Here is a 55,734-nt window from a genome sequence, read left to right on the forward strand (position 1 = left end):
TGGGGGCAAGTCGTACAGTGGCACAACGGGTGGCGGCCAACAGCCGGCGCTGGTGGTGCAACAGCGGCAAGCTACTCAATAGGGTGTTGAACCTGGCCTGGTTCGACCGCCTGGGATTAGCCCGACTCTCATAACCTCAATCCCTCGAACCGCCCGGTGCGGACCCGCATGCCGGGTGGTGTGGCAGGGGCGCAGTTCATCAGAACTGCCCCCTATGCCGATTGCGTGGCCACTCTGCCTGTCAGGTGCATGGCGCAGCTTGTGTCGGCGCCTGCGCTGCTGCCATTGGCAATATCCATGGTCACTATCGAGAGCACTGATTTCTGTCTAGCGCGGCATCGGCCTAATGTTGAGCCCAACAGAGTTTGAGTTGGATTGGAGGTCATGATGTCCCGTATCGATGTGGTTTCCCTGGTTGGTAGTGCGGTGCCGGCTGAGCTCCGCTCCGACGGTCACATGGCGTGCTGGCTGGTGATTGTGGACGGCCAGCCGAAAGCCGGCCCCTTCGCCTCCCGCGAGGCTGCGCTGGCTTGCCAGGCGGTCTGGATGCTCAGCAGCGCTATTCGTCGTGAGGGCGATTCGCTGCTGGCCTGACTCACTGTTTTACCCCGCGCTCGCTCCAGCGCTCCCCTTGGCCCGCCTCTGGCGGGCTTTTTCTTGTTCGCCGGTTAGAATGGCGATCATTTTCCGAAGGAGCGCAGTGTGGCCAGGTGGGACATCTTCTGCAGCGTGGTCGACAACTACGGTGATATCGGCGTGACTTGGCGGCTGGCCCGGCAACTGGCGGCCGAGCAGGGGCATGTTGTGCGCCTGTGGATCGACGAGTTGGGCGCCTTCGTACGCTTGTGTCCCGAGGCCAGTGTCGATGCTGAATGGCAACGCTGGAGCGGTGTCGAGGTGCACCAGTGGCGTGAGCCGTTCCCTGCGGTTGAGCCTGCGCAGGTAGTGATCGAGGCCTTCGCCTGTCAATTGCCGTCTGCCTATATCGAGGCGATGGTGGCCAGCGGCACGCGCCGCTTGTGGCTGAATCTGGAATACCTCAGTGCCGAGGACTGGGTGGCAGGCTGCCATGGCCTACCATCGCCGCAGCCTGGAGGCTTGCAAAAATTCTTTTTCTTCCCTGGATTCGTGGAGGGCACGGGCGGTTTGCTGCGCGAAGCCGATCTGTTGGCGAGGCGGCGTTCCTTTCAGGCTGACGCGCAGGCGCAGCAGGCGTTCCTGCAGTCGCTTGGCGTGATAAGGGAAGCCGGGGCGCGACTGATTTCGTTGTTCGCTTATGAAAATGCGGGGGTGGCGGGCTGGCTTGATGCGCTGGCAGCCGATTCGCAGTCGACTCAATTGCTGGTGCCGCAGGGCAAGGTTTTGGCGGATCTGCAGGCCTGGCTGGGCGAGGCGCAGTTGTTGCCTGGTGATCAGCGGCGGCGCGGCAATCTGCTGATCCATGTGCTGCCTTTCGTGGCGCAGGATGACTACGACCGCCTGTTGTGGTGCTGCGACCTCAACGCGGTGCGTGGCGAGGACTCCTTCGTGCGAGCGCAATGGGCGGGGCGGCCGCTGCTCTGGCACATCTACCCGCAGGAGGAACGGGCGCACTGGGACAAACTTGAGGCGTTTCTGGCGATTTATAACGCCGATCTGATGCCTGAAGCCGCTGCCGTTCAGGCTGAATTCTGGCGAGCCTGGAATGCGGGGGAAGGGATGGAAACGGCCTGGCCTGCGCTTCTCGAGGTATGGCCGGTACTGCAGCGACACGCCGAGCAATGGTGTGACGATCAGGCCACTCGGTCGGATCTTGCCACGACGCTGGAACAGTTTTACCTAAATTGGCTATTATACGCGGCCTAGATTTCTGTACCTCCCGCATATTTCGGATATTCGCATGAAAACTGCACAAGAAATGAGAGTCAACAGCGTGGCCCTGATCGATGGCCAGCCGTGGCTGATCCAGAAGGCCGAGTTCACCAAGTCCGGACGTAACAGCGCCATCGTCAAGATGAAGCTGAAGAACCTGCTCAACGGTTCCAAGACCGAGACCGTCTACAAAGCCGACGACAAGATGGAGCCGGTGATTCTCGAGCGCAAGGAAGTGAATCTGTCCTACATCAGCGGTGAGGACTATGTATTCATGGATCCGGAGTACAACTCCTACGAGCTGCGCGCCGAAGATCTGGAAAGCGTTCTGCCGTTCATTGAAGAAGGCATGAACGATGTCTGCGAAGCCGTGTTCTTCGAAGGCAAGGTGATCTCCGTCGATCTGCCGACCACCATCGTGCGTCAGGTTGTCTACACCGAGAACGCTGCTCGTGGCGACACTTCCGGCAAGGTCATGAAGCCTGCCAAGCTGCGCAACGGTACCGAGATCAAGGTTGCCGAGTTCGTCGACATCGACGACTGGATCGAGATCGATACCCGTGACGGTTCCTACAAGGGCCGCACCCAGGCTCCGGCCTGAACCTAAGCTGCACGAGAAACCCGGCCTAGGTGCCGGGTTTTTTGTGGCTGTCACGCGGCGGTTTTCGTGGTGCGCGCGGCGCGCCCTAGGGTCATGATCTTACTGCTGTGGGATGGCCAGGCTGGTTTGCAGTGCCTGATCCCAGGGCGGCGGAAAGCCGAAGCGCTGCTTCAGGAAACTCAGCAGCAGGCGTGTCCGCTGGCTGGCCTCGCGCTCCAGGCGCAGGGCGTAGATGCTCACCGGCTCGACGGGTGGCAGGCCCTGTTCGCAGAACAGCGGGATCAGCTCGCCACGTTGCAGATGCTCGCTGCTCATCCAGGTGGGCAGGTGGGCCACGCCAAGGCCGGCGAGGGCGCTGAACAGCAGGGTTTCGGCGTTGTTGCTGGTCTGGCGCAGGCGCTTGGGCTTGCACAACTGCAGTTTGCCGTCGACTTCGAAGCGCCAGGCGTAGGGTGGCGCCAGGCTGTCCCAATCGAGGCCGTCGTGCTGTTCCAGCTCCAGTGGGCTGCGGGGAATGCCGCGTCGACGCAGATACTCCGGGCTGGCGCAGACGATGCGCGTCATCGACGCCAGCGGCGTGGCCACCAGGCGGCTGTCGGGTAGGGGGCCAATACGCACGACGATATCCACCTCACCCAGGTGTTCGCCCTGCAGGTCGATGAAGCTGTCGATCAGGCGTAGTTGCACGTCCAGGCCGGGGTTTGCGCGCAGGAACTCGGCAATCGCCGGAGCCAAGTGGCGGCGCCCAAAGGGTGAGGGGGCGTCGATGCGAATCAGGCCTTCCGGTGCACTGCTCAACGACACCGCTTCGGCGCGGGCCAGGTGCAGCTCGGCAAGGATACGCCTGGCGCGCTCGGCGAACGCCAGGCCCGCCGGGGTGACGCGTACCGCATGAGTGGTGCGACTGAACAGACTGCTGCCCATGGCGCGCTCCAGGGCGTCGATGCGCCGTGCCACTGCCGAGGGCGTGAGCGGATGGCGCCTTGCCGCTGCGGAGAAGCTGCCGGTCTCCAGCACGTCGAGAAAGAGCTCCAACTGGTCGGTCAGTGCATCGGGGTTCATGGCAGCCTTCTTATGTGAGATAAGCAAAGCCATTGTGCGCTGCTGTGCGTTTCCACGCTAGCCGTGGCTGCTTAACATGCGCCCACTGTCTGGAGGTGTCATGAATCTGTTCGACCTGTTGCTCAATCTATTGCTCGGCCTGGGCCTGGGGACTCTGGGCGGGTTATTTGGCATTGGCGGCGGGCTGATCGCCATTCCGGTGTTGGGCATCGTTTTCGGGCTGGATCAGCAGTTGGCTCAGGGCACCGCGCTGGTGATGGTGGTGCCGAACGTGATGCTGGCGATCTGGCGATACCATCAGCGCAATCGCATCGATCTGCGCTATGCGTTGCTGCTCGGTGTCACCAGCTTCTTCTGTGCCTGGCTGGCCTCGTTGTATGCAGTAGAAGTGGACTCGCGCACCATGCGCTGGGCTTTCGTCGGTTTCCTGCTGGCCCTGGCGGCATACAACCTGCTGCGCATGCTGATGGCTCAGGGGCCGGCCAGTGGCGAGTTGCGTCATCACTGGGGCTGGTTTGGCGTGCTGGGCGGGGTGTCCGGCGCCATGGGCGGGCTGTTTGGCGTGGGCGGCGCGGTGGTGGCTACGCCAGTGCTGACCAGCGTATTCGGCACCACCCAGGTGGTAGCGCAGGGGTTATCGCTGTCGCTGGCGCTGCCCAGCACCGGCGTCACGCTGTTCACCTACGCGCTGCATGATCACGTCAACTGGTGGATGGGCGTGCCGTTGGCGGTGGGTGGCCTGCTCAGCATCAGTTGGGGCGTACGCCTGGCCCATTCGCTGCCGGAGCGTCTGCTGCGCAGCCTGTTCTGTGGCTTCCTGCTGCTCTGTGCACTGCTGCTCGCGCTGGAGTCGGGTGGCCGCCTATAGGCGAAAACCATAGACGATATGCTCGGCCAGGCATTCGGTGACGGGTGACTGGCTGCTGTCGTTGCTCAGCAGCACGATGCTGGTCAGCGGCAGCAGCTGCAGGCCTTCGGCTTCGCCGAGGATGCGCAGGTCGGGGGTGATCAGGCTTTGCAGTTGCGCAGTGACCGCGAGGCCCGCGCGCACCACGGCGAAGATCGCCGAGAGGCTGGGGCTGGTGTAGGCGATGCGGTAGGGACGGCTCATCGCATCCAGCGCGTTGCAGGCCCATTCGCGGCAGAAACACTCGGCGTTGAACATGGCCAGTGGCATGGGGTTCTGTTCATGTGGGCAGAAGCCCTGGGCCATGGCCCAGGCGAAGCGCTCCTGGCGCAGCAGTTGGTCGATCTCCTTGTCGGGCTGGCGGGTGACGATGGTCAGGTCCAGATCCTGGCGCAGCAGCAGTTGTCCCGAAGGCTCGCAATGCACTTCCACCTGCACCAGCGGATAGGCCTGGGCGAAGCGCGAGAGAATCTTCGGCAGAAAGCGCATCACGTAGTCGTCCGGCGTGCCGATGCGCACGACACTGACCATATGCGGCTCGCGCAGGGTGTTGAGTACCTCGCCATGCAGCTTGAGGATGCGCCGCGCATAACCCAGCAGCACCTGGCCCTCGGGCGTCAGCCGCACCTGACGGCCGTCGCGCTCGAACAACGGGCGTTGCACCACGTCTTCCTCCAGCCGCTTTATCTGCATGCTCACGGCTGACTGGGTGCGATTGACCGTTTCTGCGGCGCGGGTGAAACCGCCGGTGTCGGCGATGGCAACGAAGTTGCGCAGCAATTCGGCATCAATACTGGGGTGGAAGGCCATTCATCAATCCTCGAGATGGATGCCATAAGAAACATTCGCTGGATTGATCTAAAGCTGGGCCCGACACTGACGCCAACCCCACAGGGAGGGCGAAAAGATGAAAGGTCAGAAAGGTTATGCGTTGGCTCAGGCCATCCACTTCGAACGGTTGCCGTCACTGGTCGGCGTATGGCGTATGCTGCGGCGCTGGCGTCAACTGGCTCACAAGCGGGCACAGCTGGCGCAACTGAATGATGCTGCATTGAAGGACCTGGGACTGTCCCGCGCCGATGTGTTGCAGGAGGCCGAACGGCCGTTCTGGGATTACCCGCTGAGAAAGAGAGTGGTACATGACAGGAGTTGTTGAATGACCGCGGTACGCAAGGGCGCCGATTTTTTCCTGTTCCAACTGATGCTGTTGTTATGCGCCATCTGGGGTAGCCAGCAGGTGGCAATCAAGCTGGCGGCGGGCGATATCGCGCCCATGCTGCAGGTGGCCTTGCGCTCCGGCATCGCCGCCGTGCTGGTCGGCTTGCTCTTGCTGTGGCAGCGCGGATGGCGCGAATGGGTCAGCTCGACGTGGCTGGCTGGACTGCTGGCGGGCGTGTTGTTCGCACTGGAGTTCTTCTTCATCGCCCTTGGCCTGCGCTACACCACGGCTTCGCATATGGCGGTATTTCTCTACACCGCGCCGATCTTCTCGGCGCTTGGGCTGCACTTTCTGTTGCCCAGCGAGCGCTTGCGACGCCTGCAGTGGCTGGGTATCACCTTGTGTTTCGGCGGTGTAGTGATGGCATTTGGTGTCGGTGGCAATTGGGCTGAGGTCGATGCCGGTATGCTGCTGGGCGATGCGCTGGGGCTGTGCGCCGGCATGGCCTGGGGCGCGACCACGGTAGTCGTGCGGGGTTCGCGCCTGTCCGAAGCGCCGGCCGGGTTGACCCTGTTCTATCAGTTAGCGGTGGCGTTCGTGCTGCTGCTGGCGTACGCGCTGGTGGTGGTGGACTTGTCCCAGCTGCGTTGGACGCCTGTGGCCATCGCCAGCATTCTGCTGCAGGGCGTGGTGGTGTCATTCTTCACCTACTTGACCTGGTTCTGGCTGCTGCGCCGCTACCTGGCTTCGAACATGGCAGTGTTCTCCTTCATGACCCCGCTGTTTGGCGTCACCTTCGGCGTGCTGGTGCTGGACGAACCGCTGACCCTGAACTTCATCATTGGCGCGGCGCTGGTGCTGTCGGGCATCACCCTGGTCAGCAGCGAGGCCTGGTTGCGTCGACGTCTGTCCGGCTGGCGTGGCCTGCCGCAGCAACCCTGACGCATGGAGGCTGGAAATTGTCCGCTTATCACTTGGCCCAACTGAACATTGCCTGGATGAAGGCGTCGCTGGAGTCAGAGCTTGTGAGCTTTTCGGTCACGCCCGCCGAAGGGGGCGCGAGTGGGTTTGTGATCGCTGTGGCGGTCAGATGATCTGTTCAGCATGAAGGCACTCGCGTTATCTGGTTTTTCGGGTCGTTTTTCGCCGTTTCGTACGCTCAAGCCCCGATTCCGGACACTGCAGACGCACCTTTCCCGAAGGCAAGCATCTCCGGCGCGAGGCTGGCCATCCGCATCAGGTTGTGGGCCAAGGCAAAGAACAGGACCACGCACTTGACCTTGGCCAGTCCGCGCACGCGGAACTGCTGGAGTCCCCGGTTGCGGCTGTGGGCATTGACGCATTCGGCGGTTGCGGCGCGGTTCTTGTAGATCGCCTTGGCCTCATCGGTCCCCATGCGCGCGCGCCATGCCGCCACGCCAGGACTGTCGTCGGGCTTGGGCTGGTGTGGGTCCACCGCCTTGTCCTTGGCCGCCGGCACCGGCCCATACACCGTGGTGTGCGCGCTGGCCTGTTCGACCTGCTCGTGACCCACAAAGCCGCCATCGACCAGCCAGGCCTCGGGCGTCTGACCGCAACGCTCGCGCACCTGCTCGATCATCGGCACCATCTGACCCTGGTCGCTTCCAATCGTGGCCACCTCGACGCCCACAATCACCAGCGAGTCGACATCGCTGGCCAACTGCGGGTTGTACGCAGGCCGAAACCCGCCGTCGCCCATCTTCATGACCGTCGCCTGGGCATCGGTCGTCGAGGCGCGCGCCTGATCGGCCGCCTTGCCCTGGCGGCGCTTGATCGCTTCGAGTTCGGGCAAGCGCGCCAGCGCCTCGGCCACCCGGGTCTCGCGCTCACGGGCCGCGCGCAGCCGCGCCGCCTGACGAGCCCGCTCGGCCCTGCCCGGGTCGGCTTCAAGCTCGGCCTTGAGCTGCGCGACCCGCTCGCGGGCCGCCTCCAGGTAGCCCGCGAGCTTGTCCTCGCGCCGGAACGATCCCGCCCCCGCACTGGCCCGCACCCGCATGCCATCCTGCGCCACCTGGCGCAGCTTCACCACCCCGGCGGCAATGAGCGTTGCCACATTAGCGCTGAGCAACTCGTCGAGCGCCTCGCCGTGATCCTTCCGAAAGTCCGACAGCGTGTGGTAATTGACCTGCACCCCGCCGCACAGCCAACGATACGCATCATGCGCATCGGTCAGGCGCGCCACCTCGCGCGCGCTGCCCACCCCGTCGAGCGTCGCGTAAAGCCACAGCGACAACAGAATCTCCGGCGCAATCGCCGCCCGACCAACCCCGCCCTCACGCACCCGGATCCGCTCATAGAAGCGCGCCAGATCCTGCCCGGCAACATACGACCACACCAGCCGCGCCCGATGACCTTCCGGCAGCAGCGACTCGAGGTCGCTGGCGCGAAACTCCATCTGGGTGCGGTTGGGCAAAATCACGCGTGCGTGAGCTTTCATGGCAGGGTTACGAGATCGTGGCCGGGACGCAAGAATTATACCAAAAGCATTTCTCGGAAATCTTCACAGACTCTCAGCGGAGATGGCTGACTTCGTCGCCAATCTGGAGCGTATCAATGCACTGGCTGAAGGCTCGCCCGGCTATGTCTGGCGTTTGCAGGACGAGGCGGGCGATGCCACGGCAATCCGTCCGTTCGGTGACGAGGTGTGGGTCAACATGTCGCTTTGGCAGGACGTGCAGTCGCTCGGCGATTACGTCTACAAATCGGCACATACCGAGATGCTCAAGCGCCGTCGCGAATGGTTCGAGCGTGTCGAGCAGGCGCACCAGGTGCTGTGGTGGGTGCCCGCCGAGCATCGGCCGAGCGTGGTCGAGGCCGCTGAGCGCCTGGCTCATCTGCGCGAGTATGGCGCGACGGTGCAGGCCTTCACCTTTCGCCACGCGTTCGCCGCGCCGGCCTGAACTCGTCGGCAGCCAAACTGCCTGATAGGCTGGTCGCCATGACGCTCTCACTTTCTCTCGCCGAAGCCCGCCGCCTGGCTCTGGCTGCTCAGGGGTTCGGCCGTACCCCACGCGGCGCCATCGCCCACAAGCAGCTGCAGGCGCAGATCGAGCGCCTTGGCGTGGTGCAGATCGACTCGGTCAATGCCTTGGTGCGCTCGCACTACCTGCCGACTTTTTCCCGTCTTGGTCATTACCAGGCCGAGCACCTCGATGAACTGGCCTGGGGCCGGGCGCGGCGCAGGCGCCTGTTCGAATACTGGGGGCACGAAGCCTCGCTGTTGCCACTCGAGCTTTATCCGCTGCTGCGCTTGCGAATGCGCCGAGCGGCGGATGGGCAGGGCATTTACCGCGAGTTGGCGAAGTTCGGTGTGGAGCGGCGCGACGCAATAGACAGCGTGCTGCAGTCCGTGCGCGAGCTCGGTGCACTGGGCGCCGGCAGCCTTTCCTCACGTACCGAGAAGGCCGGCCCCTGGTGGGATTGGAGCGCGGAAAAAATGGCGCTGGAATGGCTGTTCGCTGCAGGTCTGGTCACTGTGGCTGGGCGCCGCGGCTTTGAAAGGCTGTACGACCTGCCGGAGCGGGTCATTCCCGCGGATGTGCTGAATCCCCCGGACCTCGATGACGACGAGGCGCAGCGCCGCCTGTTGCTGCGTTCTGCCGATGCCCTGGGCGTGGCGACCGAGCGCGATTTGCGCGACTACTATCGGCTGGACGTCAGTGACAGCAAGCGCCGTATCGCTGAACTGGTGGAGGCGGGCGAGTTGTTGCCTGTCACGGTGCAGGGCTGGCGGCAGGTGGCCTACTGCCGGGGCGAGCCGCGCATTCCCCGGCGTGTTCGCCATAGTGCGTTGCTGTCGCCGTTCGATTCACTGATCTGGGAACGCGAGCGCACCGAACGACTGCTGGGCTTCCGCTATCGGCTGGAGATCTACACCCCGCAGAGCAAGCGCGTGTATGGCTATTACGTGCTGCCGTTTCTGACCATGAACGCCTGCTGGCGCGGGTGGATCTGCGCAGCGAGCGCGCTACCGGGTGCCTGGCGGTGCATGCCGTGCATCTGGAGGACGTAGTGTTGAGCGAGGAGGCGCGCTTGGCGCTGGGCGATTCACAGTGCGCGGGCCTGGATGAGGTGTGGTTGGCGCCGAGCGTGAGTCTGCGCGGGCTGCTCGGTTAACCGCCATTCTCCAGCAGCAACTGCTCGACGCGCTGGATGTTCATCTGCATCGGGCAATAGTTATACATCGGCGAGCCGACATGCTTGCCCTGCAGCTCGCACTGGCCATTGCGGTAGACCAGCCAGGCCTTCTGCGTCGTTGTTGTCGGTCATCAGGTCCATCAGGCCGCTGTAGACGCGCGCGCAACCGTTGGCCATGGCCCAGGCGTTGACGTCGTCGGCCTGATACACCTTGTAGGTGATCGGCGTGCCGTTGATCTGATGGCCGAGGTTGTTGACGATCTTGTCCAGACGTTTGCTGTACGGGTTGTTCGGGCCGGAGATATTGGCTTCGGCATCCATTTCGGCGCAGGCCTGGTCGGACATGCTGCGTACTTCGGCGTCGCTGAGGGTCGCGGCCTGCACGGCCATCAGGCCCGATTGCAGCATGGCGTCGGGGGACATGTTCTGGCAGCCGGTCAGCAGAACGGCGCTGGACAGGCGAAAGCGGAGACGGTGGTGCGCAGTTGCATGGTTTATCGTCCTTGTTGGGGGGGCGCGAGTCCTTTCCGGCTGGGTGTAGCTTGGGCACCTGTCCGGTGCTCGCGATGGGAAAGCATTATGCCGGACACCGCACAGAAGATGTGCGAGCCGGTTCGCGCCCTGGCCAAGTGGCCAGGGCGCGGAGGGTCAGCGGCGTACCTGCTTCAGCGTTTCGGCGATCATGAACGCCAGTTCCAGAGACTGGTCGGCATTCATGCGTGGGTCGCAGTGGGTGTGGTAGCGGTCTGACAGGCCGTCTTCGGTGATCGGGCGTGAGCCGCCGATGCACTCGGTGACGTTCTGCCCGGTCATCTCGATATGGATGCCACCGGCGTAGGTGCCTTCGGCCTGGTGTACGGCGAAGAACTGCCGGACTTCGCTGAGGATCTGCGCGAAATCGCGGGTCTTATAGCCGCTGCTGGCCTTGATGGTGTTGCCGTGCATCGGGTCGGAACTCCACAGCACCTGGCGGCCTTCCTCCTTGACCTTGCGCAGCAGGCGCGGGAAGTGCGCCTCGACCTTGTCCGCGCCCATGCGCACGATCAGGTTGAGGCGACCGGGATCGTTGTCCGGGTTGAGGGTGTCGATCAGGCGGATCAGCTCGTCCGGGTCCATGCTCGGACCGACCTTGACGCCGATGGGGTTCTCGATGCCGCGCATGAATTCGACGTGTGCGCCGTCCAGCTGGCGGGTGCGGTCACCGATCCACAGCATGTGTGCGGAGCAGTCATACCAGCGACCGGTGAGGCTGTCGCGACGCACGAAGGCTTCTTCATAGTTCAGCAGCAGCGCTTCGTGGGCGGTGAAGAAGCTGACTTCGCGCAGCTGCGGTGCGCTGTCCATGCCGACGGCGCGCATGAAGGCCAGGGTTTCGTCGATGCGACCGGCGAGCTGGTGGTACTTCTCGGATAGCGCCGAGTTGGCGATGAAATCGAGGTTCCACTGATGCACCTGATGCACGTCGGCGAAGCCGCCCTGAGCGAAGGCGCGCAGCAGGTTGAGGCTGGCGGTGGCCTGATGATAGGCCTGCAGCAGGCGCTCCGGGTCCGGTACGCGACTGGCGACGTCGAAACCGATACCGTTGACGATGTCGCCACGGTAAGCGGGCAGGGTGACGCCATCGATGGTTTCGCTGCCGGACGAGCGCGGCTTGGCGAACTGGCCGGCCATGCGCCCGACCTTGACCACCGGGCAGCCGGCGGCGAAGGTCATGACGATGGCCATCTGCAGCAGCACCTTGAAGGTGTCGCGGATCTTCGCGGCGGAAAACTCGGCGAAACTCTCGGCGCAGTCGCCGCCCTGCAGCAGGAACGCGCGCCCCTGGGTGACCTCGGCGAACTGGCGACGCAGCTCGCGCGCCTCCCCGGCGAACACCAGCGGCGGGTAGCCGGCCAGGGTTTGTTCGACGCGAGTCAGGTGCGCGGCATCAGGGTATTCAGGCTGCTGTTGGATGGGCTTGGCCCTCCAGCTTTCGGGGCTCCAGGCGTTCGACATGCTGCGTCTCTAGCGGTTGATCAGGCGGAGACACATGGTAACCGATAAGCCCCGCAGCTCGTACGTGTATTGGCTCATGACGCCGGGGCGGGCTCGAATGCGCGCGCAGGCCGCATGCGCGGCGATACATCGCGCGCCGGCAGGAAGCGCCCGTAGTGCTGTGCCTTGCCCAGATCATCCGGGTATTCCAGGCAGCAGTGATAGGCGATGCGACAGTTGATCATCGTCAGCGCGACCGCTGCATCGTTGCGTTTGACCACTCGCATCGCGGTACTGGCAGGCCAGTTCGAAGTAGGCGTCTACTGCATCCAGGCCGCGCGACTGGCCCAGTTGCTTGAAGTTATTACCGACCAGGCTGGGGGCCAGGCATTCGGTCACCCAGCAATCGGAGAAGTCGCGGTGCCACAGGTCCTTGGTCAGCACGGCCTTTGCCTGCTTCTTGAACAGAGCGCGAAATTCCGGCTCCTTGACCTTGGCATAGGGCTCGTCCGGGTCCTTGAAATTGCGCAGGATCTCGCCGGCACCGAATTCCTCGAAGGCATTCACGTTGAGTCCTTCCAGGCGCAGGATGAAGGGCGCTGGCAAGGTCTGCCAGCGGAAGTGGCCGCGCAACACCTGTTCGCCAGCCAGCCGGAAAGGCGGGTGAAACGGTGCAGCAGCGGCTGCAGGCGGCCTGCGTGACTACAGCCAGGCCAGGCTGAGGCCGGACACCAGATGCCAGCAACCCCAGAAGGCCGCGATCAGCAGCATGCCGCTGGCCTGTGGGAAGAAGGTGAAGATGATCACCAGGCCCAGTGCCGAATTCTGGGTGCCCACTTCCAGCGTCAGGGCGCGGCGGTCGGCCACCGATAGCCTGCTCAGGCGTGCGCTGAGGTAGCCAATGCTCAGTGCCAGGGCGTTGTGCGCCACTACCAGCCAGAAGAACAGATGGAAATGTCGGGTGAATTGCTCGAGGTTGCGGCTGAACGCCAGCGCGACGAAACCGAGCATTACCAGCAAGGCGAACAGACGCAGGGGCTTTTCCACTTTCAGCGTCAGTTGCGGGAAGCGCCGGCCGATCCAATGCCAGCCAGCAGAGGCAGGCCGAGCACCAGCAGCACGAGCAGCAGCAAACTCAGCGGGTCCAGTTCGATCTGCGTCAGCAAGGGTCGCGTATGTGGATTGAGCCAGGCGTACAGGGCGAAGTTGAGCGGTGTCAGCACGCTGGCGACGACGCTGGAAACGGCGGTCATGCTCACCGACAGCGCGACGTTGCCGCGAGCCATCCAGGTCATGATGTTGGAGAAGCTGCCGCCTGGGCAGGCAGCGATCAGGGTCATGCCCAGCGCCAGTTGCGCCTCGATGGCCAGGGCCCAGCAAGCCAGGCAGGTCAACGCCGGCAGCAACACGAATTGCGCCAGCATGCTGACCAGCTCCGCCTGCTCGTCACGCCCCTGCCAGCCCAGGCCGGAGGCCTCGACCATGCCGAGCATGAACAGGTCGTCGTGCTCGGGGTGGAATACGTTGAGATACAGCTGTGGTGCACCGGTATCTTGCGGCCAGTTCAACTCGTCGCGGCGATGAAGGGGTAGTCGAGCTTGTAGCCGGTGGCCATGAGGATCAGGTTGTACTCGGCTTGTTCGCCGTTGGCGAAGGTCACGCTTTGCCCCCTCACTGCCGTGATGTCGCCGCGAGGGCGGATGTCGCCGTGGCCGATATGGTGCAGCACCAGCGAGTTCATCACCGGATGCGACTCGTACAGGCGGTAGTCCGGGTCGGGCAGACCGTACTGCGAGGGTTTGCCGACCAGGGCGCGCACCAGCAGACCGTCGACCAGCTGTTTGAGACGCGCGGTAGCTTGATCGCTCCGCCGAAGGTATCGGTGGGTTTGCCGAGGATGAACTTGGGCAGGAAGTGATAGCCACGGCGTACCGAGAGGTCGACCGAGGCGGCGCGATGCACGGCATCGACGGCGATATCGCAGGCCGAGTTGCCGCAGCCGACCACCAGCACCCGTTTGCCGGCGAAGATATCCGCGCTCTTGTAGGCATTCGAATGCAACAACTCTCCGCAGAAATCACCGGGTAGGCGCGGCAGGTTGGGCGTATGCAGGGTGCCGTTGGCGATCAGCACACCGTCGAAACGCCACTCGTGTTGCTCGCCGTTGCGCTCGCTGATCAGTTTCCAGCCATCTTGCTCGCGTTGCACCTGCAGCACGCGGGTATCGAACTGGTAATGCTCATAGAGACGAAACTGCCTGGCGTAGTCGCGAAAGTAGCGGCGCATCTCGCTGTGGTGCGGGTAGGGCGCCACCTCGGCACGCATGGGGAACTCGCGGAACTCGGTGGTGCCCTTGGAGGAAATCAGATGCGCCGAGTGATACATGCTGCTGTGCGGGTTATCGATATCCCACAGGCCGCCAACGTCGCGGTGCAGCTCGAAACCGATGAAATCGATACCGTGCTTCTTCAATTGCCGAGCCGTGCACAGGCCCATGGGGCCTGCACCGATGATGGCGTACATGGCGAACCTCGTTATTGTTATGAGTAGCAGCGCAAGTGTTGGAATTATTGCGTGACCGGGGGCGGCTGCTTCAATGACAATCGGCGCCTTTAGCCCGGTTGTTGTGGTACGGGATGTCACTGTGGGAGAGGTATCGATGCCAGGGTTGCCGCCGGACGACGAGTTGCAGCAGCAGGACGAGGTTCTGCTGGCCGAGGTGCACGACGCCTTCGGGGTGATCCGTGTGGTGCAGATCGGCGCCTACCGCTTTCTCGAGTTTGGTGATGCCATCGAACAGAGTTGCGTGTTCCAGGGCGATCCCAGCTGGCTGGAATACGACTACACCCGCGCCATGTTGCTGGGCGCGCTGTGCCACGATGCGCCGGAAACCGCACTGTTCCTTGGTCTGGGCGCCGGCAACCTGACCCAGGCCTGCCTGAAGTTCCTGCCGTTGGAGGACGTCGAGGCCATCGAGTTGCGCCCGGACGTACCGCGCCTGGCCATGGAGTTTCTCGGTCTGGACGATGACCCGCGGCTGACCATTCGCATCGGCGACGCCACCGAACTGCTCGACAGCGCGGAAACCGCTGACCTGATCTTTCTCGATCTGTACACCGACCAGGGGCCTGGTGTCGGGCATCTGGCCTGGCGCTTTCTCGAGCGCTGCCGCGAAAAACTCAACCCGGGTGGCTGGCTGATCATCAACCAATGGGCAGGCAACGACGGCAAGCCGCTTGGCGCGGCACTGCTGCGCGGCCTTTATCATCGACACTATTGGGAGTGCCCGGTGAAGGAGGGCAACGTGGTACTGCTGATCCCGGCCGACCTCGAGCAGCGCTTGAACATGGGACGCCTGCAGATGCGTGCGGGCGAGCTGGCGCCGCGCCTGGGTTATTCGCTACAGCCGCTGATCGAAGCGCTGCGTCCGGCCACTTGATGTGCCGTTGAGCGGTTGGATGCATGCCAATCGATAAAAACCAGCACCCGAGACAGGATTTTCCGGTATAGTTCGCGCCGGCCAATTTTCTGGCCACGTTCAGGTAGTGCAACTCGCCCGGGAAATTAACACCCGGCAGCCAGTCCCCAGCGGACTATCCTTGACGATTCACTTTCATCACGTTTTCGCAAATCCCCGCCGACCAGGCTGCCAGGGTGACCCACAAGGTCTTACACGGCATGCGCAGCTTTGGAACATGGGTCTTTGCGGATGCACTTGAGGCAGACCCATGACCCAGGAAATCGGCGGCTTCGCCGCGCTCGGACTTCACCCCAATATTCTCGCCGCTCTGACCGCCGTCGGTTACGAAGAGCCGTCCCCAATCCAGTCGCAGGCCATTCCGGTGATTCTCGCCGGCCAGGACATGATCGGCCAGGCCCAAACCGGCACTGGCAAGACCGCAGCCTTCGCGTTGCCGATCCTGTCAAAAATCGACCCGACCAAGCGTGAACCACAGGCGCTGATTCTGGCGCCGACCCGCGAGCTGGCCCTGCAGGTCGCTACCGCCTTCGAAACCTATTCCAAGCAGATGCCTGGCCTCAATGTGGTCGCCGTCTACGGCGGCGCGCCGATGGGCCCGCAGCTCAAGGCCATTCGCCAGGGCGCTCAGGTCATCGTCGCCACCCCGGGTCGTCTGGTCGACCACCTGCGTCGTGACGAGAAAGTGCTGTCCACCATCCAGCACCTGGTACTCGACGAAGCCGACGAAATGCTTAAGCTGGGCTTCATGGACGACCTCGAAGTGATCTTCGAAGCCATGCCGGAAAGCCGTCAGAGCGTGCTGTTCTCCGCCACGCTGCCGCATTCGATCCGTGCCATCGCCGAAAAGCACCTGCGCGAACCGCAACACGTCAAGATCGCGGCCAAGACCCAGACCGTCTCGCGTATCGAGCAGGCGCACCTGATGATCCATGCCGATCAGAAGACCAACGCCGTGCTGCGCCTGCTGGAAGTCGAGGATTTTGACGCGCTGATCGCTTTCGTTCGCACCAAGCAGGCCACTCTGGACCTGGCTGCTGCCCTGGAAGCCAAAGGCTTCAAGGCCGCTGCGCTGAACGGCGACATTGCCCAGAACCAGCGTGAGCGCGTGATCGAGTCGCTCAAGGATGGTCGTCTGGACATCGTCGTCGCGACTGACGTTGCTGCTCGTGGTATCGACGTACCGCGCATCACCCACGTGTTCAACGTCGACATGCCGTACGACCCGGAGTCCTACGTACACCGTATCGGCCGTACCGGCCGCGCCGGTCGCGATGGCCGTGCGCTGCTGCTGGTAACCCCGCGTGAGCGCCGCATGCTGCAGGTGATCGAGCGTGTCACCGGGCAGAAGGTCGGCGAGGTCAAGCTGCCGAACGCCCAGCAGGTGCTCGATGCGCGCATCAAGAAGCTCACCAGCAGCCTGGCGCCGCTGGTGGCTGATGCCGAAGCCAGCCATGGCGATCTGCTCGACCGCCTGACCGCCGATATCGGCTGCAGCCCACGTGCCCTGGCCGCTGCGCTGCTGAAGAAGGCCACTAACGGCCAGGCCCTGGATCTGGCCACTGTCGAGCGCGAGCAGCCGCTGGTGCCGGGCGTTGGTGGTGCTCCGCGTGAGCGTCGTGAACGTGACGGCGAGCGTGGTGGTGAGCGCGGCGAATATCGCGAGCGCCGTGCGCCGGTACCGCTGACCGAAGGTCGCGTGCGTTGCCGCACCGCCCTGGGCACGCGCGACGGCATTGCTGCGAAGAACCTGCTGGGCGCTATCCTAAATGAGGGCGGTCTGGCTCGTGAAGCCATCGGCCGAATCCAGATCCGTGAGACCTTCAGCCTGGTCGAGCTGCCGGAAGATGGCCTGGATCGTCTGCTCGGCAAGTTGAAAGACACCCGCGTCGCTGGTAAGGCGCTGAAGCTGCGTCGCTATCGCGAGGATTGATCCAGCCGGCTGATTGCCGAGGATCAAAAAACGCCGCGCCCCTCACAGGGCGCGGCGTTTTTGTGTGTGCGCTGGCCGCACGGGCTGCCGAACGCCGGCGCCTGAAAGCAAAACGCCCCGAACCAGTCGGGGCGTTTGCGTCGTTCTCGCTGCGATCAGGCGCGGCGGCGGAACAGGGGCAGCGGTTGGTCTGCCGACGCCTGGTAGACCTCACTGTAATCCTCGAAGGCCTTCAGTGCATCGTACGGATCCTTGTCGGCACGCAGGGCGAAGGCATCGAAGCCGACACGCCTGAGGGCGAACAGCTGGTCGCGCAGCACGTCGCCAATGGCGCGTACTTCACCCTTGTAGCCATAACGGGTGCGCAGCAGGTAGGCGGTGGAGGAATGACGGCCATCGGTGAAGGCCGGGAATTCCAGGGCGATGACCTGAAAATGCGCCAGGTCATCGGCGATTTCCTCGATCTCGTCACTGGCCTCAAGCCAAACGCCGAGGCCACCGTCGCGAGCCTTTAGGGCGTGAGCATGCTCGCGCCACAGGGCCAGCGGGACGATGATGTCATCGCAGTTGGGAATGACGTCCAGGGTCACGTCCTTGGCCAGCAGGTGCCAGGTTTCGTCGACCACCTGACCGTTCTTAATGATTCGCTGCATAGACGCGCTCCTTGAACGGGTCGATACCGATGCGGCGGTAGGTATCGAGGAAGCTTTCTTCTTCGGTGCGTTGCTCGACGTAGACCTTGATGATCTTGTCGATCACATCGGCCATGTCCGCCTCGGCGAAGGATGGGCCGAGGATCTGCGCCAGGCTGGCGTCACGGCCGGCGCTGCCGCCGAGCGATACCTGATAGAACTCCTGGCCTTTCTTGTCGACGCCAAGGATGCCGATATGGCCGACGTGATGGTGGCCGCAGGCGTTCATGCAGCCGGAAATGTTCAGGTCGATGTCGCCGATGTCGAACAGGTAGTCCAGATCATCGAAACGACGCTGGATGGCTTCGGCGATCGGGATCGACTTGGCGTTGGCCAGCGAGCAGAAGTCGCCGCCCGGGCAGCAGATGATGTCGGTCAGCAGGCCCACGTTCGGCGTGGCGAAGCCTTGTTCGCGCAGCTCACCCCACAGGGTCAGCAGCTGACGCTGCTCGACGTCGGCGAGGATGATGTTCTGGTTATGGCTGTTACGCACCTCGCCGAAGCTGTAGCGATCGGCCAGATCGGCGATGGCATCGAGCTGCTTGTCGGTGACGTCGCCCGGCGCTACGCCAGTTGGCTTGAGCGACAGGGTCACGGCCACGTAGCCAGGCTTCTTGTGGGCGAAGGTGTTGCGCTGGCGCCAGCGGGCGAAGCCAGGATGCTCGGCGTCCTGCCGGGCGAGCAGGGCATCTTCGTCCTGCAGGGGCAGATAGGCCGGATCAACGAAGTGTGCGGCAACGCGGGCGACTTCGGCTTCGGTCAGGGTGGTCGGGCCATCCTTGAGGTGCGCCCATTCGGCGTTCACGCGCTCGGCGAACACCTCGGGGGTCAGCGCCTTGACCAGAATCTTGATGCGCGCTTTGTACTTGTTATCGCGACGGCCATAGCGGTTGTACACGCGCAGGATGGCGTCGAGATAACTGATCAGGTGTTGCCAGGGCAGGAATTCGTTGATGAAGCTGCCGACGATTGGGGTACGCCCCAGGCCGCCGCCGACGGAAACACGGAAGCCCAGCTCGCCGGCCTCGTTCTTCACTGCTTCCAGGCCGATGTCATGCACTTCGATGACGGCGCGGTCGCTCACGGCGCCGTTGACGGCGATCTTGAACTTGCGCGGCAAGTGGCTGAATTCGGGATGAAAGGTCGACCACTGACGGATGATTTCGCACCAGGGGCGCGGATCGACGATCTCGTCCTTGGCCACACCGGCGAACTGGTCGGTGGTGGTGTTGCGGATGCAGTTGCCGCTGGTCTGGATGGCGTGCATCTGCACGGTGGCCAGCTCGGCAAGAATCTCCGGCACGTCTTCCAGCTCCGGCCAGTTGAACTGCACGTTCTGCCGGGTGCTGATGTGCGCGTAGCCCTTGTCGTAATCGCGGGCGATGCGCGCAAGCGCACGAACCTGAGCGGACGACAGCAGGCCGTAGGGCACGGCGACGCGCAGCATGGGCGCGTAACGCTGGATATACAGACCGTTCTGCAGGCGCAGCGGACGGAATTCCTCGCCGCTCAGCTCTCCGGCGAGGTAGCGGCGGGTTTGATCGCGGAACTGCTTGACGCGATCCTCGACGATCTTTTGATCGTACTGGTCATATACGTACATGAAGGGTCCTGTTTTCAGGCTACTTACTGCCAATCAGCGCGCACGGCCGCGCACTCCCCGAGGAGCCGGGGCACGATACCAGCTCAGGTTTATGCGTAAAAGTGATGTTTGAATATATAAACCTTGGTTTAGGGAATAAGACCGCCCCAGAGCATAACCATATGGTTTGAGCGAAGGCCAAGGCTGGTCTTAAATGCAGTGTGCATCACCCAAAAGCACAAGAAGAGGGGGGAACCATGACCGAGCACACTGAAGTGGAAAGTTCCGACAGCGTTATCGATGCTTGGGCGATCTTTTGCCTGATCCTGATTGCGGTAGGTACGGCGGTCTTCTGGGTCAGCGGACAGTGAGGGCGAAGGCCGACACGCATTAGCGGTCGGCCTTTTGCCATTAACACCTTATACTGCGCCCCGATTATCGAGGAGGGGCGATGTGAGCAGGTGGATGCTGGGTCTGGGACTGTTGTTTTGCTGCGCGTTGGCGTCGGCACAACCGCGCGTGCCGACCATGGTTTTTCTCAACCCTGGCTACGCCAATGAGCGTTTCTGGAGCGATTACAGCCGCTACATGCAGGATGCCGCTGGAGACCTGGGCGTCGAGTTGGAGGTGCTGTACGGCGAGCGCGATCCTGAAAGGATGTTGCGCAATGCCCAGCAGGTTTTTGCAGGTAAGCACCCCGATTATCTGATTTTCACCAATGAACTGTTCCTGGGGCCGGCATTGTTGCGTCTGTTCGAAAACAGCGATGCCAGGCTGTTTGCCCTGCACAGTACCTTGACCCAAGAGCAGCAGGCCCTTATCGGTGGCAGCCGCGAGTACCACCGAAACTGGATAGGTAGCCTGGTGCCCAACGATGAGGAGGCCGGTTATCTGATGGCGCGTGAGCTGATCGCCCTGACCCATGGCAAGCCTGCCGAGTTGCTGGCGTTTGCCGGGGTCAACCGTACGCCTTCGTCAACTCTGCGTCAGGCCGGCTTGCAGCGTGCCTTGAGTGAAGCACCGCATATCAAGCTGATGCAGGCGGTTCATGGTGAGTGGCAGGAACAGCGGGCATACGAGCAGGCGATTGCTCTGTTGCCGCGTTATCCGGCGGTCAGCCTGATCTGGTCTGCCAACGATGAAATGGCCTTTGGTGTATTGCGTGCAGCCAATGAGCTGGGCAGAACCCTGCATTACACGGCCCTGAACAACTCGGAGCGCGTGCTAAAGGCGCGTATCGACGGACGTATCGATATTTTGGCCAGTGGTCACTTTCTTTTGGGCGCCTGCGCTTTGGTGATGCTCAGCGACCACGCGCGGGGGCTGGATTTCGCCGAGCGTGGAGGCAAGGATCAGGTGGCGTCGCTGTTGCGTACTGTCGACAGGGCGCAGTCAAAACAATTGCTCGAACGCCTTGCACAGCCGGATATTGGTATGGACTTTCGCCAGTTCAGCGTGCTGTCGCAGCCTCAGCGTCAGCGTTACCAGTGCTCGATTGCCTCCCTGCTGGAGTGATCAGCCAGTCGCCAGGTGCAGGATAAGTTTCACCACGCCCAGCAATACAACCACGAACAGCGTGGTGAACAGCACGCCGAGCAGAATGAAATGGCTGGGCTTGCCGCGGCTGAAATCACGGCTGCGATTTTTCCCGCTCTGTACGCCAAGGGCGGCGGCCAGCACGCTTTGCAGCATTTCGCGCAGGGTCAGAGGCGCTTGGGGGTCTTTTTCCTGATCGGTCATGGTCGGTCTCTCCTTTGATCCTGCAAGCATAGACTTTGTTGTGCATTCGCCATCCTGAAAAACAAAACGCCGCAGACCTTTGCAGGTTGCGGCGTTTTCTATTGTGCTGAATCGCTCTGCGGCAGGAGCCTCAGACCTTGAAGCGCCCCAGCAGGCGATCCTGCTGGCCGACCTGTTCCACCATCGAGGCGCACTGCCGGACCTGTTGCTCGGCACCGCCAGCCAGCTCGTGGCTGATGTCGCGGATGTTGGTGGTGTTGCGGTTGATTTCTTCGGTGGTCGCGCTCTGCTCTTCGGCTGCGGTGGCGATCTGCAGGTTCATGTCGTTGATGCGGGTGATCGCCTCACGGATGCGGCCGAGCATGTCGTTGGCTGCGATTGCGTCCTCGGCGGTCTTGCTGGCGGTATCGCGGCTCTGTTGCATGCGGCTTTCGGCCTGGCGCAAACCACCCGCGGACCTTTCGTCGTTGCTGGTGATCGCCAGGCGGCGCGTCAGGTCACCTTCGCCGCTGTTGATCTCACGCAACGAGGTGCTGAGCAGGCTCAGTGGTTTGAGCAGGCTGTTCATCAGTAGGCCCAGCACCACGAGGCTGATGGCCACGCCGACCACGGTACCGACCACGGCAAGCCAGGTCAGGCGGTTGGCTTCGGCCATCACCACGCCGATGTACCAGTCCATGCCAAGCAGGTTGGGTAGCGGGGTGAAGGAGACCAGCAGGTTCTTGCCGCTGGCCTCGACTTCGTGCAGTTCCTTGCTCAGCGCCGGGCTCTGGCCGTCGAACAGTTCGCTGTAGGACTTGCCGTTGTACTCGGCATTGGGGTGGGAAATGATATTGCCCGAGCGGCTGAGCAGGAAGGCATAGCCGGCGCCATTGAAGTCCAGGGTGTTGATCGCATCGGCCACCGATTGCAGGCGGATATCGCCACCGAACACGCCGAGAAACTGACCCGCGTCGCTGATCCGGGCGACAGCAGAGATGAGGATTTCATTGGTGGTGGAGTCGACGTAGAGTCCGGTCTGCACTGCCTGGTTGCCAGCCTTGCCGGTCGCATACCCGGGGCGTTTACGGCCGTCCCAGTCGGCGCTGGGTTTCCAGTCGTCGCTGTTCTTGATTGGCTTGCCGTCCGCTTCCAGCGCACAGTGGCGCATCGAATACACGCTGATTTTCTTCAGGGCTGTAGCTGCTGTCGATGGTTTGCGACATCAGGTCAATCAGACGCAGTTTGGCGTTTAGCCAATTCTCGATCTGTCTGGCCAGGGCATTGCTCGATTCGACCTGACTGCGCAGGGTGTCGCGGACCTAGCTGACCTGGGATAGCGACAGCAGGCTGGTGGTAAGGAACAGCACGGTAGCGGCCGCGATACCGACCTTGTGGGCGATTTTCATGAATGGGCTCCTGGGCACCAAGACGACGGGGCTGCATCCATGCAAGGCAGTTGTCTGCAAGGCAAATACAGTGCTGGCTTTCGCCAGCGGGACGTGTGGTCTCTCTGTACGCTTTTGTATCGGCTCTTGGTGCTGTTCTTGAGCCTCAGCCGCGCTTTCTGTGCAAGCGACTGGTATTGACCGCATCCACTGCGCGGGCGCGCAGTTGACCGCAACCGCCGTCGACATCCTGGCCGGCCGAATTGCGCACCTTGGTCAGCACGCCACGGCTGTGCAGATAACGCACCATCTCGACGATGCGCTTGCCTTCGGGACGCTGGTAGTCGTCGGCTTCCAGGCTGTTGTAGGGGATCAGGTTGAGCACGGCGAACTTGCCCTTGAACAGGCGCAGGATGTTGTCCATCTCTTCCTGGCTGTCGTTGATGCCCTTGAGCAGGGTCCACTGGTACTGGATCGGGTAGTCGATGGTGCGCGCGTAGGCTTCGCCCAGTTCCACCAGCTCTTCAGGATCGATGCGCGGCGCCTTGGGCAGCAGGCGTTGGCGCAGCTCGGCGTCAGTGGTATGCAGCGACAGCGCCAGGGCAGGGCGCACGCGTTGCTTGGGCAGACGCTCGAACACCCGCGGGTCACCAACGGTGGAGAACACCAGATTGCGCTGCCCGATGCCGCCCTCGGTGCCGAGCAGATCGATGGCCTCAAGCACATTGTCGAGATTGTGCGCCGGCTCGCCCATGCCCATGAATACCACTTTCTTCACCGGACGAAAGCGCCGCCCCAGGGCGACCTGGGCGACCATCTCGGCGCTGCTGAGCTGGCGCAGCAGGCCGCTCTTGCCGGTCATGCAGAACACACAGGCAACGGCGCAGCCCACCTGGCTGGAGATGCACAGGCCATCACGTGGCAACAGTACGCTTTCCACCATCTGTTTGTCCGCCAGCTCCACCAACAGGCGAGCCGAGCCATCTGCGCCGGGATGCTCGGAGCGCAGCCGGGCCAGTGCGTCTAGTTCGCTGGCGATGGTCGGCAGTGCTTCACGTACCGTCAGGGGCAGGAAGTTCTCGGTCTTCTGATGCTTGGTGCCGGTGTCCAACGGCTTGCCCTGCAGCCAGGCACGGGTAATGCGCCCGATATGCTGGGGTTTGGCGCCAAGGTCGGCGAGGCGTTGGTTGAGTTCGGTGAGCTGCATGGGGCGCGCATGCTATCACTTGGCCGTGGCAGCGACCACGTCGAAGCGCAGTATGCCGATCATCTGCCCGGCTTCGGTGACGACCCGCACCTGCCAGCGGCCTTCGGGGGAGGCCGGGAAGTTGAGTTTGTGCGTCCAGGCGCGATAGCCCTCCTTGCGCCCGCCGTTGATGTCCAGCGCAATGCGGTCGACTTCCCGGCCGTTGTGCTGCCAGACGTGGTAGATGCGTTCGTTGAGGCCGCGTGGGGCGTTGATCGAGGTGTAGGCGTAAAGCCCATCATCGCGCAGCTGTTCCGGGCTGATCTGTTGCAGGCTATCGCCTGGCATGCGTTGTTCGCCATCGAAGCGATCGCTGATCGCCACCTCGGTCAGCCATAGCGTTGCCGGCGGCACCCAGGCCCGCGCTAGCCAGCCGGCGCTGGCCATCGCCAGAGGCAAGGCGGCCAGCAGCACAATGCGTCGCCAGCCGGTGAAGCCGATCAGGCCGGGCAGGCTCGGCAGCGCCAGCAGCGTGGCGATCAGCAGGGCAATGCGGTAGCTCTGTGGAGTGCTGAGGTGAAAGATGATCGGCAGCGCGGTCAGCATCACCGCGAACAGCGCCAGGCTGTGAAAGATCAACAGCAACCAGCGCCTGGGCGCCAGCCAGCGGTAGTAGATCGGGTCGGTGATAGAGGCCAGGGCGGCGAGCGCCAGCAGGCCGCTGAACAGTAACTGCCCACTGTTCCAGGTGGTGGTGATGAAGAAGAACGGCAAGACGAAGAACAGACTTTCCTGGTGGATCATCTGTGTGCCGTAGCGCAGCAGCGGCAACGGCAATTCGAAGCCGAAGCGCCGGGCAATGCGCTCGCGCAGCAGGTTCTCCAGAATCAGCCAGACCCAACTGACCAGCAATACCACGCCCAACACTTTGGCCAGGTGCGCCTGGCGGTCGACCAGGAGAAAACTGGCCACGCCCGAGCAGAAGCCGAACAGGGCGACCAGACCTGGGTAACGGCGCAGCAGGGCGATCAGCGTGGGGATGAGGTCGAGTACGACTTTCATGGCAGCGACAAATGGCAGTGTTGGGCGCGCATCCTAGGTAGCGCGAGCCTTGGCTGCAAGCGAGTCGTCAGCTGCGCTGGCGGTGCCGGGCAGCTTGCGGCACTATTGCGCCCCCGTTTCACCACCGAGTCCGAAAACGATGAAATTCATCCATCAACGCGAGCATCTGGAAGAGGGCGATCTGGTGGTCATCCAGTGTTCGCAGCCCTGCAACATCCGCCTGATGAACGATGCCAACTTTCGCGCATTCAGGAACCGTGGCCGGCACAGTTACCACGGCGGCGCCTTCATCAAGTTCCCGGCGAAGATCCGCGTGCCCTCCAGTGGTTTCTGGAACATCACGCTGGATACCGTCAGTCGTCGTGCGGTGAGCGTGACGCGCAAGCCGCAGATGGAGTACAGCATCAAGATCGTCCGTCGCCCGGGCGCCTGATGCTTGCCGCTGCAGGTGAAGAAAAAAGCTAAACGCTGACTGCCAGGCCGAGGTCACAACTGGTGAGCCTCGAAAAAGGAGAGTCAGCATGCTGAAGTTTCTGGGCGGTACCGTCGGTATCATTTTCATCATCGGCCTGATCGTGGTGGTGGGATTGCTCTCACTGATCTTCTAGCCAATGAATGGCCCCGCTGCGTGCAGCGGGGCTGATCGCATTCAGAGCCTCTTGCGCTGGTTGCCCTGGTGCTGCTCGCAGGTCATGAAGCCCTTGCTGTCGACCCGGCCGTTGACGTCGAAGTCCACGTAATAGGGCTGTTCCAGGCCGTCGACATTCAGCACATAGTTGTTGCAGGTGCCGCCTGTGACGCTGTTGCGCACGTCCGAAGAGGGTGGCCCACCGAGGGTGCGTACCTGTTCCTGAGTCATGCCGTGGTCGACCTGCTTGACCAGTGGCTCATTGCGGAAAGTCAGGTAATCGGCCGGGTTCTCGAAGGTCGAGCAACCGCTCACCGCGGCCGCTACGGCCAGTACTGCAAGGCTGTGCTTGTACATGTCATCGCTCCGTCGATTGAGCCGAAATGGCTCGACATGTTTTGGAGCCGCGCCCGTGCATGAGAGTTCGAGTTTTTCGATGATCGGCGCTAGTCGCGCCTCGTTCGTCGCTGCATGAATGAAAAGAGCCCGCGATTGCGGGCTCTTTCGCATCAGTCGTCGTAGCCCAGGTTAGGCATCAGCCAGCGTTCGCTGACGGCGATGTCCTGACCCTTGCGCTTGCTGTACTGCTCGATCTGATCCTTGTCCACCTTGCCCACGGCGAAGTACTGCGCCTCGGGGTGGGCGAAGTACCAGCCGGACACTGCTGCCGCCGGGAACATGGCGTAGTGCTCGGTGAGGAACACGCCGCTCTTGCCGGCCTTGTGGTAGTCAGCTTCGGGGTCGAGCAGCTTGAACAGTGTGGCTTTCTCGGTGTGATCCGGGCAGGCCGGGTAGCCCGGGGCAGGGCGGATGCCCTTGTACTGCTCGCGGATCAGCGCTTCGTTGTCCAGTTGCTCATCCCTGGCGTAACCCCAGTAGTCCTTGCGCACACGTTCGTGCAGCCATTCGGCACAGGCCTCGGCCAGGCGGTCGGCCAGGGCCTTGACCATGATCGAGTTGTAGTCGTCGCCCTTGGCCTCAAAGGCCTTGGCCAGCTCCTCGGCACCGATGCCAGCGGTGGTGATGAAGCCGCCGACGTAGTCGGTTACGCCGCTTTCCTTCGGCGCGACGAAGTCGGCCAGCGACAGGTTCGGCTTGCCGTCGGGCTTGATGGTCTGCTGGCGCAGGTGGTGCAGGGTGGCCAGGGGCTTGCCGTCGTTACCATAGACTTCGATGTCGTCATGGGCGACCTGGTTGGCCGGCCAGAAGCCGAATACCGCGCGGGCCTTGATCAGTTTCTCGTCAATCAGCTTTTTCAGCATCGCCTGGGCATCGGCGAACAACGCGGTGGCGGCTTCGCCGACCACTTCGTCGGTGAGGATGCGTGGGTACTTGCCAGCCAGGTCCCAGGAGATGAAGAAGGGCGTCCAGTCGATGTATTCGGCCAGGGTCGCCAGGTCGATGTCGTCCAGCACCTGGGTGCCGGTGAAGCTCGGCTTGGGCGCGACGTAGCCGTTCCAGTCGAAGGTCGGCTTGTTGGCGATGGCGTCGGCATAGCCCAGGCGCTCGGTGCGCGAGGCGCGGGCCGAGGTGCGTTCACGCACCACCACGTATTCGTCGCGGGTCTTGCGCACGAAGTCGGCCTTCAGCTCCTTGGACAGCAGCTGGGTGGCCACGCCGACGGCGCGCGAGGCGTCGGTGACGTAGACCACCGCGTCGTTGCTGTACTGCGGGTCGATCTTCACCGCGGTGTGGGCCTTGGAGGTGGTGGCGCCGCCGATCATCAATGGCAGGGTGAAGCCCTGGCGCTGCATTTCCTTGGCGACATGCACCATCTCGTCCAGCGAGGGAGTGATCAGGCCGGACAGGCCAATGATGTCGCACTTCTCGGCGATGGCGGTCTGCAGGATTTTCTCCGCCGGCACCATCACGCCGAGGTCGACGATGTCGTAGCCGTTACAGCCCAGCACCACGCCGACGATGTTCTTGCCGATGTCGTGCACGTCACCCTTTACGGTCGCCATGAGGATCTTGCCCTTGGCTTCCGGCTTGTCGCCTTTCTCCGCTTCGATGAAGGGAATCAGGTGCGCCACGGCCTGCTTCATAACGCGGGCAGACTTGACCACCTGGGGCAGGAACATCTTGCCCGAGCCGAATAGGTCGCCGACCACGTTCATGCCGCTCATCAGCGGCCCTTCGATCACCTCGATCGGGCGCGCGCATTGCTGGCGGCATTCTTCGGTGTCTTCGACGATAAAGGCGGTGATGCCTTTGACCAGCGCGTGTTCCAGGCGCTTGTCCACCGGCAGCGAGCGCCACTCCTCGTTCTCGACTTCCTTGGCCGCGCCGTCACCCTTGTATTTGTCGGCGATGGCCAGCAGTGCCTCGGTGGCACCGTCGTTACGGTTGAGTACCACGTCCTCGACCGCATCGCGCAGCTCTTTGGGAATCTCGTCGTAGATCTCCAGCTGGCCGGCGTTGACGATGCCCATGGTCAGGCCGTTCTGGATCGCGTAGTAGAGAAATACCGAGTGGATCGCCTCGCGCACCGGGTTGTTGCCGCGGAACGAGAACGACACGTTGGACACGCCGCCACTGGACAGCGCATAGGGCAGGTTGTCGCGAATGAAGGCACAGGCTTCGATGAAGTCCACGGCGTAGTTGTTGTGCTCCTCGATACCGGTGGCGACGGCGAAGATGTTCGGGTCGAAGATGATGTCTTCCGGCGGGAAGCCGACTTCATTGACCAGAATGTCGTAGCTGCGCTGGCAGATTTCCTTCTTGCGCGCGGCGGTGTCGGCCTGGCCGACTTCGTCGAAAGCCATCACCACCACGGCGGCGCCATAGCGCTTGCACAGCTTGGCGTGGTGCTTGAACTGCTCGACGCCTTCCTTCATCGAGATGGAGTTGACGATACCCTTGCCCTGAATGCACTTCAGGCCCGCTTCGATCACCTCCCACTTGGAGGAGTCGATCATGATCGGCACGCGCGAGATGTCCGGCTCGCCGGCGATCAGGTTGAGGAACCTGACCATGGCGGCCTTGGAGTCGAGCATGCCTTCGTCCATGTTGATGTCGATCACCTGAGCGCCGGCTTCCACCTGCTGCAGGGCGACTTCCAGTGCCTCGGTGTAGTTCTCCTCGCGGATCAGGCGGGCGAACTTGGCCGAGCCGGTGATGTTGGTACGCTCGCCGACGTTAACGAACAGCGAGTTGCGGTCGATGGTGAAGGGCTCGAGGCCCGACAGACGGCAGGCCTTGGGAATCTCTGGAATGGCGCGAGGCTGGTACTTGGCCACGGCTTCGGCAATCGCCTGGATATGCGCCGGGGTGGTGCCGCAGCAACCGCCGATGATGTTGAGAAAGCCGCTGGCGGCGAACTCTTCGACCACCGCGGCCATTTCTGCCGGGCTCTCGTCGTATTCACCGAAAGCGTTGGGCAGGCCGGCGTTGGGGTGGGCGGACACATGGGTGTCGGCCTTGTTCGACAACTCTTCTAGGTACGGGCGCAGGTCTTTGGCGCCAAGGGCGCAGTTCAGGCCAACGGAGATAGGGTTGGCGTGGCGCACCGAGTTCCAGAACGCCTCGGTGGTCTGGCCAGACAAGGTACGGCCAGAGGCGTCGGTGATGGTGCCGGAAATCATGATCGGCAACTCGACGCCGTCTTCGTCGAACACTTGCTGCACGGCGAAGATCGCCGCCTTGGCGTTGAGGGTGTCGAAGATGGTCTCGATCAGGATCAGGTCGGCGCCGCCTGCGATCAGACCACGCGTGGCTTCGGTGTAGTTGTCCACCAGTTCATCGAAGGTAACGTTGCGGTAGCCGGGATCGTTAACGTCAGGGGAAATCGAGCAGGTGCGGCTGGTCGGGCCAAGCACGCCGGCGACGAAACGCGGGCGATCCGGGGTTTCCAGGGTCTTGGCGTCGGCCACTTCACGGGCTACCCGGGCACCGGCGACGTTCAGCTCATAGGCCAGGCCTTCCATGCCATAGTCGGCCTGGGATACTTGGGTGGCGTTGAAGGTATTGGTTTCCAGAATGTCGGCGCCGGCATCCAGGTAGGCTTTCTCGATGGCAGCGATGATCTGCGGCTGGGTCAGCAGCAGCAGGTCGTTGTTGCCTTTGACGTCGCTCGGCCAGTCGGCGAAGCGCTCGCCACGGTAGTCGGCCTCTTCCAGCTTGTAGCTCTGGATCATGGTGCCCATGCCGCCGTCGAGGATCAGGATGCGCTCCTTCAGGGCTTGCTGGAGGGCTTGGAGGCGGGCGCTGCGATCGGACATGAGAACTACCTGAGCAAAGCGGAAACAAAGGTGGGCGATGATAGCAAAGCTGCAGGGTTCTGGAGCACTAGCGGGCTTTTCATGAATTTCATTCATGTTGCTGGAAGCGCCGTCTCGTTAGAATTGCCAGCATCGCACTCAAGGACGTGGTCATGCTCAAGCCCGCTGCTCTGTTTTTCCTTTCTTTCGCAGCTGGCCTGGCCCGTGCGGAAGCGATTTCCTATGTCGATGACGTCCAACCGATCCTCACCCACAAGTGCGTAGCCTGCCATACCTGCTACGACGCGCCGTGCCAGCTCAATCTCGGTAGCGGTGAGGGCATTGCGCGCGGCGCCAGCAAGCAACTGGTGTACGACGGTACGCGCAGCAAGGCGCAAGCGACCACTCGGCTTTATCTGGATGCACAGGGCGAGGCGGCCTGGCGCCAGCGCGACTTCCATTCGGTGCTCGATGGCGGCAACGGCCAGGCTGCGCTGATCAAGCGCATGCTGGAGCTGGGTCGCAGCCAACCGCTGGAGCCCAATGCCAAGCTCCCTGACAATCTCGATATCGCCATCACCCGCAGCAACAGCTGCCCATTGCCGGGGGAATTCGCCGCCTATGCGCAGAAGAATCCCCATGGCGGCATGCCGTTCGCCGTGACGGGGCTGAACGATGACGAGTACGCCACCCTGGAACAGTGGCTGGCCCAGGGTGCGCCGGTCACCGAGCAGGCGCTCACGCCCAGTGCAGTCGAGTTGCGCCAAGTGGAGCAGTGGGAAAATTTCTTGAATGCGCCCGGTGCGCGGCAGGATCTGGTTGCGCGCTGGCTCTACGAGCATTTGTTCCTCGCGCATTTGCACTTCGAGGGCGGTGAGCCTGGGCACTTCTTCCAGATGGTCCGTTCGCGTACCCCCAGCGGCAAACCCATCGATCCTATCGCCACGCGCCGCCCCAACGACGATCCGGGCACCGAGTTCTACTACCGGCTATGGCCGATCCAGGGCGTGATCGTGCACAAGACGCATATCACCTATCCGTTGGATGACGCCAAGCTGGCGCGGGTCAAGGAGCTGTTCTTCGGCGAAGACTGGGCGCTGGATGCTGTCCCCGGTTATGGCGCACAACGTCGCGCCAATCCCTTCGAAACCTTCGCCGCGATTCCGGCGCGTGCGCGCTATCAGTTCATGCTGGATAACGCCGAGTACTTCGTGCGCACCTTTATCCGTGGTCCGGTGTGCCGCGGGCAGATCGCCACTGACGTGATTCGCGACAACTTCTGGGCCGTGTTCCAGGCGCCCGAGCACGATCTCTACATCACCGATGCCAATTACCAGCGCGAGGCCACGCCGCTGTTGGCCATGCCTGGCCAATTCGACGATATCGGCGATCTGTTGGGCCTGTGGCGCAACTATCGCGACAAGCGCAACGATTACGAGAACCTGCGCAAGGACGCTTACGCCGACGCACCTCCTGCGGACTGGGCACATATCTGGAGCGGCAATGACAACGCGCTGCTGTCGATCTTCCGCCAGCACGACAGTGCCTCAGTGCGCAAAGGCCTGCTCGGCGAGATTCCGCAAACCCTCTGGTGGATGGATTATCCGCTACTGGAGCGCACCTACTACCAACTGGTGGTCAACTTCGACGTGTTCGGCAACGTCTCGCATCAGGCGCAGACGCGGTTATATTTCGATCTGATCCGCAATGGCGCCGAAGTGAACTTTCTGCGCCTGCTGCCGGCGCGCTCACGTGAGGCCTACCTGGATGACTGGTATCAGAACAGCGGCAAGTTGAAGATGCTGCTGGACTACACCTCAATTGATCATCGTTCACCAAGCGCCATTGGCCTGACTGGTGACGATCCGAAGAAGCAATTTGCCGAGCAACTGCTGCAGCGCTACGCCAAGATCAACGCGAGTCCTGACCCGATCAACCGCTGCACGGGCGCACAGTGTTATCGCGACGGTTTGCCCAGGGAGCTGCAAGATGTCGAGCAGACGTTGGCGCGCCTGGCCAGTCGTCCGGCGGGCGGCTTGCGGGTGATCGATCAACTGCCAGAAGCGACAATGTTGCGGGTAGAGCTGAGCGATGGCTCGCGCGAGATCTACAGCCTGCTGCGCAACCGTGCGCACAGCAATGTGGCGTTCATGCTGGGAGAGGAGCTGCGCTATCAACCGCGCCTGGACACCCTGACCATCTACCCGGAAGTGTTGAGCAGCTATCCGAATTTCCTGTTCACGGTCAAAGCGGAGGAGATGGATGCCTTCGTCAAGCAGATGGAAGCTGTCAGCGACGCAAAGTCCTTCGAGCAAATCGTCGAGCGCTGGGGTGTACGGCGCAGTCATCCCGAGTTTTGGCGCTATTTTCACGATCTCGCCGAGCATATTCGCGAAACCCAGCCGTTGGAGGCAGGCGTGCTGGATATGAACCGCTACCAGAACCTCTAAACGCGCCGGAGCGCACGTGAAGTGCGCTCCAGATTGCTTGTTGCATGACGACTATGGCTGCGATCAATTCCTACTAATTTAGTTGGACTTTAACCGGGCGGCGCTCTGGCGTACACTGCGCACATGTTCGCGAGGAGTTGCCATGAGCGCCATCATCATTACCCAAGCTGCCGAAGATTACCTGGCCGAGCTGCTGAGCAAGCAGGACACTCAGGGTATCGGCATCCGAATTTTCATCACTCAGCCAGGTACGCCTTACGCGGAAACCTGCATTGCCTACTGCAAGCCGGGTGAGCAGAAGCCTGAAGACACCGCCGTTGGCCTGGCCAGTTTCACCGCCTGGATCGATGGCGTCAGTGAGCCTTTCCTGGAAGACGCAGTCGTCGACTATGCCACCGATCGCATGGGCGGCCAGCTGACCATCAAGGCGCCGAACGCCAAGGTGCCGATGGTCAACGAAGACAGTCCGCTCAACGAGCGCATCAACTACTACCTGCAGACCGAAATCAACCCTGGCCTGGCCAGCCATGGCGGCCAGGTGACGCTGATCGACGTGGTCGAAGAGGGCATTGCCGTGCTGCAGTTCGGCGGTGGTTGCCAGGGTTGTGGCCAAGCCGACTACACCCTCAAGGAAGGCATCGAGAAAACCCTGCTCGAGCGCATTCCTGAGCTCAAGGGTGTGCGTGACGTGACCGACCACAGCAATCGCGAGAACGCCTACTACTGATAGGCGTCTTGCACATGAAAAAGGGGCGACAGGAGTCGCCCTTTTTCATTTCAGGCCTTGAGTACACGTTTGCTGGAGGCGGGGAAGCGTTCGAGCTTTTTGGCCGGGTGAATCGGCCGTTTTACCAGTTCGCCACCGCAGTTCGGGCAGCGTAGCGCCAGGATGGATTCGGCGCAGGAGCGGCAGAAGGTGCACTCGAAGGAGCAGATCAAGGCGTCAACACTGGACGCAGGCAGATCGCAGTCGCAGTTCTCGCAGTTGGGGCGCAGTTCAAGCATGGCGCGAGACTAAGCAAAGTGGGTGATCGCAGCAGTCTGCAATCGCTGGCGGCCAAGCGTAACGGGCAAATCTGGGGGCGCGCAAGGCGCCCCGACGGGGTTCATTCCGGCATGCTCCAAGGTGCCAGGTCAAAACCCTGGCTGCGCAGCTCATCACGGGAGCGCTGCAGCGCGTCTTCCAGCTGTTGCGGGTCGCTGTAGGTGGCGCTGGACAGCTGGGTGCGGCCGAGCAGGCGGGTGTTGGTGCGGTCGATGACGCTGATGCTGACGACGCCGGTGCCGTCCTGCGGAGCCCAGGCCACGCACTGGAACGGGCGGAAGGCACGATCGGCAATCAGCAGGGCTTCGTTAAAACGCAGCGGTGTGTTCATGGGGTCGGTTTCTCCGAGTTGTTCCCAACAATCAATGGCGGCCAACAGGTTATTGATGTTGGCCTTTCAATGTTGTTGATGAACTCAGCAGACCCCTAAGTCACACATGGCTGAAAAAAGTTTTATTACCGGCGTAGTGTGCCTTGATAAAAACTTTTGGCGTCTCGCCGGCTACAACTTTCTACTGCGAAAGTTCCACCTCTGTTTCTTGCGTAACTGGCCGCCCTGCATACTGTTGGCAAGATGCCATCGCGTTGATCATGAAAACTCTGCAATAACCAGTAGGAACAATGCATATAGAGAAATGATCCATGAAGCGTCAAAGTTCTTGCTAGCTTTACGCTTGCGAGCGCCAAATTGTTGTTTTTATTGGAATTACAAAATAATGGCGCCAAGGATGGAGTATGTTGGAGGCTGTTTCCGTCGCATCCCGGCAATTACTGATGCTCGATCCTTTCGATGCATGCGAAGCGCTGCTTCAACCATTGCAGGCCGCTGGCTGGTCAGTGCGGCACTGCACGCCAGAAACGCTCAACGGCCATTCAGGTGATGCATTCCTGCTTCACCTCGATCAGCGACCGAGTCATGCATTGCTCAAACAGCTGCAACTGACGGGACTGGGTTGCATCGTGCTGGCGGATGCCGAGCGATTGAGGCAGATCGGCAGCGAAGAGCTGATCGGCGAATGGTGTTTCGCCGCGCTGACATTGCCGGGGACAATGTCCCGCTTACTGGAAACCTTGCAACAGGCGCAGGCAGCCACTCGCTTGCGCAGATTGAAAAGCGGACGACAACTGCCGCAGTACTTGGGCAATTGCGGTGCAGCGCGCAGTCTGCGTCGGCAGCTCGATCGCCTGAGCCGTATCGAAGGGCCGCTACTTGTCAGCGGGGAACGTGGTAGCGGCAAGCACCTTCTGGCCCGCTTGCTCCATCAGCGCTCATCCTTTGCTGCTCAGGCCATGCGCGCTATCGACTGCGCCGAGCCTCTTGATGAGGCCGCTCTCGCCGCATCGAGCGTTACCAGTGTACTGCTCGAAAACGCTTCCCTGCTTTCTGCGGCTGACCAGCAAAGGTTGCTGGACTACCTGCAGCGCCATCCTCAAGCACATCTATTGACCCTGGACCGAGGCGAGTTGGTGCAGGCACTGCAGCAGGGACGTTTCAGGCGGGATCTGTTTCATCAATTGGCGGCGCAACAGCTACAAACGCCGAATCTGCGCGAACATCCAGGCGACCTGTCGCTGCTGGCCGAGCATTTCGCCAAACAGCACGGGGCGATGATCGGGCGGCATCATCGGCGTTTCAGTGAAGAGGCGATCACCGCCATGATCAGCCATCCCTGGCCAGGCAATGTGCGTGAGCTGCGCAATCGCGTGATACGCGCACTGGTGCTGGCTCAAGGACGACAGATTCTTGCAGCCGACCTTGGCTTGCGCCCGGCACAGGCCAGCATCGACGCTCCGGTAACGCTGGAGGACTACATACTGCGGGCCGAACGGCAGGCGCTGAACGACGTCCTGGGCCGCTACGCCAACAACATGAGCCAGGCGGCGCGGACGCTCGGGGTGTCTCGGCCAACTTTCTATCGCTTGCTGCACAAGCATCGCCTGCGCTGAGGCTCATGGCTGTAACGCTTGAGAAACACTGCTAAGGTGCTCGCACACCTATCGCCAAGGAGATCGTCATGCACCCGTTCGACGCCGAGAAGCCGCCGCAACTGGCCGTGTTGCTGGGTTATGCCGGATTGGTTCCATTCGTTGGCGGTGCGCTGGGTATCTGGGTGATTCCCATGGGCTGGCGGCCTTTCGTGCTGGCTGCGTTGCTGGGTTTCGCAGCCGTGATCCTGGCTTTCATGGGCGCCATCCACTGGGGGCTGGCGATGCGGGCGGAGGAAACCGACGAGAATGCCAAGTTGCAATTGGGGCTTTCGGTGATCCCGCCCTTGTTGGGCTGGGCTGCATTGGCTGGCGGACTGCCGATGGGCTTGTCGCTACCGATTTTCCTTTTTGCCTTTATCGGCCTGTATCTGGCAGACATGCACGCGGTACGCGTTGGACTGGCGCCGCAATGGTATCCGGCACTGCGTACGCCGTTGACGCTGGTGGTGTGCCTGAGCCTGTTAGTGGCTTGGGCCAGCGTTCTGATCCGCTGAGCCGAGCAGCGTTGCGACCTGCTTCAGCGCTGCCTGGCGTCGCTCGTCCCAGCCACCAGAAAGTTCGCAGAAACGCTGCCCGTTACCCTGCAGCCAGCCCCGGCAAGCCTGATGAAAAGCCTGGCGCTCTGCCAACTGTGGCTGGCAACGCTGGCCATCTTCGACCCAGGGCACGCCAGCGGGGTCGAGCAACAGATGCTGGTCGTAGTGACGCGCCAGCAATTCGGCCTCCAACCACTGCGGACAGTCGCCAAACAGGCACCGGCTCCAGAGCATGTTGCTCAGCAGGTGGGTGTCGAGGATCAGCAGCGGCGGTCTGGCTGCCCGCGCCGCGTCCTCCCAGGCCAGCTGGCCGCGCGCGATCTCTGCGATGTCGGCGTAACAGGTATCGCGCTGCTGCTCAGCGATGAAATGGCGCACGTACTCGCCCACCACCACGCCACCGAAGCGTGCCTGTATGTGCGCCGCCAGACAGCTTTTGCCGCTGGACTCCGGCCCGGTCAGCACCAGTACTTTCATGGCGCGTACTGCAACGCCGGGTCGCGACGCCAGCTCAGCCAGCCGCTGACGGCCAATGCGGTGAAAGCAGCGTAGAGACCAGCAGTAAGATACAGCTCGCTATAGAGGAAGAAGGCCACATAGCAGAGGTCTACTACCACCCAAAGTGCCCAGCATTGCAGGCGTTTCTGCGCCATCCACAGCTGCGCGACCAGGCTGAAGGCAGTCAGGGCCGAATCCAGCCAGGGTGAGCTGGCGTCGGTGTAGGTCACCATGAGATAGCCGAGCAGCCCGGCACCCAGCGCGCCGATCAACAGTCCAGTCAGGGCTGCGAGCATGCCCAGGCGGCTGACCTTGCGCCCATCATGGCGTTCGCCGCCACGGGTCCACTGCCACCAGCCGTAGAGCTGCAGCGCGGCGAACAACAGTTGCAGAAGCAGGTTGGAGTACAGGCGCCAGTCATAGAACAGCCAGGCGTAGAGCAACACCATCACCAGGCCGATGGGCCAGCACCAGGGGTTCTGTCTCACCGTCAGCCAGACCGCGACGATGCCGAGCCCGGCAGCAACGAGTTCGAGCCAGGACATCCGGCGTCCTCAAATCAGAAAAGGGTGGCGATTGTACTGATGCCGGCGCTTCAGCACACCAGGCTGTCGGCTTGTCGATAGAGCATCAGCAGCTTGCGGGTGATGGTTTGCTGGATGTCGTCGCGCTCGAAGCTCGACAGCCGCTCCAGGCGCGCGAGTTGCAGGCGATGCAGGTGGATATAGGGCATCTGCTGGTCGAATTCGCGCAGGTCGCCCTTCATCAGCACCGGCAGGAACAGATCACCGATTTTCTTCTGGTTGCTGATGATCTGCGCCAGTGCCGGTTTGAAGGGCATGGTCTTGGGCGCAGGCCCATCGTCCTTGATCTGGGGGCTGAGCAGGACCCCGGTTTGCCCAGAACCTTGCCCGGCAACACGCACAGACCCGTCTTGCGGATGGCCTGGCTGTCGATGCCGTGCAGGGTGTCGTGGAAGGCATAGGGGTTGGGCAGCACCACCATCTTGCGACCGAGGTCGGTGGGGAAGTGCAGGCTGTAGTTGGTGTACAGCTGCCCCCACCGATTCGGAATAGACGCACAGGCGATTCTCGAACAGCTTGATGAAACGCTCGGCCAGTTTGCGGCGGGCCATGCTGTCCAGGTCCCAGATCAGGTCCTGGTTCTGCGGCCGACTGAAATCGACCTCCTGATGTTGCATGCTGCTCATGCTCGACTCATACGCGGAATTGCCCAAGCAGACGATTGAGCTGGTCGGCCAGCTGTTTCAGGTGCTGGCTGGCCGCGCTCGACTGTTCGGCAGCCTCGGCGGTGTTGTGGGCCAGTGCTGCCGTCTGCGTGACGTTCTGATTGATGTCTTCCACCACGTGGGATTGCTGCAGGGTGGCGCTGGCGATCGAGGCGTTGAGCCCGGTCAGGTTGCGTAGCGATTGGGCGATCTGGGCGAGACTCTCACCGGCCTGGCTGGCCTGCTCCACGGTCAGCTGGGAAGCGCGGCTGCTTTCGTTGATCACCTTGACGGCGGCCTCGGAGTTGCCTTGCAGGCGCTCGATCATACCCTGAATTTCAGCGGTGGACTGCTGGGTACGTTGTGCCAGAAGCCTCACTTCGTCCGCGACCACGGCGAAACCGCGGCCCTGCTCACCGGCGCGGGCAGCCTCGATGGCGGCGTTGAGGGCGAGCAGGTTGGTTTGCTCGGCGATGGAACGGATCACCTCCAGCACGCTGCCGATCTGCGTGCTCTCGCTGGCCAGTGATTGAATCACCTCGACGGCCTTGTCGATGGTGCCCGACAACTGATCGATCTGGCGCAGGCTCGCCTCGATGTTCTGCTGGCCCTGGCTGGCCTGGTCCTCGGCGGTATGCATCTCGCTGGAGGCGTGTTCGGCGTTCTTCGCTACGTCCTGCACGCCGTAGGTCACCTCGTTGACGGCGGTCGCCACCAGCTCCATCTGCTGCGCCTGTTGCTGGCTGTGGCGCTGCGCTTCGCTGGAGATGTCGCCAAGCGAGCGGGCAGCCTGATCGAGCGACCCCGCTGAATCGAGCATCTGCCGGATCACATGACGCAGCTTCGCGGTGAAGGCATTGAAATAGGTCGCCAGGGCGGTCAATTCGTCACGCCCATGGGTGTCGAGGTTACGAGTCAGGTCGCCTTCGCCGCTGGAAATGCTGGCCATGGCGTCCACTGCGGCCTGCAGCGGCTGCACGATGCTGCGAGTGATCAGCACCACCAGTCCAGTCAGCAGCAGGGCGATCAGCAGACCGATGCTCATGGCTTTCACCGCCTGGGCTCGGAACTCCACCTGTACATCATCGACATAGACCCCGGAGCCGATGATCCAGCCCCAGGGCTGGAACAGCTCGACGTAGGAGATTTTCGGTACCGGGTCAGTGGCGCCAGGTTTCGGCCAGCGGTAGTCGACCTGGCCGGCCCCCTGGCTGCGGGTGATGGCGACCATCTCGTTGAACAGCGCCTTGCCGTCCGGATCCTTGAAACCGGAAAGGTTCTGGCCCTCGAGCTTGGCATTCATCGGATGCATGAGCATGACCGGGGTCTGGTCGTTGATCCAGAAGTACTCCTGGCCGTCGTAGCGTAAACCGCGCACCACTTCCATGGCCTGCTTCTGCGCCTCTTCGCGGCTCAGGCTGCCGGCGCTTTCCAGGTCATAGAAGTGCTTGAGAATACCGGCCGCGCTCTGCACCACATGCTCGGTCTTTTCCGATTTGCCGGCGTAAAGATCGGTGTGGATCTGGCGCAGCATGTAGGCGCCCTGCAAGATCAGCGTCAGAATGGCCAGCGCCAGGATCAGCCATAGACGGCGGCTGATGGGAAGACTACGTAAGCTGTTCATGGACGAATTCCTGATTGTTGTAATTGTCGGCTTCAGGGCTGCCTCGAAGGGCGCAGAGCAATACTGTCACATCGAGGCATTATTCACTCTAGTTGTCTGATAGCATTTCGGCAGCCCGGCGTAGAACTGAATGAGCACCGGGCTAGACCGTTGCAAGGAACCTCCATGACGGTTTTGTGTCCCAGGGCCGGGGCCACGCTCCACGTTCTAAGTTTTACGCGTAGGTAGTTGCCGCGCTTTGGGGGATTTGATGGATTTCTGGGTGGCCTTTCAGGCCCTGATTCTGGGCATAGTGGAAGGCCTGACCGAGTTCTTGCCGATTTCCAGCACCGGGCACCTGATCGTGGTCGGTGACTTGCTGGGCTTCAATGGCGAAAAGGCGACGGCGTTCAAGATCATCATCCAGCTAGGCGCCATCCTGGCGGTCATCTGGGAGTTTCGAGCCAAGGTGCTCGGCGTCGTCGTCGGTTTGCCCAGCGACCCGAACGCGCAGCGTTTCACCTTCAACCTGCTGCTGGCATTCATTCCTGCGGTGATTTTTGGCCTGGCCTTCGCCGATCTGATCGAGCATTGGCTGTTCAATCCGATCACAGTGGCCATGGCATTGATCATTGGCGGCATCATCATGCTCTGGGCGGAGAAGCGCGAACACGCGATCAAGGCCGAAACGGTCGACGACATGACCTGGAAACTGGCATTGAAGGTTGGCTTTGCGCAATGTCTGGCACTGATTCCGGGGACGTCGCGTTCGGGCGCCACCATCATCGGCGGCCTGGTGTTTGGTTTGTCGCGCAAGGCCGCGACCGAGTTCTCCTTCTTCCTGGCCATGCCGACCATGGTCGCGGCTACGGTCTATTCGCTGGTCAAGTACCGCGACATCCTGCAGATCAGCGACTTGCCGATCTTCGCCATCGGTTTCGTCAGCACCTTCATCGTGGCGATGATCACCGTACGCGCACTGCTCAAGTTCATCACCAGCCACAGTTATGCGGTGTTCGCCTGGTACCGCATTGCCTTCGGTCTGGTGATCCTCGCCACCTGGCAGCTGCACCTGATCGATTGGAGCACGGCGCAACCGTGATCGGTACCGAGCGCAAGGGGCGCCTTAAAAGCTGGGATGACGCCAAGGGGTTTGGTTTCATCCAGCCGCTAAACGGCGGCGCTGAAGTCTTCGCGCACATCTCGGTGATGCGCGGTGATCGCCGCCCGCAGCCGGGCGACGAAGTGCTGTTCATCGAGGGGCGTGACGAAAGAGGGCGGCCACGTGCCGAGCACTTGCGCCTGGCTGGTGAGCTCAGCCTCGATCGCCAGTCTATCCGGCGCAAACCGAAAACGCCCGGCACGGCGGCACCGGTAGTGCGCAAGGCTGCTACCAAATCCACGCACCGGTCAGCGACTCAAGGCTCCATCCAGAACTTCTCCAGCAAGGCCTTGGCGCTCGCTTTGCTGTGCATCCTGCCATTGCTCGGTTGCGTGACGCTGTTCGGCAAGGGGCTCTGGTGGGTATTGCCGCTTTATCTGCTGGCCAGTCTGCTGAGTTTCCTGCAGTACTGGCTGGATAAACGCAGCGCTCAGAGCGGTGACCGGCGCACGGCGGAAAACACCCTGCATCTGGTCGAACTGGCTGGTGGTTGGCCAGGTGCGCTGATCGCTCAGCAGACATTCCGGCACAAGACGCGCAAGGCTTCCTATCAGGCTGTTTTCTGGCTGATCGTCGCAGTTCATCAACTGTTCTGGATCGATCTGCTGCTGCTCGACGGCGCCTACATCGCCCGCCACATACCCTTATTCGTCCAGTAGCAGGCCTGGTTGCAGGCCCTTGGGCAGGCGGCGCACCACCAGTTGATGCGAACGCGTCAGCAACTGGCGCTGCTCATCGTCGCCCAGCGGCGGCCGGTGAGCGCTCATACTGATCCAGTAAGCACGAGCCAGATACGGGGCAGGGCGGATGCCCGGACGGTCTACATAACCGAGAAACAGGTCGTTATCGACCTTGAAGGCCAGATCCTCGCCAAGAAAATCAAGAATGGCGAACATCTTGTTGCCAGCCACCGAGAACACCCGGTTGCTGCCCCATTTGAGGTCTTCGCGGGCGCCGGGCAGGGCGAGGCAGAAGGCGGCGATCTGATCCGGTGTCATGGGTCTTTCCCTGGTGATACGCAGTTCAGTCTATCGAAGGCTGAAGAGCCTGCGTAGGCGCGCGTTACGTTTTCGCCGGCAGCAGCGCCGGCAAGCCTCTGGGCCCGCTTTGGCGCCGCCCGGTTGTCTTGTAGACTCTGCCTCCCCGTGGTCACCCGCGAGCCGGGCTCGTCCGAGCCCCGTCGATACCCGCCATGAGTGCCCGTCGCCGTCTGCGCTTCTCCCCCTGGTTGCTGCTGAGCCTGTTACTGTGCTGCTCGACATGGGCCGGTGCCGTCCCTCTCGATGTCGCGCAGCCGAGCGAGCAGCCGCTGTCGCTCACCACCCATGCCGGAATGCTGGAGGATGCCTCGCGGGCGCTGCAGCTTTCGGACGTGCGATCAGCAAAGATGGCCGCACATTTCCGTTATCAGGAGTCCCCCAGCGCGTCCTTCGCCCTGGGCTTCACCCGTTCGGCCTACTGGTTCCGTCTCGAGCTGGGCAACGCCGGCGATCAGCCGTTGACGCGCCTGCTGGTGGTCGACAACCCGCGTATATCCCTGGTCGATGCCTACGTGCCGGACGGGCAGGGGGGGGCTATCGCGCCTGGTTCACCGGCGCGGATCGCCCGCAGAGCGGCAAGGCTTATGACAACCGCAATTTCATCTTCCCTTTGCACCTGCCGGCACGTTCGCAGCAGTCGGTCTACCTGCGCGTCGAGTCGAGCATCGGCCTGCACGTGCCGCTGCAACTCTGGACGGCCGACGCGCTGCGCAGCTACGAGCGCGAAGACGATATGGCGCGTGCCGGCTACATGGGCATCGCCGTCGCGATGCTGCTGTTCAACCTGACGCCGTTCATCGCCCTGCGAGATCGCCTCTATCTGCTCTATGTGACCTTCGTGCTGGTCACCGCCAGCGCCCTGACGATCAAGAACGGCATGGCCCCGGACTGGACGCCGCTCGGCCTGCCGCTCAACAGCAACGTGGTCTACTACTCGGCGGTCTCGCTGACCTTGAGCGCCATGCTGCTGTTCATGCGCGGCATGCTGCAGACCGCGCGCCTGCTGCCACGGGTCGATCCTGGCTTGCGGGCGTTGATTGCGCTGTATCTGCTTTCGCCGCTGATCTATGTCTTCGCGCTGCCCCAGGTGTCGCGTGTGGCCATCGTGGTCAACCTGCTCACTGCCTTCGTCATGCTCGGCGTGGGCCTGGCCTGCGCCCTCAAGCGTCAGCGCAGCGCCTACTTCTTCCTCGCTGCCTTCGGCCTGCTGATCCTCGGCGGTGCCAGCACCAGCCTGCGCTCCATGGGCCTATTGCCGACCAACGCCTTCACGGTCGACGGCCTGCAGCTCGGCTCGTCGCTGGAGATGCTGTTGCTGGCCTTCGCCCTGGCCGACCGCATCATCGTCATGCGTCAGGAAAAACTGCAGGCCCAGGCCAGGTTGTTGCAAACCCGGGAGCAACTGGTGGATACCCTGCAACGGTCCGAGCGCGAACTGGAGCAACGTGTCGCCGCGCGCACCGAAGAGCTGCAGGTGCTCAACAGCCGCCTGGAGACCCTGAGCCTGACCGATGCCTTGACCGGCATCGCCAATCGTCGCCATTTCGACGAGGTGCTAGACAAGGAATGGAAGCGTCCAGGGCGTCGGCGAGCCGTTGGCCCTGGCCGTGCTGGATGTCGACTGGTTCAAGACCTACAACGACCACTACGGCCACCCGGCCGGCGACAGCTGTCTGCAGCAGATCGCGCAAACCCTGGCCGCCACCATCAGCCGTTCCACCGATCTGGTGGCGCGCTATGGCGGCGAGGAGTTCGTCTTTCTCGCGCCGTCGACCGGGCCCGATGGGGCGCACAGCATGGCCGAGAAACTGGTCCGGGCCGTCGAAGCCCTGGCGTTGCCACATGAGCGCTCGCCTTTGGGCCACGTCAGTATCAGTGTCGGTATTGCCTCGATGCAAAACGATGGCAACAGCCCGGCACAAACGCTCGTGCAACGGGCCGATGCGGCGCTGTATCGGGCCAAGGCACAAGGCCGTAATCGGGTGGAATGCGGCTGACTGAAATAAAAAAGCCCCAGAGCATCGAACCCTGGGGCTGAGGAGGGTCGGCATGGTGCCGGCCGGGGAGAGTCGTTTCAGGCCTGCGGTTGCCAGCCGCCACCGAGCGCCTTGTAGATCGCGACGATACCGCCGTAGAGCTCGACCTCGGCCAAGGCCTGGGCATCTTCGGCGGCCAGGCGCGCATCGGCGCGCAGCACGTCCAGTTCGCTACCGACGCCGGCATCGCGCAACTGCTCGGTGATGGAGCGTGAATCCTGCTGGTTCTTCAGGTTCTCGCGGGCGATGCTTTCGCGCAGCTGTGCGCCACGCAGGGTGCCGTAGGCATCGACCAGCTCGGCGATCAGGCTGACCTGTAACTGGTAATAATCCGCTTCGACCAGCTCGATGCGTGCCTCGCTGGCTTCCAGTTGATGCTGGATACGGCCGAACAGATCCACTTCCCAGACCATGTCCAGGCCCAGGTCGTAGCGCTCCTGACGGATGCGTTGTTCGCTGGTCGGCGGCTGCTGGGCCTTGCCAAACTCGCCACTGGCGCGGCTGGTGACGGTGGGGAAACGGTCATTGGCCACGTCATCGCGGATCGCCTGCGCTGCACGCAGGCGGTTGAAGACCACGTGCAATTCGCGGTTGTCCTGCAGCGAACGCTGTACCAGCTGGTTCAGCGTCGGGTCGTCGAACTGCTGCCACCAGGCGGCTTCGAAACGGCTGCGGTCATAGTCGGCCGCCTCCAGCGCGGCAATGCGCGCTGGTTCTGTGGTGGGAGCTCGGTAGTCCGGGCCGACAGCGCATGCAGACAGCGCCAGGGTCAGGAGGGCGGGGGCAAAGGCTTTCATGCATGCGACTCCTGCAGACGGGCAGCTTTGCGGGCTTCGCGTTTCTCGACGAAGCCGCGGATCAGGACATAGAACACCGGCGTCAGCAGCAGGCCGAAGAAGGTCACGCCGATCATCCCGGAGAACACCGCCACGCCCATGGCATGACGCATCTCAGCACCGGCACCGGTGGACAGCACCAGCGGCACCACACCCATGATGAAGGCGATCGAAGTCATCAGAATCGGGCGCAGACGCAGGCGGCAGGCTTCCAGCACGGCAGCGACGCGATCCATGCCTTCCTCCTGTTTGTCCTTGGCGAACTCCACCAGCAGGATGGCGTTCTTACAGGCCAGGCCCACCAGCACGATCAGGCCGATCTGGGTGAAGATGTTGTTGTCGATGCCGGCCATGATCACGCCGGTGATGGCGGCGAGCAGAACGGTCGGCACGATCAGGATCACCGCCAGCGGCAGGCTCCAGCTTTCGTACTGGGCAGCCAGCACCAGGAAGGCCAGCAGCACGCAGAGCGGGAAGATGAAGATCGCGGTATTGCCGGCGAGGATCTGCTGGTAGGTCAGATCGGTCCACTCGAAGGTCATGCCGATCGGCAGTTCCTCTTCCAGCAGTTTGGCGATGGCGGCCTCGGCCTGGCCGGAGCTGTAGCCCGGGGCGGCGGCACCGTTGATCTCGGCGGTGAGGAAGCCGTTGTAATGCATCACCCGATCAGGGCCTGCGCTGTCATCGACCTTGACGAAGGTCGACAGCGGCACCATCTCACCACGGTTGTTACGCACCTTGAGCTGGCCGATCTGCTCCGGCTCCAGGCGGAACTGCTGGTCGGCCTGGACGTTGACCTGGTAGGTACGACCGAAGCGGTTGAAGTCGTTGGCATACAGCGAGCCCAGGTACACCTGCAGGGTGTCGAAGATGTCGCTGATGGCCACGCCGTGGGTCTTGGCCTTTTCCCGGTCGATGGCGGCATCGACCTGCGGCACGTTGACCTGGTAGCTGGTGAACAGCGACATCGGGTTCAGCTCCGGCAACTGGCGGGCCTTGTTGAGGATGTTCTGAGTCTGCACGTACAGCTCGTCGTAACCCAGGTTGCCACGATCCTGAATCTGCAGGCGGAAGCCACCAATGGTGCCCAGACCCTGTACCGGCGGCGGCGGGAAGATGGCGATGTAGGCATCCTGGATATCGGCGAACTGCGCGTTGAGCTCGGCGGCGATGGCATTGGCGCCCATCGACGGATCGGTGCGCTCATCGAACGGTTTCAGCGGAGTGAAGACGATGCCGCTGTTCGGGCTGTTGGTGAAACCGTTGATCGACAGGCCGGGGAAGGACACGGTGTTCTCCACGCCCGGGTGCTTGCCAGCGATTTCGCTCATGCGCTTGATCACTGCTTCGGTGCGATCCAGCGTCGCGGCATCCGGTAGTTGGGCGAAGGCCACCAGGTACTGCTTGTCCTGTTGCGGCACGAAACCGGTCGGGGTGCTGGCGAAGCCCAGGTAACCGAGCACCAGCAGGCCACCATAGACCAGCATGGCGATGCTGCTGCCACGCAGTACACGGCGGACGGTGCCGACATACCCATTACTGGCACGCTCGAACATGCGGTTGAACGGGCCGAACAACCAGCCGCCGAACAGTTTGTCGAGCACGCGCGAGAAGCGGTCTTTCGGCGCGTGGTGATCCTTGAGCAGGATGGCCGACAGCGCAGGCGATAGGGTCAGCGAGTTGAGGGCCGAGATCACCGTGGAGATGGCAATGGTTAGCGCGAACTGCTGGTAGAACTGCCCGGTGAGGCCGGAGATGAACGCGGTCGGAATGAACACGGCGCACAGCACCAGGGCGGTGGCGACGATGGGGCCGGTCACTTCCTTCATGGCCTGACGCGTGGCGTCGAGCGGTGACTTGCCCAGGGCGATATTGCGCTCGACGTTCTCCACCACGACGATGGCGTCGTCCACCACGATACCGATGGCCAGCACCAGGCCGAACAGCGACAGAGCGTTGAGCGAGAAACCGAGCAGGTGCATGACCGCGAAGGTGCCGATCAGCGAGACAGGTACGGCCACCAGCGGGATGATCGAGGCGCGCCAGGTCTGCAGGAACAGCACGACCACCAACACCACCAACACGATGGCTTCGAGCAGGGTGTTCACCACCGCCTCGATGGAGCCGCGTACGAAGATGGTCGGGTCATAGACGATCTCGTAGTCCATGCCCTGCGGGAAGCTTTGTTTCAACTCGGCCATGCGTTCGCGCACCGAGTCGGAGATTTCGATGGCGTTGGAGCCTGGGCGCTGGAATACCGGGATGGCCACGGCCGGCTGGTTGTTCAGCAGCGAGCGCAGGGCGTACTGGTTGGAGCCCAGTTCGACGCGGGCGATATCACGCAGGCGGGTGATCTCGCCGTTGTCGCCGACGCGGATGACGATGTTCTCGAACTCTTCCTCGGAGACCAGGCGGCCCTGAGCGTTGATCGACAGCTGGAAACTGTTGCCGGCATCGGAAGGCGGCGCGCCGAGGGCACCGGCGGCGACCTGGCGGTTCTGTTCGCGGATGGCGGTGACCACGTCGGTGGCGGTGAGCCCGCGCGAGGCCACCTTGTTCGGGTCGAGCCAGACGCGCAGCGAGTAGTTGCCCATACCGAACAGTTGCACATCGCCGACGCCGTCCAGGCGCGCCAGTTCGTCCCTGACGTTGAGCGCGGCGTAGTTGGACAGGTAAAGCATGTCGTAGCGCTGATCCGGCGAGGTCAGGTGCACCACCATGGTCAGGTCCGGGGAGGCCTTGTCCACGGTCACGCCGAGACGCTGCACTTCGGTGGGCAGGGTCGGCATGGTGCGGGTGACGCGGTTCTGCACCTGCACATGGGCGTTGTCCAGGTCGGTACCGAGGGCGAAGGTCACGGTCAGCGTCAGGCGGCCATCGATGGTCGACTGCGACGACATGTAGAGCATGCCCTCGACGCCGACGATTGCCTGCTCCAGTGGCGAGGCAACGGTTTCGCCGATCACCTTGGGGTTGGCGCCGGGGAAATCGGCACGTACCACGACGGTGGGCGGCACCACTTCCGGGTATTCACTGATCGGCAGTTGGAACAGCGAGATGGCGCCGCCGATCAGGATCAGCAGCGACAGCACCGCGGCGAAGATCGGCCGCTGGATGAAGAATTGCGAGAAATTCATGGGGGTTCCTCAGGTCGCGCAGGCGTTATCAGCCGCGCGGCGCGCGAGCGTCGATGTGGTCGGCGGCGATACGCGGGGCCTGGCTTGCATCGACGGCCTGACGCAGGCGCGCCAGTTGCTCGAGGGTGCTGTCATCGGCCATGGCCACCGGTTGCGGATCGACGGTGGAGCCAGGCATGGCGCGCTGCAGACCGTTGACCACGATCTTCTCGCCCTTGCTCAGGCCGCTGCGGACGATGCGCAGACCTTCGAGCTTCGGCCCCAGCTCGATTGAGCGATAGGCCACGGCGTTGTCATCACCCAGCACCAGCACGTACTTCTTGCCCAGGTCGGTGCCGACAGCTTCGTCCTTGATCAGAGTGGCGGCGTAGGGCTTGCTGCCCACCAGCTTCAGGCGTGCATACAGGCCGGGGGTGAAGCGACCATCCTGGTTGTCGAACACGGCGCGGCCACGGATGGTGCCAGTGCGTGGGTTGATCTGGTTATCGAGAAAATCCAGCTGGCCCAGATGCGGGTGACCGCTTTCATCCGACAGGCCGAGATACACCGGGCTGGCGCCACGGGCATCGTAGCCGGATTGACGGGCCAGCTCGACATACTTGAGGAAGGCACGTTCGTCGGCATCGAAGTAGGCGTAGACCTTATCGGTGGATACCACCGAAGTCAGCAGGCTCTCGCCGGCACCGACCAGGTTGCCTTCGGTGATTTCGGCGCGGCTGACGCGACCGTCGATGGGCGCAGTGATGCGGGTGAAACTGAGATTGAGGCGGGCGTTTTCCAGTTCGGCGGCGATTGCGGCGACCTGAGCCTGAGCTTCGGTGGCGGCGCTGGCGCGGGCATCGGCCAGTTCCGCGGAGATGGCGTTGCTCTGGCGCAGGCGTTCGCCGCGGCGGGCTTCGTTGGCGGCACGGGCCTGGCTGGCGCGGGCCTGTTGCAGTTGGGCTTCGAGGCGTTTGACCTCGGCCTGGAACGGACGCGGGTCGATCTGGAACAGCAGATTGCCTTTTTTCACCAGGGTGCCTTCGTCGAAGGCGACCTTGTCGATGTAACCGGAGACGCGAGGGCGGATTTCGACGGACTGCGGTGCTTCGAGGCGCCCGGTGAACTCGTCCCATTCGTTGATCGGCTGCTCGATCACTTCGGCAACGCTGACCTTGGGTGCGGGTATTTGCGCCTGACTTTGCTCAGCCTGTTCGCAGCCGCTGAGTGCGAGGACGCCGGCGAGAGCCAGGGGGAATATCCAGATGTTCTTGTGCTGCTGTTCCATGGGGGACTCTGCCAGTCGGATTTGTGGATTGGCGGAGTCTGCGACGAGTCTTGGAGGGCTACGAATCGAATGCCATGAATTTGAACATCATCGGGAATGATAAAAGGCGGACTTATATCAATTTTGATCTATGAGGGTGCACCAAGGTTCCTGGAGACACTTGGATCGTGCGTTTCCAGATATTTATCAGAGGCTATCCGGGTCGCCGCAGAACATCTGAATACGCGAACGTAGCCAGCGCTCGGCCGGGTCATTGTCTTGGGCGCCGCGCCAGGCCATGTGCAGCTCGAAGGTCTGCGTTTCCAGCGGCAGATCCTCGGCGCGCAGGCCGCCGGCTGCGGTCAAGGCGGCGGCGGTGTAATCCGGCACGCTGGCGACGATATCGGTTTCCGCCAGCAGGGTGGCCAGACCGTTGAACTGCGGAACGGCCAGTACGATGTGGCGCTCGCGCCCGATCTTGGCCAGTTCATCGTCGATGAAGCCGGTGAGGTCGCCGGCGAAGGACACCAGCGCATGCGGACGCGCGCAATAATCATCAAGGCTGAGCGCACCGGGTACGGTGTCGGCACGCAGCAGTTTGGCCTTGCTGCGGCGGAGAATCTTGCGCTTGGCGTTGGCCGGAAGTTCCTCGGTGTAGGCGACGCCCACCGAGATTTCGCCTGAAGCCAACAGCCCCGGCATCATCAGATAGTTGGTACGGCGAATCACCAGCACCACGCCAGGGGCTTCGGCGCGCAGACGGCGGAGCAGGGCGGGCAGCAGGGCGAACTCAACGTCGTCGGACAGGCCGATGCGAAATATCGCTTTGCTGGTGGCAGGATCGAAGTCGGCGGCGCGGCTGACAGCGGTGGAGATCGAATCCAGCGCCGGCGAGAGCAGGGCGAATATCTCCTGCGCGCGCGGTGTCGGCTCCATGCTGCGACCGGTACGCACGAGCAGCGGATCATCGAACAGGGTACGCAGGCGAGCGAGCGCCGCACTGATGGCGGGCTGGCCGAGAAAAAGCTTCTCCGCCGCTCGCGTCACGCTGCGCTCGTGCATCAAGGTCTCGAAGACAATCAACAGGTTCAGATCGAGGCGGCGCAGGTCGTTGCGGTTCATCCGGGTACCATTCGAGGGATACGGGCCTTGTCAGCACGGCGCTGCAAATGAGAGCCTTTGCCCGGGCAATAGTACGGGCAGTGCGCTGCGGATTGAAAGTCGCTGAATCACTGACAGGCATGAAGACTATCGATAGAGTCTGATAGTGTCGCCGCCGTACAGCGGATAGAGTCCACAGTCATTGAAGTGTTAATCCGCGATCAAGCTCGAGGTAAGCGATGTCCCGCATGATCCGTTTTCATAAGTTCGGCGATGCCGATGTGCTCCAGTACGAAGAGGTTCCGACCCCTGTGCCCGGCCCTGGCGAAGTCTTGGTGCGCGCTCAGGCCGTCGGCCTGGGCTGGAAGGACGTGCTGTGGCGTCAGAACCTGGCGTCCGAACAGGCCAAGCTTCCGGCCGGCACCGGTTTTGAACTGGCCGGCACAGTGGCTGCGCTGGGTGATGATGTAAGCGACTTCGAAGTCGGCACCGCCGTTGCTGGCTTCCCGACGGGCACGCCGAATCGTTATCCGACCTGGGGCGATCTGGTGCTGATGCCCAGCCATGCCCTGACCCGTTATCCCGACGTGCTCAGCCCGGTCGAGGCCAGCGTTCATTACACTAGCCTGCTGTTCGGCTACCTGGCACTGAACGATCTCGCGCATCTGAAGCCCGGCCAGCATGTGCTGATCACCGAGGCCAGCCACTGCATGGCACCACAGACCGTGCAACTGGCCAAGGCGCTGGGTGCCAAGGTCATCGCCTCCACCAGTTCCTCGGAGGATCGCGAGTTCCTGCGTGGCCTGGGTGCTGACAAGGTGATTGCGACCGAAGAGCAGGACCTGGTCCTGGAAGTCGAGCGCTACACCGAGGGCAAGGGCGTCGAGGTGATTCTCGACCAGTGTGCCGGCCCGCAGATGAAGCTACTGGGTGATATCGCTGCACCGCGCGGCAAGTTGATCCTGTACGGTATTAATGGCGGCAACGACACGGCATTTCCTGCCTGCGCAGCCTTCAAGAAGCACCTGCAGTTTTTCCGTCACTGCGTGCTGGATTTCACTGGCTGCCCGGAACTGGGGATCGAGCCGAACAATGATGCTGTGCAGCGCGCACTTACGCACATCAACCAGATGACGGCGGACCGTTTGCTGACGCCTGTGATCGACAAGGTGTTCGATTTCGAAGACTTCGTCGAAGCGCATCGCTACATGGAAACCTGCCCGAACCGCGGGCGAGTAGCCCTGAAACTGGCCACGGATTAGGCTCTGTATGAAAAGTGCCTGCGCTCGGTGATGCTGCGTTAAAAACAGACTCAGAATGCTCATTTACAGCACGTAAACTCCGCTTCTTCGCCTGTTTTTGCCTTGCCTGACCTTCGCTCGACGACTTTTCGCACAGACCCTAAAGTCCTTGGCCATTCGGTCGCTATAACCTAGGTCTACGTTCGTTCTAAGGATAGGTACATGAGTCTGGTTACCGGCGACGCGCTATCGCTGTTGTTGTTTCGTTTGCATAGCGGCCGCCTGCTGGGGATCAACCTGCTCAAGGTCAATGAGATCATTCCCTGTCCGGCCTTGACCAAACTGCCCAATCGTCACCCCAACGTGCGCGGCATCGCCACCTTGCGTAGCGCCGCGATGACTGTGATCGACTTGGCGCGCGCCATCGGCGAACGAGGTGCGGCTGACGAAGACGATGGTTGCCTGATCGTCACCGAGTTGAGCCGCTCGCGCCAGGGGCTGCACGTGAAAAGTGTCGAGCGTATCGTGCAGTGCTCCACCCGCGATGTGCGTCCTCCACCCGCTGGCTCCGGCGCGCGAGCCTTCATTACCGGTGTGACCCAGATCGATGGCGCCATCGTGCAGGTTCTTGATATCGAGAAGGTGCTGCACGACATTGCGCCTGCGCTGGAGGAAGCCCCTGTCGGACAACTGCTCGATGACCAGGATGCCCGCTTGCTGCAAGGTCGCCGCGTGTTGCTGGTCGACGACTCGCAAGTCGCGCTGCAACAGACTCTCAACGTACTGCGCCAACTGGGGCTCGATTGCACCGCAGTGCGCAGTGCCCAGGCTGCCCTGCAGCAACTGCACGAATACCATCAGGCTGGCATGCCATTCGAGCTGCTGGTCTCGGACATCGAGATGCCGGAGCTGGATGGCTATAGCCTGGTTCAGGAAATTCGTCGCAGCCCCGATATTGCCGACACCTACGTGCTGCTACACACCTCGCTGGACAGCACCATGAATACCGAGAAGGCGCGTTCGGTCGGTGCCAATGCGGTACTGACCAAGTTCTCCTCGGTCGATCTCAGCCAGGCACTGCTCTATGCCTTTCGACAAATGAGCGGGCAGCACTGAGCCCGCCCCTGCAACCCCTTGCCGCTTGACGGCAAGGGGTTGCCTTGCTTTCTTTCTAGTTGACTATAAAATTCAATACTTTCAATTAGTTAAGCGCGCCTCATGAATTGGCATGCGCTTTGAGTCAGTGCGCCTGGCAATTGCAGCTCAGTCAAGGAGCACGGCATGAGCACGATTGGAGGTATTGGCAGTTACGGTGGCATATCCCTGACGGGATTTCGCAACAAACAGAGTGAAGAGCAGGGCGAGCTGTCCCAGTTGGCGCGCAATGTCGAGAAGACCACACGCACGGCGAACGCCGAGTCCGAACGCGAGTTCCGCGCCAGGCAGGCGGCCGAAGAGGGCTTCGCGCGTCTGCGCGTCGCTCTGCAGAACGCGTCAGACGGCAAGGTCGAGACATCCGTCAGTTCACCACTGGCCGACGAGGGCGGTAACGCCGCGCTGGAGGCTTTCAAGGCCTATATGGCGATGACCGGCCGAGAAGATGCGCGACAGTATCCTCAAGGAAATAGGCATGACCGAAGAGGAGATCGAGGCGCTGCCACCTGAGCAGCAGAAGGCAGTCGAAGAAGAAATTGTCCAGCGCATGGATGAGCGAGCCAAGATGCAGGCCCAGTCAGAAGACAATGGTCATTCTTATTAACCTGGCAATCAAATACACCAAGCCATGCTGCGTAGGCGATACGTGGATGCCGGAAATAAGAACGGATTCTTTCAGGGTGTAATTGCAATCGTCTCATGACCGAGCGAACACCCCTTTCCAGTTCGTCCTGATTACGCGCCGGCAAGAAGAACAGTTCGATTTCCTCGGCTTCGACGACCTGAGTAGCCAGCCCGAAGGAGTCCGGCTGTGCATCCACAAGACGTACCGATCCACCACGACCTTTGCCTGTTGCAACCACACCGCTGGCGATCAGCTCTGCGTGAACCTGCCAGTATTGCTCCTCAGTGATCGACAGCCCGTCCTTGGAAAGCTGCTCTTCTATCTCACGGCGAAGAGCCCCATTGCCTTTTGTGGCTCCATCTGCAGGAAGCAACGAAAGGAAGGTGGCCTTGAGGTGTTGGGCCAGATCGGTCATGCGAAGGACTCCACATCCTTGGTGGTTGGATGAGTGCAGCTATACGTCTGTCATCATTCCTTCGCCGTTCCGTCATATCGCTGCCACCGCGATTGGTTGCAATCGCCGCATCGGCCAGGAGGATGCTGCGATGCAGATATGCGTGATTGGAGCGGGATACGTAGGTTTGGTGACGGCCACCTGTTTTGCCGAGATGGGCAATCAGGTGGTCTGCGTCGAGCGAGATCCGCAGCGCGTCGCGATGCTTTCGCGAGGCGAGGTGCCGATCTATGAACCTGGTCTGGAGGCGATGCTCAAAACGCAGTTGGCCGGTGGGCAGCTAAGTTTCACTTCGCAGCTGAAGTCCGGTATCCGGCGCGCCGAGGTGATTTTCATTGCGGTGGGCACGCCCAGTGGCGAGGACGGTTCGGCCGATCTGAGCCATGTGCTGGCGGTTGCCGACGAACTGGGTGAACGGCTCGATCATGCGTGCCTGATCGTGGACAAATCCACAGTTCCGGTGGGCACCGCTGAGCGTGTGGCGCAGCGCATCAACGCCGGTCTGGCGCGTCGGGAGCAGCGGGCGCGGGTTACCGTGGCGAGCAATCCGGAGTTTCTCAAGGAAGGTTCTGCAGTCGAGGATTTCATGCGCCCTGATCGGGTGATCGTCGGCTGTGACGACGAGCGTGGGCGTGAGTTGCTGCGCCGGCTGTATGCGCCGTTCCTGCGTAATCACGACCGCCTGTTGTGCATGGGCGTGCGCGCCGCCGAGTTCAGCAAGTACGCGGCTAATGCCTTTCTGGCGACCAAGATTTCCTTTATCAACGAGATGGCGGGCATCTGCGCGCGCCTTGGTGTGGATATCGAGGAGGTACGTCGCGGCATCGGTAGCGACCGGCGCATCGGCACGCACTTCATCTATGCCGGCTGTGGCTACGGCGGTTCGTGCTTTCCCAAGGATGTGAAAGCGCTGATCCGCACGGCGGAGCACGAGGGCATCGAGCCGGGCATCCTGCGTGCGGTCGAGGCACGCAATGCACTGCAGAAGACGCTGCTGTTCCAGGCTTTGCGTGAGCATTTCAATGGCCACTTGCAGAGGCGAGTCATCGCGCTCTGGGGGCTGGCCTTCAAGCCCGGTACTGACGATCTGCGTGAAGCGCCCAGTCTGGTGCTGCTCGACGCACTGCTGACCGCTGGCGCCAAGGTGCAGGCCTGCGACCCTGCTGCCACGGCAGCTGTTGCCGCACGCTATGCGGCGGCGGTGGAGGCGGGGCAACTGGTGCTGAGCGAATCCCCCTATGCTGTCGCCCAGGGTGCCGATGCGTTGGTGCTGGTGACGGAATGGAAGCAGTTCCGTCAGCCGGACTTCCCGCGTATTCGCGGTGCGATGCGCATGCCGGTGCTGTTCGACGGGCGCAACATCTATGACGCCGATCAGCTGGCGGAGCTGGGTTTTCTTTATCGCGGCATCGGTCGACCTGCAAGCGGCAGTTGTAAGGCTAGCGCGGCTTGATAGACTGAGCGCGCATTCCAACCATCCCCACTAGGGAGTCCCATGATCAAGAAATGCCTGTTCCCCGCTGCCGGTTACGGCACGCGCTTCCTGCCTGCTACCAAGGCAATGCCCAAGGAAATGTTGCCGGTGGTGAACAAGCCACTGATTCAATATGGGGTTGAAGAGGCACTCGAGGCTGGCCTCAACCAGATTTCCATCGTCACCGGGCGCGGCAAGCGCGCGCTGGAAGACCACTTCGATGTGAGCTACGAGCTCGAACACCAGATCAAGGGCACCGACAAGGAGAAGTACCTGGTTGGCATCCGTCGTCTGATCGACGAGTGCAGCTTCTCCTACACCCGTCAGGTCGAAATGAAAGGCCTGGGCCACGCCATCCTCTGCGGTCAGCCGCTGATCGGTGACGAGCCGTTCGCTGTGGTACTGGCTGACGACCTGTGCCTGAACCTGGAAGGCGATAGCGTGCTGGCGCAGATGGTCAAGCTGTACAACCAGTTCCGCTGCTCCATCGTGGCGATTCAGGAAGTGCCGAAGGACGAGACGTCCAAGTATGGCGTGATCGCCGGTGAGATGATCCGCGATGACATCTACCGTGTCAGCAACATGGTGGAGAAGCCCAAGCCCGAGGACGCGCCGTCGAACCTGGCGATCATCGGCCGCTACATCCTCACCCCGGACATCTTCGATCTGATTCGCAGCACGCCGCCGGGCAAGGGTGGCGAAATCCAAATCACCGATGCGCTGATGCGCCAGGCCCAGCAGGGCTGTGTGATGGCATACAAGTTCAAGGGCCAGCGTTTCGACTGCGGTAGCGCCGAGGGTTACATCGACGCGACCAATTTCTGCTTCGAGAACCTGTACAAGACCGGCAAGGCGTTCTGATACGCCTGCTTATCAGAGCAGCCTTTCGTAGGAGCTCCGCCCCGGGGCGAAGCTTTGCGATGCCTCGTCGTTCCGGTTCGCGGCGGGGCGCCGCTCCTACAGACTCGGTGCATTGATGCTCAAACTGACGCCACCCTTGGGTGGCGTTTTGCATTTCAGGGGATGGGCATTTCCTCGGAGCCAGGCCCGAGCGGCTGGCCGTAGCTGAACTCGACGTAGTTACCGGCTGGGTCGCGTAGGCCGCAGTAGTAGCCGACCGGGTAGGGCTCGTCGCGCGGTGGCCAGATCAGGCAGCCCGCTTGTTCGGCCATGGCGGCGATGCGATCGACCTCTGCGCGGCTGCCCAGGGCGAAGCCGAAGTGGCTGTAGTCATTGGCGGCCAGGTTCCTGTCTTGGCCGCCGGGCATGATCACGAAGATGAACTGGTGCTCCTTGCCG

General features: G+C 62.2%; 51 protein-coding genes and 7 pseudogenes (1 of these 58 only partly in view). 28 read left to right on the top strand and 30 right to left on the bottom strand.

The features are described 5' to 3' along the window. The 4 genes and pseudogenes from DBO86_RS26695 to efp form a co-directional block, all read left to right on the top strand. A pseudogene (locus DBO86_RS26695) lies at window positions 1-134 on the top strand (group II intron reverse transcriptase/maturase); the annotation flags it as partial. Window positions 135-387: 253 nt separating this feature from the next. Then, entirely contained in the window at window positions 388-594 is a 207-nt protein-coding gene (locus tag DBO86_RS13135; protein WP_108233888.1) for a hypothetical protein, read from the top strand. Between the two features lie 108 nt (window positions 595-702). Then, entirely contained in the window at window positions 703-1,845 is a 1,143-nt protein-coding gene (gene earP, locus DBO86_RS13140) for an elongation factor P maturation arginine rhamnosyltransferase EarP (RefSeq protein ID WP_074858797.1), read from the top strand. Window positions 1,846-1,879: 34 nt separating this feature from the next. After that, on the top strand, window positions 1,880-2,452 hold the full coding sequence (efp, locus tag DBO86_RS13145) for an elongation factor P (RefSeq protein WP_074858794.1): 573 nt from the start codon (window positions 1,880-1,882) through the stop codon (window positions 2,450-2,452). A gap of 99 nt (window positions 2,453-2,551) precedes the next feature. Here efp and DBO86_RS13150 read toward each other — a convergent pair whose 3' ends face one another. Beyond that, a complete protein-coding gene (locus tag DBO86_RS13150; RefSeq protein ID WP_108233889.1) occupies window positions 2,552-3,514 on the bottom strand; it encodes a LysR family transcriptional regulator in 963 nt (320 codons plus the stop codon). Between the two features lie 100 nt (window positions 3,515-3,614). Here DBO86_RS13150 and DBO86_RS13155 point away from each other — a divergent pair, with 100 nt between their 5' ends. Beyond that, on the top strand, window positions 3,615-4,382 hold the full coding sequence (locus tag DBO86_RS13155) for a sulfite exporter TauE/SafE family protein (protein ID WP_074858788.1): 768 nt from the start codon (window positions 3,615-3,617) through the stop codon (window positions 4,380-4,382). On the opposite strand, the gene DBO86_RS13160 is transcribed toward DBO86_RS13155, so the two are convergent. Then, window positions 4,377-5,231 (bottom strand): LysR family transcriptional regulator, encoded by an 855-nt coding sequence (locus tag DBO86_RS13160; RefSeq protein ID WP_108233890.1) that lies wholly within the window; start codon window positions 5,229-5,231, stop codon window positions 4,377-4,379. The two genes, DBO86_RS13155 and DBO86_RS13160, sit on opposite strands and share 6 nt — an antisense overlap. 97 nt (window positions 5,232-5,328) lie before the next feature. Here DBO86_RS13160 and DBO86_RS13165 point away from each other — a divergent pair, with 97 nt between their 5' ends. Both DBO86_RS13165 and DBO86_RS13170 read left to right on the top strand, forming a co-directional pair. After that, window positions 5,329-5,577: a DUF1127 domain-containing protein gene (locus DBO86_RS13165; RefSeq protein WP_084341809.1), complete on the top strand. Its 249-nt coding sequence runs from the start codon at window positions 5,329-5,331 to the stop codon at window positions 5,575-5,577. Next, window positions 5,578-6,522: a DMT family transporter gene (locus tag DBO86_RS13170; protein ID WP_074858778.1), complete on the top strand. Its 945-nt coding sequence runs from the start codon at window positions 5,578-5,580 to the stop codon at window positions 6,520-6,522. 217 nt (window positions 6,523-6,739) lie between these two features. Here the strand turns inward: DBO86_RS13170 and DBO86_RS13175 are convergent, their stop codons facing one another. Beyond that, on the bottom strand, window positions 6,740-8,038 hold the full coding sequence (locus tag DBO86_RS13175; protein ID WP_003459923.1) for an IS1182-like element ISPst13 family transposase: 1,299 nt from the start codon (window positions 8,036-8,038) through the stop codon (window positions 6,740-6,742). Between the two features lie 34 nt (window positions 8,039-8,072). On the opposite strand from DBO86_RS13175, the gene DBO86_RS13185 reads away from it, so the two are divergent. Both DBO86_RS13185 and DBO86_RS13190 read left to right on the top strand, forming a co-directional pair. Next, window positions 8,073-8,501: a DUF3291 domain-containing protein gene (locus tag DBO86_RS13185; RefSeq protein WP_108233910.1), complete on the top strand. Its 429-nt coding sequence runs from the start codon at window positions 8,073-8,075 to the stop codon at window positions 8,499-8,501. A 38-nt stretch (window positions 8,502-8,539) separates the two neighbouring features. Then, window positions 8,540-9,717 (top strand): annotated as a pseudogene (locus DBO86_RS13190) (winged helix-turn-helix domain-containing protein). Here the strand turns inward: DBO86_RS13190 and DBO86_RS26250 are convergent. From DBO86_RS26250 to DBO86_RS13210, 6 genes and pseudogenes are all read right to left on the bottom strand, one after another. After that, window positions 9,714-9,812, bottom strand: coding sequence for a hypothetical protein (locus tag DBO86_RS26250; RefSeq protein WP_242408929.1), 99 nt, complete (start codon window positions 9,810-9,812; stop codon window positions 9,714-9,716). The pseudogene DBO86_RS13190 and the gene DBO86_RS26250 overlap by 4 nt on opposite strands. Beyond that, the gene (locus DBO86_RS26255; protein ID WP_242408915.1) at window positions 9,778-10,161 is read right to left on the bottom strand and encodes a M48 family metalloprotease; all 384 of its coding nucleotides are present in this window, start codon (window positions 10,159-10,161) and stop codon (window positions 9,778-9,780) included. The genes DBO86_RS26250 and DBO86_RS26255 overlap by 35 nt, the downstream gene beginning before the upstream one ends. 225 nt (window positions 10,162-10,386) lie before the next feature. Next, window positions 10,387-11,733, bottom strand: coding sequence for a class II 3-deoxy-7-phosphoheptulonate synthase (locus DBO86_RS13200; RefSeq protein ID WP_108233891.1), 1,347 nt, complete (start codon window positions 11,731-11,733; stop codon window positions 10,387-10,389). A gap of 174 nt (window positions 11,734-11,907) precedes the next feature. Next, window positions 11,908-12,348, bottom strand: a complete 441-nt coding sequence (locus DBO86_RS13205) for a hypothetical protein (protein WP_208630442.1) — start codon at window positions 12,346-12,348, stop codon at window positions 11,908-11,910. Window positions 12,349-12,414: 66 nt separating this feature from the next. Next, window positions 12,415-13,142 (bottom strand): annotated as a pseudogene (locus DBO86_RS26035) (bile acid:sodium symporter family protein); the annotation flags it as partial. Further along, window positions 13,134-14,235, bottom strand: a pseudogene (locus tag DBO86_RS13210) (flavin-containing monooxygenase); the annotation flags it as partial. The pseudogenes DBO86_RS26035 and DBO86_RS13210, both read right to left, overlap by 9 nt. A gap of 136 nt (window positions 14,236-14,371) precedes the next feature. Between DBO86_RS13210 and DBO86_RS13215 the strand changes: the two are divergent. After that, window positions 14,372-15,151 carry a spermidine synthase gene (locus DBO86_RS13215; protein ID WP_017676943.1) on the top strand — a complete coding sequence of 260 codons (780 nt, stop codon included), beginning with the start codon at window positions 14,372-14,374 and terminating at the stop codon, window positions 15,149-15,151. A 289-nt stretch (window positions 15,152-15,440) separates the two neighbouring features. After that, on the top strand, window positions 15,441-17,123 hold the full coding sequence (locus DBO86_RS13220; protein ID WP_003460231.1) for a DEAD/DEAH box helicase: 1,683 nt from the start codon (window positions 15,441-15,443) through the stop codon (window positions 17,121-17,123). Between the two features lie 155 nt (window positions 17,124-17,278). On the opposite strand, the gene DBO86_RS13225 is transcribed toward DBO86_RS13220, so the two are convergent. Both DBO86_RS13225 and DBO86_RS13230 read right to left on the bottom strand, forming a co-directional pair. Then, complete coding sequence (locus DBO86_RS13225) at window positions 17,279-17,776, bottom strand: DUF934 domain-containing protein (protein WP_003460226.1); 498 nt, start codon at window positions 17,774-17,776, stop codon at window positions 17,279-17,281. Then, window positions 17,760-19,418: a nitrite/sulfite reductase gene (locus tag DBO86_RS13230; RefSeq protein ID WP_003460220.1), complete on the bottom strand. Its 1,659-nt coding sequence runs from the start codon at window positions 19,416-19,418 to the stop codon at window positions 17,760-17,762. Before DBO86_RS13230 ends, DBO86_RS13225 begins: the two co-directional genes overlap by 17 nt. Before the next feature lie 444 nt (window positions 19,419-19,862). On the opposite strand from DBO86_RS13230, the gene DBO86_RS13235 reads away from it, so the two are divergent. Next, window positions 19,863-20,912 (top strand): ABC transporter substrate-binding protein, encoded by a 1,050-nt coding sequence (locus tag DBO86_RS13235; protein WP_003460219.1) that lies wholly within the window; start codon window positions 19,863-19,865, stop codon window positions 20,910-20,912. Here the strand turns inward: DBO86_RS13235 and DBO86_RS13240 are convergent, their stop codons facing one another. The 4 genes from DBO86_RS13240 to DBO86_RS13255 form a co-directional block, all read right to left on the bottom strand. Continuing rightward, window positions 20,913-21,137, bottom strand: a complete 225-nt coding sequence (locus DBO86_RS13240) for a DUF2970 domain-containing protein (protein ID WP_003460218.1) — start codon at window positions 21,135-21,137, stop codon at window positions 20,913-20,915. It abuts the gene before it with no gap. Between the two features lie 130 nt (window positions 21,138-21,267). After that, a complete protein-coding gene (locus DBO86_RS27055) occupies window positions 21,268-22,287 on the bottom strand; it encodes a PDC sensor domain-containing protein (RefSeq protein ID WP_279630279.1) in 1,020 nt (339 codons plus the stop codon). A gap of 383 nt (window positions 22,288-22,670) precedes the next feature. Continuing rightward, complete coding sequence (locus tag DBO86_RS13250; protein WP_003460216.1) at window positions 22,671-23,711, bottom strand: RNA methyltransferase; 1,041 nt, start codon at window positions 23,709-23,711, stop codon at window positions 22,671-22,673. A gap of 15 nt (window positions 23,712-23,726) precedes the next feature. Then, the gene (locus DBO86_RS13255) at window positions 23,727-24,752 is read right to left on the bottom strand and encodes a DUF5924 family protein (protein WP_104726944.1); all 1,026 of its coding nucleotides are present in this window, start codon (window positions 24,750-24,752) and stop codon (window positions 23,727-23,729) included. Window positions 24,753-24,891: 139 nt separating this feature from the next. Between DBO86_RS13255 and DBO86_RS13260 the strand changes: the two genes are divergently transcribed. Beyond that, entirely contained in the window at window positions 24,892-25,185 is a 294-nt protein-coding gene (locus DBO86_RS13260; RefSeq protein WP_003460213.1) for a DUF1883 domain-containing protein, read from the top strand. An 88-nt stretch (window positions 25,186-25,273) separates the two neighbouring features. Then, a complete protein-coding gene (locus DBO86_RS27405; protein WP_442873392.1) occupies window positions 25,274-25,360 on the top strand; it encodes a small membrane protein YohP in 87 nt (28 codons plus the stop codon). Between the two features lie 41 nt (window positions 25,361-25,401). On the opposite strand, the gene osmE is transcribed toward DBO86_RS27405, so the two are convergent. Beyond that, window positions 25,402-25,737 (bottom strand): osmotically-inducible lipoprotein OsmE, encoded by a 336-nt coding sequence (gene osmE / locus DBO86_RS13265; protein WP_003460211.1) that lies wholly within the window; start codon window positions 25,735-25,737, stop codon window positions 25,402-25,404. Between the two features lie 152 nt (window positions 25,738-25,889). Beyond that, on the bottom strand, window positions 25,890-29,600 hold the full coding sequence (gene metH, locus DBO86_RS13270) for a methionine synthase (protein ID WP_108233892.1): 3,711 nt from the start codon (window positions 29,598-29,600) through the stop codon (window positions 25,890-25,892). Between the two features lie 152 nt (window positions 29,601-29,752). Between metH and DBO86_RS13275 the strand changes: the two genes are divergently transcribed. Both DBO86_RS13275 and nfuA read left to right on the top strand, forming a co-directional pair. Further along, window positions 29,753-32,029, top strand: a complete 2,277-nt coding sequence (locus DBO86_RS13275) for a fatty acid cis/trans isomerase (RefSeq protein WP_108233893.1) — start codon at window positions 29,753-29,755, stop codon at window positions 32,027-32,029. Window positions 32,030-32,171: 142 nt separating this feature from the next. Beyond that, window positions 32,172-32,756, top strand: a complete 585-nt coding sequence (nfuA, locus tag DBO86_RS13280) for a Fe-S biogenesis protein NfuA (RefSeq protein WP_108233894.1) — start codon at window positions 32,172-32,174, stop codon at window positions 32,754-32,756. 50 nt (window positions 32,757-32,806) lie between these two features. On the opposite strand, the gene DBO86_RS13285 is transcribed toward nfuA, so the two are convergent. Then, the gene (locus tag DBO86_RS13285; protein ID WP_108233895.1) at window positions 32,807-33,034 is read right to left on the bottom strand and encodes a DUF1272 domain-containing protein; all 228 of its coding nucleotides are present in this window, start codon (window positions 33,032-33,034) and stop codon (window positions 32,807-32,809) included. 101 nt (window positions 33,035-33,135) lie between these two features. Then, on the bottom strand, window positions 33,136-33,405 hold the full coding sequence (locus tag DBO86_RS13290) for a hypothetical protein (protein WP_003460201.1): 270 nt from the start codon (window positions 33,403-33,405) through the stop codon (window positions 33,136-33,138). Between the two features lie 404 nt (window positions 33,406-33,809). Here DBO86_RS13290 and DBO86_RS13295 point away from each other — a divergent pair, with 404 nt between their 5' ends. Both DBO86_RS13295 and DBO86_RS13300 read left to right on the top strand, forming a co-directional pair. After that, window positions 33,810-35,021, top strand: a complete 1,212-nt coding sequence (locus tag DBO86_RS13295) for a sigma-54-dependent transcriptional regulator (RefSeq protein WP_208630450.1) — start codon at window positions 33,810-33,812, stop codon at window positions 35,019-35,021. A gap of 68 nt (window positions 35,022-35,089) precedes the next feature. Further along, window positions 35,090-35,557 carry a DUF3429 domain-containing protein gene (locus tag DBO86_RS13300; RefSeq protein ID WP_108233896.1) on the top strand — a complete coding sequence of 156 codons (468 nt, stop codon included), beginning with the start codon at window positions 35,090-35,092 and terminating at the stop codon, window positions 35,555-35,557. Here the strand turns inward: DBO86_RS13300 and DBO86_RS13305 are convergent. The 4 genes from DBO86_RS13305 to DBO86_RS13320 are packed head-to-tail and all read right to left on the bottom strand — an operon-like array spanning window position 35,525 to window position 38,949. Next, entirely contained in the window at window positions 35,525-36,076 is a 552-nt protein-coding gene (locus DBO86_RS13305; protein ID WP_108233897.1) for an AAA family ATPase, read from the bottom strand. The two genes, DBO86_RS13300 and DBO86_RS13305, sit on opposite strands and share 33 nt — an antisense overlap. After that, a complete protein-coding gene (gene pnuC / locus DBO86_RS13310) occupies window positions 36,073-36,642 on the bottom strand; it encodes a nicotinamide riboside transporter PnuC (protein WP_108233898.1) in 570 nt (189 codons plus the stop codon). The genes DBO86_RS13305 and pnuC overlap by 4 nt, the downstream gene beginning before the upstream one ends. Before the next feature lie 50 nt (window positions 36,643-36,692). Continuing rightward, window positions 36,693-37,307 (bottom strand): hypothetical protein, encoded by a 615-nt coding sequence (locus tag DBO86_RS13315; RefSeq protein WP_208630453.1) that lies wholly within the window; start codon window positions 37,305-37,307, stop codon window positions 36,693-36,695. A gap of 7 nt (window positions 37,308-37,314) precedes the next feature. Beyond that, window positions 37,315-38,949, bottom strand: a complete 1,635-nt coding sequence (locus tag DBO86_RS13320; protein ID WP_108233899.1) for a methyl-accepting chemotaxis protein — start codon at window positions 38,947-38,949, stop codon at window positions 37,315-37,317. Between the two features lie 250 nt (window positions 38,950-39,199). Here DBO86_RS13320 and DBO86_RS13325 point away from each other — a divergent pair, with 250 nt between their 5' ends. Both DBO86_RS13325 and DBO86_RS13330 read left to right on the top strand, forming a co-directional pair. Continuing rightward, the gene (locus tag DBO86_RS13325; RefSeq protein WP_100548901.1) at window positions 39,200-40,030 is read left to right on the top strand and encodes an undecaprenyl-diphosphate phosphatase; all 831 of its coding nucleotides are present in this window, start codon (window positions 39,200-39,202) and stop codon (window positions 40,028-40,030) included. Further along, complete coding sequence (locus DBO86_RS13330) at window positions 40,027-40,749, top strand: DUF1294 domain-containing protein (protein WP_108233900.1); 723 nt, start codon at window positions 40,027-40,029, stop codon at window positions 40,747-40,749. The genes DBO86_RS13325 and DBO86_RS13330 overlap by 4 nt, the downstream gene beginning before the upstream one ends. Here the strand turns inward: DBO86_RS13330 and DBO86_RS13335 are convergent. Then, a complete protein-coding gene (locus DBO86_RS13335; RefSeq protein ID WP_108233901.1) occupies window positions 40,735-41,088 on the bottom strand; it encodes an MmcQ/YjbR family DNA-binding protein in 354 nt (117 codons plus the stop codon). The genes DBO86_RS13330 and DBO86_RS13335 overlap by 15 nt on opposite strands. Before the next feature lie 335 nt (window positions 41,089-41,423). Between DBO86_RS13335 and DBO86_RS27150 the strand changes: the two are divergent. The 3 genes and pseudogenes from DBO86_RS27150 to DBO86_RS26710 form a co-directional block, all read left to right on the top strand. Further along, window positions 41,424-41,639 (top strand): annotated as a pseudogene (locus DBO86_RS27150) (7TMR-DISMED2 domain-containing protein); the annotation flags it as partial. Continuing rightward, a pseudogene (locus DBO86_RS26705) lies at window positions 41,624-42,409 on the top strand (7TMR-DISM family protein); the annotation flags it as partial. The pseudogenes DBO86_RS27150 and DBO86_RS26705, both read left to right, overlap by 16 nt. Before the next feature lie 328 nt (window positions 42,410-42,737). Beyond that, window positions 42,738-43,127: a diguanylate cyclase gene (locus DBO86_RS26710; RefSeq protein WP_244185553.1), complete on the top strand. Its 390-nt coding sequence runs from the start codon at window positions 42,738-42,740 to the stop codon at window positions 43,125-43,127. 77 nt (window positions 43,128-43,204) lie between these two features. Here the strand turns inward: DBO86_RS26710 and DBO86_RS13345 are convergent, their stop codons facing one another. The 4 genes from DBO86_RS13345 to DBO86_RS13360 form a co-directional block, all read right to left on the bottom strand. Beyond that, window positions 43,205-43,963: a TolC family protein gene (locus DBO86_RS13345; RefSeq protein WP_482764206.1), complete on the bottom strand. Its 759-nt coding sequence runs from the start codon at window positions 43,961-43,963 to the stop codon at window positions 43,205-43,207. After that, window positions 43,960-47,139, bottom strand: coding sequence for an efflux RND transporter permease subunit (locus DBO86_RS13350; protein ID WP_108233902.1), 3,180 nt, complete (start codon window positions 47,137-47,139; stop codon window positions 43,960-43,962). Before DBO86_RS13350 ends, DBO86_RS13345 begins: the two co-directional genes overlap by 4 nt. A gap of 28 nt (window positions 47,140-47,167) precedes the next feature. After that, the gene (mexE, locus tag DBO86_RS13355; RefSeq protein ID WP_108233903.1) at window positions 47,168-48,406 is read right to left on the bottom strand and encodes a multidrug efflux RND transporter periplasmic adaptor subunit MexE; all 1,239 of its coding nucleotides are present in this window, start codon (window positions 48,404-48,406) and stop codon (window positions 47,168-47,170) included. A 186-nt stretch (window positions 48,407-48,592) separates the two neighbouring features. After that, window positions 48,593-49,507 (bottom strand): LysR substrate-binding domain-containing protein, encoded by a 915-nt coding sequence (locus DBO86_RS13360; RefSeq protein WP_003460179.1) that lies wholly within the window; start codon window positions 49,505-49,507, stop codon window positions 48,593-48,595. A gap of 218 nt (window positions 49,508-49,725) precedes the next feature. On the opposite strand from DBO86_RS13360, the gene DBO86_RS13365 reads away from it, so the two are divergent. From DBO86_RS13365 to DBO86_RS13380, 3 genes are all read left to right on the top strand, one after another. Next, complete coding sequence (locus DBO86_RS13365; RefSeq protein WP_108233904.1) at window positions 49,726-50,748, top strand: zinc-dependent alcohol dehydrogenase family protein; 1,023 nt, start codon at window positions 49,726-49,728, stop codon at window positions 50,746-50,748. Between the two features lie 201 nt (window positions 50,749-50,949). Continuing rightward, window positions 50,950-51,843, top strand: a complete 894-nt coding sequence (locus tag DBO86_RS13375) for a chemotaxis protein CheV (protein ID WP_108233905.1) — start codon at window positions 50,950-50,952, stop codon at window positions 51,841-51,843. A gap of 165 nt (window positions 51,844-52,008) precedes the next feature. Then, the gene (locus DBO86_RS13380; protein WP_208630455.1) at window positions 52,009-52,392 is read left to right on the top strand and encodes a hypothetical protein; all 384 of its coding nucleotides are present in this window, start codon (window positions 52,009-52,011) and stop codon (window positions 52,390-52,392) included. Between the two features lie 119 nt (window positions 52,393-52,511). On the opposite strand, the pseudogene DBO86_RS13385 reads toward DBO86_RS13380, so the two are convergent. Continuing rightward, window positions 52,512-52,631: pseudogene (locus DBO86_RS13385) on the bottom strand (IS630-like element ISPa47 family transposase); the annotation flags it as partial. Between the two features lie 421 nt (window positions 52,632-53,052). Between DBO86_RS13385 and DBO86_RS13390 the strand changes: the two are divergent. Further along, entirely contained in the window at window positions 53,053-54,414 is a 1,362-nt protein-coding gene (locus tag DBO86_RS13390; RefSeq protein WP_108233906.1) for a UDP-glucose dehydrogenase family protein, read from the top strand. 42 nt (window positions 54,415-54,456) lie between these two features. After that, the gene (gene galU, locus DBO86_RS13395; RefSeq protein WP_003460169.1) at window positions 54,457-55,296 is read left to right on the top strand and encodes a UTP--glucose-1-phosphate uridylyltransferase GalU; all 840 of its coding nucleotides are present in this window, start codon (window positions 54,457-54,459) and stop codon (window positions 55,294-55,296) included. Window positions 55,297-55,451: 155 nt separating this feature from the next. Here the strand turns inward: galU and DBO86_RS13400 are convergent, their stop codons facing one another. Next, window positions 55,452-55,734, bottom strand: the 3' portion of a protein-coding gene (locus DBO86_RS13400) for a VOC family protein (protein ID WP_003460167.1). Its footprint extends 140 nt past the window's final position; only the last 283 of its 423 coding nucleotides appear in the window; the start codon falls outside the window, past its right edge; the stop codon is at window positions 55,452-55,454.

Source organism: Ectopseudomonas oleovorans, assembly GCF_003052605.1.
GTDB classification, from domain to species: Bacteria; Pseudomonadota; Gammaproteobacteria; order Pseudomonadales; family Pseudomonadaceae; genus Aquipseudomonas; species Aquipseudomonas oleovorans_A.

Coding starts and splice junctions, on each gene's coding strand:
- DBO86_RS13305 (WP_108233897.1), bottom strand. CDS start 36,076: ATGAAAGTACTGGTGCTGACCGGGCCGGAGTCCAGCGGCAAAAGCTGT.
- DBO86_RS13365 (WP_108233904.1), top strand. CDS start 49,726: ATGTCCCGCATGATCCGTTTTCATAAGTTCGGCGATGCCGATGTGCTC.
- DBO86_RS13375 (WP_108233905.1), top strand. CDS start 50,950: ATGAGTCTGGTTACCGGCGACGCGCTATCGCTGTTGTTGTTTCGTTTG.
- DBO86_RS13275 (WP_108233893.1), top strand. CDS start 29,753: ATGCTCAAGCCCGCTGCTCTGTTTTTCCTTTCTTTCGCAGCTGGCCTG.
- DBO86_RS13350 (WP_108233902.1), bottom strand. CDS start 47,139: ATGAATTTCTCGCAATTCTTCATCCAGCGGCCGATCTTCGCCGCGGTG.
- DBO86_RS13235 (WP_003460219.1), top strand. CDS start 19,863: ATGCTGGGTCTGGGACTGTTGTTTTGCTGCGCGTTGGCGTCGGCACAA.
- mexE (WP_108233903.1), bottom strand. CDS start 48,406: ATGGAACAGCAGCACAAGAACATCTGGATATTCCCCCTGGCTCTCGCC.
- DBO86_RS13200 (WP_108233891.1), bottom strand. CDS start 11,733: ATGTCGAACGCCTGGAGCCCCGAAAGCTGGAGGGCCAAGCCCATCCAA.
- DBO86_RS13345 (WP_482764206.1), bottom strand. CDS start 43,963: ATGAAAGCCTTTGCCCCCGCCCTCCTGACCCTGGCGCTGTCTGCATGC.
- DBO86_RS13150 (WP_108233889.1), bottom strand. CDS start 3,514: ATGAACCCCGATGCACTGACCGACCAGTTGGAGCTCTTTCTCGACGTG.
- DBO86_RS13165 (WP_084341809.1), top strand. CDS start 5,329: ATGAAAGGTCAGAAAGGTTATGCGTTGGCTCAGGCCATCCACTTCGAA.
- metH (WP_108233892.1), bottom strand. CDS start 29,600: ATGTCCGATCGCAGCGCCCGCCTCCAAGCCCTCCAGCAAGCCCTGAAG.
- DBO86_RS13315 (WP_208630453.1), bottom strand. CDS start 37,307: ATGAGCAGCATGCAACATCAGGAGGTCGATTTCAGTCGGCCGCAGAAC.
- DBO86_RS13380 (WP_208630455.1), top strand. CDS start 52,009: ATGAGCACGATTGGAGGTATTGGCAGTTACGGTGGCATATCCCTGACG.
- DBO86_RS13255 (WP_104726944.1), bottom strand. CDS start 24,752: ATGAAAGTCGTACTCGACCTCATCCCCACGCTGATCGCCCTGCTGCGC.
- DBO86_RS13325 (WP_100548901.1), top strand. CDS start 39,200: ATGGATTTCTGGGTGGCCTTTCAGGCCCTGATTCTGGGCATAGTGGAA.
- DBO86_RS13285 (WP_108233895.1), bottom strand. CDS start 33,034: ATGCTTGAACTGCGCCCCAACTGCGAGAACTGCGACTGCGATCTGCCT.
- nfuA (WP_108233894.1), top strand. CDS start 32,172: ATGAGCGCCATCATCATTACCCAAGCTGCCGAAGATTACCTGGCCGAG.
- DBO86_RS13300 (WP_108233896.1), top strand. CDS start 35,090: ATGCACCCGTTCGACGCCGAGAAGCCGCCGCAACTGGCCGTGTTGCTG.
- DBO86_RS13240 (WP_003460218.1), bottom strand. CDS start 21,137: ATGACCGATCAGGAAAAAGACCCCCAAGCGCCTCTGACCCTGCGCGAA.
- DBO86_RS13290 (WP_003460201.1), bottom strand. CDS start 33,405: ATGAACACACCGCTGCGTTTTAACGAAGCCCTGCTGATTGCCGATCGT.
- DBO86_RS13175 (WP_003459923.1), bottom strand. CDS start 8,038: ATGAAAGCTCACGCACGCGTGATTTTGCCCAACCGCACCCAGATGGAG.
- DBO86_RS13135 (WP_108233888.1), top strand. CDS start 388: ATGTCCCGTATCGATGTGGTTTCCCTGGTTGGTAGTGCGGTGCCGGCT.
- DBO86_RS13250 (WP_003460216.1), bottom strand. CDS start 23,711: ATGCAGCTCACCGAACTCAACCAACGCCTCGCCGACCTTGGCGCCAAA.
- osmE (WP_003460211.1), bottom strand. CDS start 25,737: ATGTACAAGCACAGCCTTGCAGTACTGGCCGTAGCGGCCGCGGTGAGC.
- galU (WP_003460169.1), top strand. CDS start 54,457: ATGATCAAGAAATGCCTGTTCCCCGCTGCCGGTTACGGCACGCGCTTC.
- DBO86_RS13215 (WP_017676943.1), top strand. CDS start 14,372: ATGCCAGGGTTGCCGCCGGACGACGAGTTGCAGCAGCAGGACGAGGTT.
- DBO86_RS13170 (WP_074858778.1), top strand. CDS start 5,578: ATGACCGCGGTACGCAAGGGCGCCGATTTTTTCCTGTTCCAACTGATG.
- DBO86_RS13360 (WP_003460179.1), bottom strand. CDS start 49,507: ATGAACCGCAACGACCTGCGCCGCCTCGATCTGAACCTGTTGATTGTC.
- pnuC (WP_108233898.1), bottom strand. CDS start 36,642: ATGTCCTGGCTCGAACTCGTTGCTGCCGGGCTCGGCATCGTCGCGGTC.
- DBO86_RS13320 (WP_108233899.1), bottom strand. CDS start 38,949: ATGAACAGCTTACGTAGTCTTCCCATCAGCCGCCGTCTATGGCTGATC.
- DBO86_RS13160 (WP_108233890.1), bottom strand. CDS start 5,231: ATGGCCTTCCACCCCAGTATTGATGCCGAATTGCTGCGCAACTTCGTT.
- DBO86_RS13260 (WP_003460213.1), top strand. CDS start 24,892: ATGAAATTCATCCATCAACGCGAGCATCTGGAAGAGGGCGATCTGGTG.
- DBO86_RS27405 (WP_442873392.1), top strand. CDS start 25,274: ATGCTGAAGTTTCTGGGCGGTACCGTCGGTATCATTTTCATCATCGGC.
- DBO86_RS13220 (WP_003460231.1), top strand. CDS start 15,441: ATGACCCAGGAAATCGGCGGCTTCGCCGCGCTCGGACTTCACCCCAAT.
- DBO86_RS27055 (WP_279630279.1), bottom strand. CDS start 22,287: ATGCGCCACTGTGCGCTGGAAGCGGACGGCAAGCCAATCAAGAACAGC.
- DBO86_RS13225 (WP_003460226.1), bottom strand. CDS start 17,776: ATGCAGCGAATCATTAAGAACGGTCAGGTGGTCGACGAAACCTGGCAC.
- DBO86_RS13155 (WP_074858788.1), top strand. CDS start 3,615: ATGAATCTGTTCGACCTGTTGCTCAATCTATTGCTCGGCCTGGGCCTG.
- efp (WP_074858794.1), top strand. CDS start 1,880: ATGAAAACTGCACAAGAAATGAGAGTCAACAGCGTGGCCCTGATCGAT.
- DBO86_RS13230 (WP_003460220.1), bottom strand. CDS start 19,418: ATGTACGTATATGACCAGTACGATCAAAAGATCGTCGAGGATCGCGTC.
- DBO86_RS13390 (WP_108233906.1), top strand. CDS start 53,053: ATGCAGATATGCGTGATTGGAGCGGGATACGTAGGTTTGGTGACGGCC.
- DBO86_RS26255 (WP_242408915.1), bottom strand. CDS start 10,161: ATGTCCCCCGACGCCATGCTGCAATCGGGCCTGATGGCCGTGCAGGCC.
- DBO86_RS13335 (WP_108233901.1), bottom strand. CDS start 41,088: ATGACACCGGATCAGATCGCCGCCTTCTGCCTCGCCCTGCCCGGCGCC.
- DBO86_RS13295 (WP_208630450.1), top strand. CDS start 33,810: ATGTTGGAGGCTGTTTCCGTCGCATCCCGGCAATTACTGATGCTCGAT.